This window comes from Kitasatospora sp. NPDC005751 (assembly GCF_040630835.1).
Taxonomy (GTDB): Bacteria; Actinomycetota; Actinomycetes; order Streptomycetales; family Streptomycetaceae; genus Kitasatospora.
Window position 1 is genome coordinate 55162 of record NZ_JBEXYC010000008.1, and the last position, 57143, is coordinate 112304.

Annotated in this window: 47 protein-coding genes and 1 riboswitch (2 of these 48 only partly in view); of the genes, 25 read left to right on the forward strand and 22 right to left on the reverse strand. The window is 73.7% G+C overall.

All coding sequences use genetic code 11. The features are described from left to right. The 3 genes in view from ABZ497_RS11090 to ABZ497_RS11100 are tightly spaced (at most 55 nt apart) and all read right to left on the reverse strand, a layout consistent with a single transcriptional unit that may run on beyond the window. A protein-coding gene (locus ABZ497_RS11090) for an ABC transporter permease (RefSeq protein WP_359804365.1) crosses the window boundary here: on the reverse strand, positions 1 to 691 show its 5' portion. 311 nt of this gene lie to the left of the window's left edge; only the first 691 of its 1002 coding nucleotides appear in the window; the start codon lies at positions 689 to 691; the stop codon falls past the left edge of the window. After that, positions 688 to 1695, reverse strand: a complete 1008-nt coding sequence (locus tag ABZ497_RS11095) for an ABC transporter ATP-binding protein (protein ID WP_359804366.1) — start codon at positions 1693 to 1695, stop codon at positions 688 to 690. The genes ABZ497_RS11090 and ABZ497_RS11095 overlap by 4 nt, the downstream gene beginning before the upstream one ends. A 55-nt stretch (positions 1696 to 1750) precedes the next feature. Beyond that, the gene (locus ABZ497_RS11100; protein WP_359804367.1) at positions 1751 to 2566 is read right to left on the reverse strand and encodes an ABC transporter permease; all 816 of its coding nucleotides are present in this window, start codon (positions 2564 to 2566) and stop codon (positions 1751 to 1753) included. A gap of 124 nt (positions 2567 to 2690) precedes the next feature. Here ABZ497_RS11100 and ABZ497_RS11105 point away from each other — a divergent pair, with 124 nt between their 5' ends. After that, complete coding sequence (locus tag ABZ497_RS11105) at positions 2691 to 3578, forward strand: winged helix-turn-helix transcriptional regulator (RefSeq protein ID WP_359804368.1); 888 nt, start codon at positions 2691 to 2693, stop codon at positions 3576 to 3578. 41 nt (positions 3579 to 3619) lie between these two features. Beyond that, positions 3620 to 4513 carry a HipA family kinase gene (locus tag ABZ497_RS11110; protein ID WP_359804369.1) on the forward strand — a complete coding sequence of 298 codons (894 nt, stop codon included), beginning with the start codon at positions 3620 to 3622 and terminating at the stop codon, positions 4511 to 4513. Between the two features lie 121 nt (positions 4514 to 4634). Here the strand turns inward: ABZ497_RS11110 and ABZ497_RS11115 are convergent, their stop codons facing one another. The 3 genes from ABZ497_RS11115 to ABZ497_RS11125 form a co-directional block, all read right to left on the reverse strand. After that, the gene (locus ABZ497_RS11115) at positions 4635 to 6125 is read right to left on the reverse strand and encodes a S8 family serine peptidase (protein ID WP_329490100.1); all 1491 of its coding nucleotides are present in this window, start codon (positions 6123 to 6125) and stop codon (positions 4635 to 4637) included. Positions 6126 to 6482: 357 nt separating this feature from the next. Next, positions 6483 to 7601 carry an amidohydrolase family protein gene (locus ABZ497_RS11120; protein ID WP_359804370.1) on the reverse strand — a complete coding sequence of 373 codons (1119 nt, stop codon included), beginning with the start codon at positions 7599 to 7601 and terminating at the stop codon, positions 6483 to 6485. 3 nt (positions 7602 to 7604) lie between these two features. Continuing rightward, positions 7605 to 9098: a glutamine synthetase family protein gene (locus tag ABZ497_RS11125; RefSeq protein WP_359804371.1), complete on the reverse strand. Its 1494-nt coding sequence runs from the start codon at positions 9096 to 9098 to the stop codon at positions 7605 to 7607. 559 nt (positions 9099 to 9657) lie between these two features. Here ABZ497_RS11125 and ABZ497_RS11130 point away from each other — a divergent pair. From ABZ497_RS11130 to ABZ497_RS11170, 9 genes are all read left to right on the forward strand, one after another. Continuing rightward, positions 9658 to 11433 (forward strand): 3-hydroxybutyryl-CoA dehydrogenase, encoded by a 1776-nt coding sequence (locus ABZ497_RS11130; RefSeq protein ID WP_359804372.1) that lies wholly within the window; start codon positions 9658 to 9660, stop codon positions 11431 to 11433. A 224-nt stretch (positions 11434 to 11657) separates the two neighbouring features. After that, the gene (locus ABZ497_RS11135) at positions 11658 to 12566 is read left to right on the forward strand and encodes a TetR family transcriptional regulator (RefSeq protein ID WP_359804373.1); all 909 of its coding nucleotides are present in this window, start codon (positions 11658 to 11660) and stop codon (positions 12564 to 12566) included. A 389-nt stretch (positions 12567 to 12955) separates the two neighbouring features. Beyond that, a complete protein-coding gene (gene ccrA, locus ABZ497_RS11140) occupies positions 12956 to 14293 on the forward strand; it encodes a crotonyl-CoA carboxylase/reductase (RefSeq protein ID WP_359804374.1) in 1338 nt (445 codons plus the stop codon). Beyond that, positions 14293 to 16332 (forward strand): protein meaA, encoded by a 2040-nt coding sequence (locus ABZ497_RS11145; protein ID WP_359804375.1) that lies wholly within the window; start codon positions 14293 to 14295, stop codon positions 16330 to 16332. The genes ccrA and ABZ497_RS11145 overlap by 1 nt, the downstream gene beginning before the upstream one ends. Before the next feature lie 25 nt (positions 16333 to 16357). Next, entirely contained in the window at positions 16358 to 17335 is a 978-nt protein-coding gene (locus ABZ497_RS11150; protein ID WP_329490093.1) for a CoA ester lyase, read from the forward strand. 29 nt (positions 17336 to 17364) lie between these two features. Continuing rightward, on the forward strand, positions 17365 to 17868 hold the full coding sequence (locus ABZ497_RS11155; RefSeq protein WP_359804376.1) for a MaoC family dehydratase: 504 nt from the start codon (positions 17365 to 17367) through the stop codon (positions 17866 to 17868). Between the two features lie 188 nt (positions 17869 to 18056). Continuing rightward, entirely contained in the window at positions 18057 to 19259 is a 1203-nt protein-coding gene (locus ABZ497_RS11160; protein ID WP_329490091.1) for an acyl-CoA dehydrogenase family protein, read from the forward strand. A gap of 505 nt (positions 19260 to 19764) precedes the next feature. Next, positions 19765 to 20457: a phosphatidylserine decarboxylase gene (locus ABZ497_RS11165; protein WP_329490090.1), complete on the forward strand. Its 693-nt coding sequence runs from the start codon at positions 19765 to 19767 to the stop codon at positions 20455 to 20457. 40 nt (positions 20458 to 20497) lie between these two features. Continuing rightward, a complete protein-coding gene (locus ABZ497_RS11170) occupies positions 20498 to 21322 on the forward strand; it encodes a CDP-alcohol phosphatidyltransferase family protein (protein WP_329492295.1) in 825 nt (274 codons plus the stop codon). A gap of 217 nt (positions 21323 to 21539) precedes the next feature. On the opposite strand, the gene ABZ497_RS11175 is transcribed toward ABZ497_RS11170, so the two are convergent. From ABZ497_RS11175 to ABZ497_RS11185, 3 genes are all read right to left on the reverse strand, one after another. Next, a complete protein-coding gene (locus ABZ497_RS11175; protein WP_359804377.1) occupies positions 21540 to 22865 on the reverse strand; it encodes a hypothetical protein in 1326 nt (441 codons plus the stop codon). A 402-nt stretch (positions 22866 to 23267) separates the two neighbouring features. Then, complete coding sequence (locus ABZ497_RS11180) at positions 23268 to 24383, reverse strand: alpha/beta fold hydrolase (protein WP_359804378.1); 1116 nt, start codon at positions 24381 to 24383, stop codon at positions 23268 to 23270. Positions 24384 to 24679: 296 nt separating this feature from the next. Continuing rightward, a complete protein-coding gene (locus ABZ497_RS11185; protein WP_359804379.1) occupies positions 24680 to 25390 on the reverse strand; it encodes a transcriptional regulator in 711 nt (236 codons plus the stop codon). A gap of 212 nt (positions 25391 to 25602) precedes the next feature. Then, a riboswitch (cobalamin riboswitch) is annotated at positions 25603 to 25795 on the forward strand. Positions 25796 to 25888: 93 nt separating this feature from the next. Between ABZ497_RS11185 and ABZ497_RS11190 the strand changes: the two genes are divergently transcribed. The 8 genes from ABZ497_RS11190 to ABZ497_RS11225 all read left to right on the forward strand — a co-directional run bounded on the left by ABZ497_RS11190 (position 25889) and on the right by ABZ497_RS11225 (position 35989). Then, positions 25889 to 26860, forward strand: a complete 972-nt coding sequence (locus ABZ497_RS11190) for a cobalamin biosynthesis protein (RefSeq protein ID WP_359804380.1) — start codon at positions 25889 to 25891, stop codon at positions 26858 to 26860. After that, entirely contained in the window at positions 26857 to 28374 is a 1518-nt protein-coding gene (locus ABZ497_RS11195) for a cobyric acid synthase (protein ID WP_359804381.1), read from the forward strand. Before ABZ497_RS11190 ends, ABZ497_RS11195 begins: the two co-directional genes overlap by 4 nt. Continuing rightward, a complete protein-coding gene (locus ABZ497_RS11200; RefSeq protein ID WP_359804382.1) occupies positions 28367 to 30466 on the forward strand; it encodes a putative cobaltochelatase in 2100 nt (699 codons plus the stop codon). The genes ABZ497_RS11195 and ABZ497_RS11200 overlap by 8 nt, the downstream gene beginning before the upstream one ends. Before the next feature lie 5 nt (positions 30467 to 30471). Continuing rightward, positions 30472 to 31077: a cob(I)yrinic acid a,c-diamide adenosyltransferase gene (cobO, locus tag ABZ497_RS11205; protein WP_329490083.1), complete on the forward strand. Its 606-nt coding sequence runs from the start codon at positions 30472 to 30474 to the stop codon at positions 31075 to 31077. Between the two features lie 176 nt (positions 31078 to 31253). Continuing rightward, the gene (locus ABZ497_RS11210) at positions 31254 to 32630 is read left to right on the forward strand and encodes a cobyrinate a,c-diamide synthase (RefSeq protein ID WP_359804383.1); all 1377 of its coding nucleotides are present in this window, start codon (positions 31254 to 31256) and stop codon (positions 32628 to 32630) included. 202 nt (positions 32631 to 32832) lie between these two features. Continuing rightward, positions 32833 to 34296 carry a M6 family metalloprotease domain-containing protein gene (locus tag ABZ497_RS11215; RefSeq protein WP_359804384.1) on the forward strand — a complete coding sequence of 488 codons (1464 nt, stop codon included), beginning with the start codon at positions 32833 to 32835 and terminating at the stop codon, positions 34294 to 34296. A 219-nt stretch (positions 34297 to 34515) separates the two neighbouring features. After that, entirely contained in the window at positions 34516 to 35067 is a 552-nt protein-coding gene (locus ABZ497_RS11220; protein WP_359804385.1) for a hypothetical protein, read from the forward strand. Positions 35068 to 35131: 64 nt separating this feature from the next. Beyond that, on the forward strand, positions 35132 to 35989 hold the full coding sequence (locus ABZ497_RS11225) for a TIR domain-containing protein (RefSeq protein ID WP_359804450.1): 858 nt from the start codon (positions 35132 to 35134) through the stop codon (positions 35987 to 35989). Between the two features lie 234 nt (positions 35990 to 36223). Here the strand turns inward: ABZ497_RS11225 and ABZ497_RS11230 are convergent, their stop codons facing one another. The 5 genes from ABZ497_RS11230 to ABZ497_RS11250 form a co-directional block, all read right to left on the reverse strand. After that, the gene (locus tag ABZ497_RS11230) at positions 36224 to 37096 is read right to left on the reverse strand and encodes a hypothetical protein (RefSeq protein WP_359804386.1); all 873 of its coding nucleotides are present in this window, start codon (positions 37094 to 37096) and stop codon (positions 36224 to 36226) included. A gap of 739 nt (positions 37097 to 37835) precedes the next feature. Beyond that, positions 37836 to 38729: a hypothetical protein gene (locus ABZ497_RS11235; RefSeq protein ID WP_359804387.1), complete on the reverse strand. Its 894-nt coding sequence runs from the start codon at positions 38727 to 38729 to the stop codon at positions 37836 to 37838. An 87-nt stretch (positions 38730 to 38816) separates the two neighbouring features. Continuing rightward, positions 38817 to 39854, reverse strand: a complete 1038-nt coding sequence (locus ABZ497_RS11240; protein WP_359804388.1) for a TolB-like translocation protein — start codon at positions 39852 to 39854, stop codon at positions 38817 to 38819. Beyond that, positions 39851 to 41230 (reverse strand): MFS transporter, encoded by a 1380-nt coding sequence (locus tag ABZ497_RS11245; protein ID WP_359804389.1) that lies wholly within the window; start codon positions 41228 to 41230, stop codon positions 39851 to 39853. The genes ABZ497_RS11240 and ABZ497_RS11245 overlap by 4 nt, the downstream gene beginning before the upstream one ends. A 6-nt stretch (positions 41231 to 41236) precedes the next feature. Continuing rightward, positions 41237 to 42127: an alkaline phosphatase family protein gene (locus ABZ497_RS11250; RefSeq protein ID WP_359804390.1), complete on the reverse strand. Its 891-nt coding sequence runs from the start codon at positions 42125 to 42127 to the stop codon at positions 41237 to 41239. Between the two features lie 347 nt (positions 42128 to 42474). Here ABZ497_RS11250 and ABZ497_RS11255 point away from each other — a divergent pair, with 347 nt between their 5' ends. The 3 genes from ABZ497_RS11255 to ABZ497_RS11265 all read left to right on the forward strand — a co-directional run bounded on the left by ABZ497_RS11255 (position 42475) and on the right by ABZ497_RS11265 (position 45030). Then, positions 42475 to 43191 carry a cobalamin biosynthesis protein gene (locus ABZ497_RS11255; RefSeq protein WP_359804391.1) on the forward strand — a complete coding sequence of 239 codons (717 nt, stop codon included), beginning with the start codon at positions 42475 to 42477 and terminating at the stop codon, positions 43189 to 43191. Further along, the gene (cobC, locus tag ABZ497_RS11260; RefSeq protein ID WP_359804392.1) at positions 43188 to 44249 is read left to right on the forward strand and encodes an Rv2231c family pyridoxal phosphate-dependent protein CobC; all 1062 of its coding nucleotides are present in this window, start codon (positions 43188 to 43190) and stop codon (positions 44247 to 44249) included. Before ABZ497_RS11255 ends, cobC begins: the two co-directional genes overlap by 4 nt. 100 nt (positions 44250 to 44349) lie before the next feature. After that, the gene (locus ABZ497_RS11265; RefSeq protein ID WP_359804393.1) at positions 44350 to 45030 is read left to right on the forward strand and encodes a hypothetical protein; all 681 of its coding nucleotides are present in this window, start codon (positions 44350 to 44352) and stop codon (positions 45028 to 45030) included. A gap of 110 nt (positions 45031 to 45140) precedes the next feature. Here ABZ497_RS11265 and ABZ497_RS11270 read toward each other — a convergent pair whose 3' ends face one another. The 3 genes from ABZ497_RS11270 to nadE all read right to left on the reverse strand — a co-directional run bounded on the left by ABZ497_RS11270 (position 45141) and on the right by nadE (position 47482). Next, on the reverse strand, positions 45141 to 45932 hold the full coding sequence (locus ABZ497_RS11270; protein WP_359804394.1) for an MOSC domain-containing protein: 792 nt from the start codon (positions 45930 to 45932) through the stop codon (positions 45141 to 45143). Beyond that, on the reverse strand, positions 45929 to 46462 hold the full coding sequence (locus tag ABZ497_RS11275) for a hypothetical protein (protein WP_359804395.1): 534 nt from the start codon (positions 46460 to 46462) through the stop codon (positions 45929 to 45931). The genes ABZ497_RS11270 and ABZ497_RS11275 overlap by 4 nt, the downstream gene beginning before the upstream one ends. 189 nt (positions 46463 to 46651) lie before the next feature. Beyond that, a complete protein-coding gene (gene nadE / locus ABZ497_RS11280; RefSeq protein ID WP_329490068.1) occupies positions 46652 to 47482 on the reverse strand; it encodes an ammonia-dependent NAD(+) synthetase in 831 nt (276 codons plus the stop codon). 294 nt (positions 47483 to 47776) lie between these two features. On the opposite strand from nadE, the gene ABZ497_RS11285 reads away from it, so the two are divergent. After that, positions 47777 to 49621: a serine/threonine-protein kinase gene (locus ABZ497_RS11285; protein WP_359804396.1), complete on the forward strand. Its 1845-nt coding sequence runs from the start codon at positions 47777 to 47779 to the stop codon at positions 49619 to 49621. A gap of 67 nt (positions 49622 to 49688) precedes the next feature. On the opposite strand, the gene ABZ497_RS11290 is transcribed toward ABZ497_RS11285, so the two are convergent. From ABZ497_RS11290 to ABZ497_RS11310, 5 genes are all read right to left on the reverse strand, one after another. Further along, positions 49689 to 50786 (reverse strand): LLM class flavin-dependent oxidoreductase, encoded by a 1098-nt coding sequence (locus ABZ497_RS11290; protein ID WP_352288230.1) that lies wholly within the window; start codon positions 50784 to 50786, stop codon positions 49689 to 49691. A gap of 371 nt (positions 50787 to 51157) precedes the next feature. Further along, on the reverse strand, positions 51158 to 52180 hold the full coding sequence (gene glnII / locus ABZ497_RS11295; RefSeq protein WP_359804397.1) for a glutamine synthetase: 1023 nt from the start codon (positions 52178 to 52180) through the stop codon (positions 51158 to 51160). A 266-nt stretch (positions 52181 to 52446) separates the two neighbouring features. After that, a complete protein-coding gene (locus ABZ497_RS11300) occupies positions 52447 to 53478 on the reverse strand; it encodes an SCO1860 family LAETG-anchored protein (protein WP_359804398.1) in 1032 nt (343 codons plus the stop codon). Between the two features lie 230 nt (positions 53479 to 53708). Next, positions 53709 to 54386, reverse strand: coding sequence for a uracil-DNA glycosylase (locus ABZ497_RS11305; RefSeq protein WP_329490063.1), 678 nt, complete (start codon positions 54384 to 54386; stop codon positions 53709 to 53711). A gap of 91 nt (positions 54387 to 54477) precedes the next feature. After that, entirely contained in the window at positions 54478 to 55569 is a 1092-nt protein-coding gene (locus ABZ497_RS11310; protein ID WP_329490062.1) for an amidohydrolase family protein, read from the reverse strand. Between the two features lie 132 nt (positions 55570 to 55701). On the opposite strand from ABZ497_RS11310, the gene ABZ497_RS11315 reads away from it, so the two are divergent. After that, on the forward strand, positions 55702 to 56829 hold the full coding sequence (locus ABZ497_RS11315; protein ID WP_359804399.1) for an aminotransferase class V-fold PLP-dependent enzyme: 1128 nt from the start codon (positions 55702 to 55704) through the stop codon (positions 56827 to 56829). 159 nt (positions 56830 to 56988) lie between these two features. Next, positions 56989 to 57143: the beginning of a TauD/TfdA family dioxygenase gene (locus tag ABZ497_RS11320; RefSeq protein WP_359804400.1), read on the forward strand. 1450 nt of this gene lie beyond the right edge of the window; the window shows 155 of its 1605 coding nt (coding positions 1–155); the start codon lies at positions 56989 to 56991; its stop codon lies beyond the right edge, outside the window.

Genomic DNA, 57143 nt, shown 5'->3' on the forward strand with positions numbered 1-57143 from the left:
GACTGTTGAGCAGCGCGCCCCAGGCCACCGCGGGCAGCAGCAGGGCGAGGAGCACCACCGGGTAGACCCAGGGCCCGGCGACGTCCAGGCTGCCGAAGCCGAAGGCGGCGGCGCCCAGGAAGCAGGTGAGCAGCCAGGCGTTCTGCAGCAGTGCGCCGGCGCCGTTGGCCAGCATCAGGACCAGCCGGTCGGCGGGCGAGAGGAAGAGCAGCTCCAGCGTGCCGGTGGTGCGCTCGTAGGCGAAGTTCCACGCGGACTGGACGAGCGAGAAGAAGAACGCCCAGGCCAGCGCACCGGTCGCGAGGAAGCCGAGCAGCTTGGCCGGGTCGGCGGCGAGCGGCCAGCGGGCGGCGGCGGCCGAGCCGGCGGCGATCGGGTGCAGCGTGTAGTAGGTGGCGGCCAGTTGGAGCACCGGCCAGACCAGCATCGAGGCGAGCACCAGCGGCTGGCCGAAGAGCGTGCGGTGCTGCTTCAGCGCCTCGGCGGCGAACACCTTGCCGGCGTGCCGCAGCGGCCGGGTGGCGAGGCGGTCGCCGTCCGGGCGGGGCGGGCGGCGGGTGCCCGGGCGGGGTGGCGGGAGGATGCGGCCGACGGGGTGGGGCGGCCGGGCGCCCCGGTCGGCCGCGGCGAGCAGCAGCAGCTCGACGGAGGGCGGCGCGGGGTGCGCCGGCCGGGTCGACGGGCCGGTCACGCGGCCACCTCCGAGGGGGCGCCGGCGGGCGCCGGGGCGGTGTCGGTGAGCGCCAGGACGGCGTCCTCCAGGGTGGCCTCGGTGACCTCCAGCCCGCCGATCGACCCGCCGGCGGCGACGATCGCCCCCGCCAGCGGGCCGGCCACGTCCTCGGGATGGCGGACGGTGACCAGCAGGCCGCCCTGCCCGGTGGCCCCGAGCTCGGCGCGGACACCGAGGCGGAGCGCGAAGTCGGCCACGGCGGCCTCCAGTTCGGGAGAGGGATTGGTGACGGTGACCCGGACGCTGCGGTGGCTGCCGGTCGCGGCCTTGAGCTCGGCCGGGCTGCCGGCGGCGAGGTGGCGCCCGCCGGAGATCACGTAGACGTGCCCGCACAGCTCCTCGACCTCGGTCAGGTAGTGCGAGGTGAGCAGCACGCCGCGCCCCTCGGCGGCGAGGGCGGCGACCACCCGGCGCAGGTCCCGGGCGATCGGCGCGTCCAGGCCGAGGGTGGGCTCGTCAAGCAGCAGGTAGGCCGGGTCGTTGATCAGGCCGCGGGCGATCGAGAGCCGCTGGGTCATGCCGCGCGAGTACCGCTCGACCGGGGTGTCGGCGGCTCCGGTGAGGCCGACCAGCTCCAGGAGTTCGCCGATCCGGGGGCGCAGGACCGCGCCGGGGACGTCGTAGAGGTGGCCGAAGTAGCGGAGGTTCTCGGCGCCGGTGAGCTTGCCGTAGACCATCCGCTCGCCGCCGGCGATCAGGTTGATCCGGCGCCGGGCCGCGCGGGCGTGCTCGACCAGGTCGAGGCCGTCCAGGGTGACGGTGCCGGAGGTGGGACGGAGCAGGGTGGCGAGGATCTTGATGGTGGAGGTCTTGCCCGCGCCGTTGAGGCCGAGCAGTCCGGTGACCCGGCCGGCCGGGATCTCCAGGTCGAGGCCGTCGACGGCGGTCTTCACGGCGCGCGGGCCGAAGAGGCCCTTCTCCCGGCTGCGGAAGGTCTTGCGCAGGGCGGTGGTGCGGATCATGTCACTGGCTCCGGTTCGGGTGGTCCATGCGTCGGGGGCTCCGTTCGGAGGCGGTTCAGAAGCTCCGCTCGGCGGCTCGGCGCTCGGCGGCGGGCAGCAGCCGCAGACCGAGCAGCAGGTAGCCCAGGCTGAGGGCGAGGCAGGTCACCAGCCGCGCGGTGAGCTCGGTGAGCGGCTGCCCCCGGCCGAGCGCGCCGCGCAGCACGTCCATCGCGGAGGTGACGGGCAGCAGCTCGGCCAGCCACCGGGCGGGCACCGGCAGGTAGCTGTTGGGGAAGGTGATGCCGCAGAGCAGCGAGACGGCGAGGAAGACGGTGTTCTGCGAGATGTGCGCCTCGCCGGCGACGATCATCAGCGCGCCGAGCAGCACCGCGACGGCGAAGACGGCGGCGCTGAGCGCGAGCAGCCCGGCGAGGGCGGCGAGCGGGTGCCAGGCGGGCAGCGTGACGCCGAGCGCCGCGGCGAACCCGCCGAGCAGGCCGACCTCGACGGCGGTGTTGAGCAGCGCGAACCCGGTGAAGCCGAGCAGGTAGGGCAGCCGCCCGGCGGGGGCGATCAGCAGCGCGCCCAGGGTGCCCTGGCGCTGCTCGGTGATCAGCGCCTTGCTGCTCCAGAGCAGCATCCGGACGGTGAACATGTAGCCGGCCGCGCCGATCGCGATGTAGCCGAGGTAGTCGGCGCCTCCGGTGCGGGCGGTGAAGTCCTCGGCCACCGAGCCGCCGCCGATGGCGTGCAGGCCCAGGTAGGACAGGCCGAGGGTGAAGACGCCGATCAGCAGACAGCCGACGGCGTAGGACCACGGGTAGGCCCGGAAGGTCATCGTCCAGGTGCGGCGCAGCGTCGCCCAGGCGACGGACATCTGCTCCCCCATTCGTTCTCGTTCGTCCTCAGGCGCACTCGTTCCGCGTGAGTTTTCATCAGGAACTTACAAGTTCCCTTTCGGAACTCGCAAGGGGGTGCGAGGATGGACCGTCCTGGACGTGAGAGGAGCGACGGTGCTCAAAGAGGTACCCGCGCGGGACGCCACCTGCGCGATCGCCCAGTCGGCGGCCGTGATCGGCGACTGGTGGAGCATCCTGATCGTCCGCGAGTCGGCGCGCGGCCTGCTGCGCTTCGACGAGCTCCAGCACGAGCTGGGCATCTCCCGGAAGGTCCTCACCGAGCGGCTCGGCCACCTGACCGAGGCAGGCGTGCTGGTCCGGGTGCCGTACCAGAGCGCCCCGGTGCGCCACGAGTACCGGCTCACCGAGGCCGGCCGGGCGCTGCTGCCGGTCCTGGTCGCGATGCAGGACTGGGCGGACCGCTGGCTGCTCGGCGACGGCGCGCTCTCCGGCTCGGCCGCGCCCGACAGCGCGGAGGCCGCCCGGCTGGCGGCGCTGCCCGGCACCCGGCTGCCGGCGCTCACCCTGCCCGCGCACACCGGCGGCGAGCTGGACCCGGTCGATCCGGCGGCCGGCGCCACGGTGCTGTTCTGCTACCCGGCCACCGGCCGCCCCGGGCCACTGCCGCCGGGCTGGGGCGACATCCCCGGCGCGGTCGGCTGCACGCTGGAGAACCGGCTCTTCCGCGAGGCGTACCCCGAGTTCCGCGCGGCCGGTCTGGCGCTGCGCGGGGTGTCCACCCAACGGCCCGACGAACAGCGGGAGTTCGCGGCGGCGGAGGAGATCCCCTTCCCCCTCCTGTCCGACCTGGACGTCCGGCTGGCGGCCGCCCTGCGACTGCCCACCTTCCACGTCGGCCAGGGCCTGCGGCTGAAGCGGGCGGTGCTCGTGCTGGACCGCACCCGGGTGGTGCGCCGGGTGGCCTTCCCGGTCACCGACATCCCCGCCGCCGTCCGGCAGGCGCTCGCGGACGCGCGCGAGGTGGCGCTGGAAAGCCGCTGAACGGGTCGGGCCCGGAAGGCGCACGGGTTAGGGTGACGGATGTGCTCGATCAGGTGACAGCAGTGCGCTACGTCGATCCGCTGCGGGCCGGCGGCTCCGTCCCCGGCGTCGTGGAGACCGACGACCTCGGCACCTACGTGGTCAAGTTCATCGGTGCCGCGCAGGGCCGCAAGGCCCTGGTGGCCGAGGTGATCGTCGGTGAACTGGCCCGGCGGCTCGGCCTGCCGGTGCCGGAACTCCGGCTGGTCGACTTCGACCCGGCGGTCGCCGACGCCGAGCCCGACCCGGAGGTCCAGGACATCCTCCGGGCGAGCCGCGGACTCAACCTCGGGATGGACCTGCTACCCGGCGCCCGCGACTTCAGGCCCGGCATGATCCCCGTCGGGCCGGCCGAGGCCGGCCGGGTGGTCTGGCTGGACGCGCTCACCGGCAATGTCGACCGCAGCGTGCACAACCCCAATCTGATGGTCTGGCACGGCAAGCTCTGGCTGATCGACAACGGCGCCGCGCTGGTCTTCCACCACCGCTGGTCCGGCGCCGCGGGCTCGGTGGGCAAGCGCTACGACCTGAGCGCCCACGCCCTCGGCGGCTACGCCCCCGACGTCGCGCTGGCCGACGATGAGCTCGGGCCGCTGGTCACCACCGCGCTGCTGGAGGAGGTCGTGGCGCTCGTCCCCGACGCGTGGCTGGCCGGCGAGCCCGGCTTCGACTCGGTGGCGGCGGTGCGGCACGCCTACGTCGCCCACCTCGCCGCCCGTGCGGCGCGCTCCCGCGACTGGCTGCCGGACGGCTTCGCCACGCCCGAGCAGGTGCGCGAGGCCGAGCGCCGGCGGGCCGCCGCCAGCCGGGCCGGCCGGCCCGCCTGGCTCCAGGAGGTGCCGGACCTGCACGGCAAGCCGGCGGTCGAGACGGTCTGGGACCACCACTTCGAGTGAGGGCCGGGGCGCCCCGCTACCCGTGAGGGGTGGGGAGCGGGACCGAAGTCCCGCTCCCCACCCCTTGGTTCGATCAGCGCCGGCCGCTCGGGCCGTCGGCGCCTACCGTGCGGTCAGCGCGTCAGCGCCACCACTGGACCGCCTTCTCGGCGTTGATGATGCCCGCGCCGTAGAAGCCGTTGTCGTCCGCGCCGCCCTCGCAGGTGGCCGCCCACGTGCCGGTGCCGCCCGGGTTGTACGGGCCCGAGGGGCAGGCGTGCGACTCGGCCTGGTTGGTCAGCAGCTCGGTCAGCTCCTCCGGGCTCGCCCACGGGAAGGTGCTGGCGAGCAGCGCCAGGACGCCGGCCGCGTGCGGGGAGGCCATCGAGGTGCCCTGCATGTAGCCGTAGCGGCCGCCGGGGATGGTGGAGAGGGTGCGGCCGTTCTTGTCCGGGGTGTCCGGGATCTGGTAGAGCCGGTCGCCACCGGGGGCGGCGACGGTCACCTTGTCCTTGCCGTAGCTGGAGTAGTACGACTTGTCACCGTTGACGCCCACCGAGGAGACCGAGACCACGCCGTCCAGCTCGGTCGGCAGGTTGAGGCAGTCCTGGGTGATCGGGCGGGTGCCCGGGGTGGTGTCGTCCGGGCTGCTGACGTCCACGGTCTTGTGGGCGAGGTCGATGTTCTCGTTGCCCGCCGCGGCCACGTTGAGGACGCCCTTGCGCTGCGAGAACTCGACCGCGCGGCGCACGGCGGTGGTGATCGCCGCCTGGTCCGCGTCGTTCTGGCAGTTGAACATCCACGGGTCGACGTAGTAGCTGTTGTTGGTCACCTTGAACTTGTGCTCACCGGCCCAGACGAAGCCGCAGATCGCGTACTCCGGGTAGATGAACCCGCCGTCGTCGACGACCTTGACGGCGGCCAGCTTGACGTTCGGGGCTATGCCCTCGATGCCCTTGCCGTTCTTGGCCGCGGCTATGGTGCCGGCCACGTGGGTGCCGTGGTCGCCGTCGGGGCCCGGCTGCCAGGCCGCCCAGTCGGTGTTCGGCTTGCCGCCGTCGATGCAGGAGACCGACTGCGAGGCGTCGACGTTGGCGGCGAGGTCCTCGTGGGTGCCGTCGATGCCGGAGTCCAGCACGCCGACGGTCACGTTGCGGCTGCCCAGGGAGAGCTTGTGGGCCTTGTCCACGCCGATCTGACGCATGTCCCACTGGTTGGCCCAGTAGGGCTCCTGGCCGGCCGCGGCGGCGGTGACCGGCTCGGCGGCGACCTCGGCCTTCTGCGTCTCGGCGGCCGTGATGCCCTTGGTGCGGCTGGTGCCGACCGACTGGACGCCCTTCGCCTTCCGCAGCTTGGCGGCGAACTGGGTGTCGGTCGAGCGGGCGATCACCACGCCGATCTGCTCGTACGAGTACACCACGGTGCCGCCGAGGGTCGTGACGGCCTTCTCGACCTTCTGCACCTGGCCGTGGTTGGCCTGGGTGTTGACGACGTAGCTCAGCAGCGGCCCGGTGGTCGGCTCGGCCCCGGAGGCGGCGACGGCGGTCCCGGCGGGCAGTGCCAGGGCACTGGCCGCGGCGAGGGCGACGCCCACTGCGGCGTACCGGGTCCGGCTGATCCGAGGAACACTCATAGGGGTTGGCCCTCCCGAGTCGTCGTGCAGCTGCGGATGGCAGGTGCAGTGGAATGATCGGGACGCTAGTGAACATGCGTTGCAATCCGCAAGAGGTAGTCATCTAATCGACACCGTTCGGCCACTTCCGAGGGGTGTGGCTCCGGCCGATCCGACTCGGTGTCAATCCATACGGTGAATATTCGGCCCGCGCGCGCTTTCCCTCACCGGGGCGTAGACGATCCACAATTCCCGGGCCACCGGGGCCGCTCGGCGCACCCGGTCAGGGGCCGCCGCCGGGGCGCCCGCACCGCGCCGACCAGGGCCGGACGCTCCACCGGCCGGCCGGCCCGGGCCGCTACCGCGCCCGCCCGCCGCTCAGAGCCGGTACAGGCGACGGGCGTTGTCCGCCGCGACCTGCCGGGCGAGGTGGCGGCCGTCGGCCGCCGAGCAGGCGCCGTCCGCGCGCCAGCCGTCCAGCAGGGTGCCCAGGCCGTGCCGGAACTGGGCGGCGCCCACCAGGTAAAGCTCCGGCAATCCGTAGGCGTCGGTGGAGAAGAGCAGCTTGCCGAACGGCGCCAGCTCCAGCATCTCGCCGAGTACGGCGGCCACCCGGGGCCCGACGTAGGAGGCCGTCAGCCCGAGGTCGGCGTACACCAGCGGGAAGGCCTGGGCCAGCCAGGCCGCCTGCCGGTGGTAGGGATATCCGTGCAGGAGCACCAGCGGAACGCCGCTCGGCTCGGCGGCCCGGACGAAGTCGGTCAGCAGCGACGGGTCGGCCCGGTGCAGGGTGAGGTCCGGATCGCCGAACCCGGTGTGCAGTTGGAGCGGCAGGCCGAGCTCGGCGCAGACGTCGAGGGCCGTCCAGAGCAGGTGGCGCAGCAGCACGGGGTGGCTCAGCCGGCCGCGCCCGGCGCGCAGCCACTCCCCGGCGGCCGCCACCACCACCGCCGGGGCGGGGCGCTCGGCCGGTACCGCCAGGCCGTGCCGGTAGGCCACCACCGACTTGACCGCCACCGCGCCGGCCGCCGACGCGGCCAGCGCCTCGCGGACGAGAGCCGGCCAGGCCCCGGCCGACGTCGAGACCGTCTCGGCGACGGACTCCAGCCGGACCACCTCGCGCACCCGGGCGCCGGCCGCCTCGGCGAACTCGCTGAGCGGGAGCAGCGGGTGGCCGGCCGCCTCGGCCAGGCCGGTGTCCACCAGGCAGGTGTCCAGCCCGGCGGCCGCCAGCAGCCGCCGGGTGGCCTCGGCGGCGCCCAGCTCCGCCCGCCGGGCCAGGTAGTCGGCGGCGGGGGCGTGCACGGGCAGCCCGAGTGCGGGCGGGCACCAGCGCCGCACGGCCAGGCCGAGGGCGCTGTCGAACGGCGTGGTGCCGGGCGCGGGCGGGCGGTCGGACTCGGTGAGCAGCCCGGCCAGCGCGCCGTCGGCGAGGTCGGCCACCACCACGCTGTGGCAGTGGTGGTCGACCAGCGCCGGCACCTCCAGCGAGCGCACCGGTCAGTACCGCCAGCGGGTGGCCGCGACCAGCTGCTCCGGGGTGGCCGAGGCGTGGCGCTCGCTCTCGCTGCGGCGGACGGCCAGCACCGCCTCGTACAACGGCTCGCCGAGCGCCTCGCGGAGCACCGCCGACTGCTGGTAGGCCGCGAGCGCGTCACCCGGACCCGCCGGGAGCCGGGGCACCGTGCCGGGCGCGGCCTCGGCCGGGTCACCGGTGAACTCGGGCGGGAGCGCGAGCCGTTGCGCCAGCCCGGCGAGACCGGTGGCGAGCACCCCGCCGATCGCCAGGTACGGGTTGGCGGTGGCGTCGAAGCACTTGATCTCGGCGTTGGCCGCGGTGGCGCGCTCCCCGGTGGAACCCGTCACCAGGCGCAGCGCCGCCTCCCGGTTCTCCAGGCCCCAGCACTGGTAGGCGCCGGCCCAGTGCGAGGGCACCAGCCGCAGGTACCCGGCCGGGCTGGAGGAGCCGAGCACCAGCAGCTCGGGCAGCGCGCCGAGCACTCCGGCGAGGAAGCCCTCCGCCTCGGCCGTCAGCCCGTGCGGGCCGGCTCCGCCGCGGGCGAGGTTCCGGCCGTCCCGCCAGAGGCTGAGGTGGAGGTGGCCGCCGTTGCCGACCGAACCGGCCTCGACCACCGGGGCGAAGGAGGCGCGCAGGCCGTGCCGGGCGGAGACGGCGCGGACGGTCTGGCGGACCAGGACGGAGGTGTCGGCGGCCTCGACCGGCCCCTCCGGGGCGACCGACACCTCGAACTGGCCCGGCGCGTACTCGGGGTGGATCTGCAGGACGGCGAGGCCCTGCGCGCCGAGGGCGTGCAGCACCTCGCGCAGGTAGTCGCAGAGGTCGGTCAAACGCTGCATGCCGTAGGCCGGGCCGTCGGTCGGGTAGCGGGGCTCCTCCTGTGCCGGCCCGGCGAGCGCGACCACCCACTCGACCTCGATACCGGCCTTGACGGTGATCCCGCGCTCGGCGGCGGCGGCCGTCATCCGGCGGGCGAACAGCCGCTGGCAGCCCGGGTGCGGGGCGCCGGCCTGGGTGTACCGCTCGCCCGGGGCCCAGGCCCAGCCGGGCTGGGCGGCCAGCGGGACCACCCGGTCGAGGTCCGGGTAGAGCCGGAGGTCGCCGGTGGGCCCGCCGACCGACCGGCTGGTGACGATCGAGTCGTCGGCCAGGAAGACGTCGAAGCAGGGCGCCGTGCCGACACCCCACTCGGCGGCGTGCACCAGCCCGTCCAGCGGGACGGCCTTGACCCGGGCGATGCCCGCGTTGTCCACCCAGGTGACGGCGACCGCCTCGACCCCCGCCGGGCGCAGCCGCTCGACGGCCGCCTGCGCCCGCTCGCCGCGCTCGGCCCGCGGCGGCAGGGCAACGGCGGCCGCCGGGCCCGCGGACGGGTCGGGCGCGGCGGCGGGCCCGGACGCGGCGGCGGGAGCCGCGCCCCGGGTGGGCTCGGACGGGTCGGCGAGGCCGGCGGAGGAGACGGCTCCGGTGCTCATGCGGCCATGCTGTCGTGCCCGCCGACCAGGGGGAATTCCCCTATCGGGTGGTTCCGGCGGACGCCTGTCCACCCGTTCACTCCTGCGGGTCGCACCCCGGGCCGCACACCGGGCCGCCGCGGATCCCGGGACCCGGCCGCCCCGGGCGCGGGCCGGCGGCGACCCGGGGCGGCCGGGAATCCGGTGGCGCCCGCCCCCTTCCTACTGGCGAGTAGCTTCGCTACAGTGTCCGCACGCACCACCGTCGGGCTTCGGGAGCCGCACCGACGGGGTCGCCGGCCGGCGCGTGATCGCGCGGAACGGTCCGGCGGCGGGCGGTGCGTCTTCACCGGTCGTAGCCGCGGGTCGCGGCGGGCCGGATTCTCGCCTCGTATCAGAGCCGCTTCCTTCACCCCGAGCGCCTGAGTACCACGGCACACCCGCAGCACGGCCGGAGCGGACCGGCGGCTGCGCCGGTGGGCCGCAACCGTCATCTCCCCATGCCCCCGCGCGCGGACCCTCCTCCGGCGGCGCGTCCGCCGGAGCGCGCGCGGGCCCTTATGACAAGGAGTCAGGACAGATGGAGCGTCCCTTCCCCACGGTCGCCGTGGTCGGCCTCGGCACGATGGGTGCCGGTGTCGCGGTGGCGGTCGCGCAGAGCGGCCGCCGAGTGATCGGCATCGAGGCCACCGAGGACTCCGCCGCCCGGGCCCTGGCCCGGATCGAGGAGGCCACCGCGCACGCCGTCGCCCGCGAGCGGATCACCGCCGAGGACCGGGCCGCGCTGCTCGCGCGGATCTCGGTCGGCCACGCGCTCGACGCCGCCGCCCCGGCGGACCTGGTGATCGAGGAGGTCCCCGAGCAGCTGGAGCTGAAGCGGGAGCTCTTCGCCGAGCTGGACCGGATCTGCCCGCCCGCGACGGTGCTGGCCACCGGCACCACCGCGCTGTCGGTGACCCGGATCGCCGCCGCCACCGCGCGCCCGGAGCGCGTGCTGGGCCTGCACTTCTTCAACCCGGTGCACACCATGAAGCTGGTCGAGGTGGTCCGCACCGTGCTGACCGCCCCGCAGGTCGCCGAGGACGCCGCGGCGTTCGCCCGCGACCTCGGCAAGGAGCCGGTGGCGGCGGGCGACCGCGCCGGCTTCGTGGTGAACGGGCTGCTCTTCGCGTACCTGAACCAGGCCGCCGCGATGTTCGAGTCCAAGTACGCCACCCGCGAGGACATCGACGCCGCGATGCGGCTCGGCTGCGGGCTGCCGATGGGACCGCTGGCACTGCTCGACCTGATCGGCGTGGACACCGCGCGGACCGTCCTGGAGGCCATGTACGAGCAGTCCCGGGACCGGCTGCACGCACCCGCGCCGATCCTCGGCCAGCTGGTCTCCGCCGGACTGCTGGGCCGCAAGTCCGGCCGGGGCTTCTACACCTACGAGGCGCCCGGCTCGTCCAAGGTGGTCGGCGCCGCCACCGGGGCCACCGCGGCGAAGGCGCCCGGCCGGGAGGTGCGCCGGGTCGGTGTCTGCGGCTCCGGCACGATGGCCACCGGCATCGTCGAGGTGTTCGCCAAGGCCGGGTACCCGGTGCTGCTGGCCGCCCGCAGCCAGGAGAAGGCCGAGCGCGCCAAGGCGCAGCTGGCCAGGTCGCTGGAGCGCTCGGTGGCCAAGGGCCGGCTCTCCGAGGAGCAGCGCGACGCGGCGCTGGCCCTGGTGACGCCGGTCGGGCAGTACACCGAGCTGGCCGACGTCGACCTGGTGGTCGAGGCGGTGGCCGAGGACCTCGCGGTCAAGCGCGAGCTGTTCGCCACCCTGGACAAGATCGTCAAGCCGGGCGCGGTGCTCGCCACCACCACCTCCTCGCTGCCGGTGATCAGCTGCGCGGCGGCCACCTCGCGGCCGCAGGACGTGATCGGCCTGCACTTCTTCAACCCCGCGCCGGCCATGAAGCTGGTCGAGGTGGTCTCCACCGTGCTGACCGCGCCGGACGTCACCGCGACGGCGCTGGAGATCTGCGCCAAGGTGCGCAAGCACCCGGTGGAGTGCGGCGACCGGGCCGGGTTCATCGTGAACGCGCTGCTCTTCCCGTACCTGAACGACGCCGTGCGGATGCTGCAGGAGCACTACGCGACGGTGGACGACATCGACACCGCGATGAAGCTCGGCTGCGGCTACCCGATGGGCCCCTTCGAGCTGCTGGACGTGGTCGGCCTGGACGTCTCGCTGACCATCGAGCAGGTGCTGCACCAGGAGTTCCGCGAGCCGGGCCTGGCGGCGGCGCCGCTGCTGGAGCACCTGGTGGCGGCCGGCTGCCTGGGCCGCAAGACCGGCCGCGGGTTCCGCGACCACGCGCGCCGGTGACCACGCCGTCGGTCGGGGGCGCCGTGCCGCTGGGCACGGGCCCCACCGGGACGAGCCCGGCGCCGCTCCTGCCGGGGCAGCCCGGGTACGGGTCGCCGCGCACCGGCTGGAGCCCCGGGGCGGTGTCGGCGCGCTGGCCGAGACCGGCCGTGACCGGACCGGTCGCCCCGGTACGACGGGGAAGGCCCGCGGCGCCGGTGCCGGGGGCGTGTAGCGTTCCGGGCATGGATCGGGTTCAGTCAGCCTCCCCGCAGCACTCCGCCGGACCGCGCGGCGCCGACCGGCCGTCCGGGACCGGCGCCGAGGGGAATCCCGGCAACCGCCGGGCGGCCGCGCAGCGCCAGCAGATGCGTCAGGACCTGGCCACGGCGGCGATGGAGCTCTTCGCCTCGCAGGGCTACGAGGAGACCACGGTCGACCAGATCGCCGCGGCCGCCGGCGTGGCCCGGCGGACCTTCTTCCGGTACTTCCGGTCCAAGGAGGAGGCGATCTTCCCGGACCACGACGACACCCTCGTCCGGGTGGCCGACCTGCTGGCCAGCGCCGAGTCCGACGAGCACCCGCTGGACGTGGTCTGCCGCGGCATCAAGGAGGTGCTGCGGATGTACGCCTCCACCCCGGCGGTCTCGGTCGCCCGGTACCAGCTGATCCGTCAGGTGCCGGCGCTGCGCGAGCGGGAGATCGCCGTGGTCGCCCGGTACGAGCGGCTGTTCACCCGCTACCTGCTGGGCCGGTTCGACACCGGGGGCGAGATCCCCTCGGGCTGGCAGCGGGCCGGCGAGGACGACTCGATGCTGGCCGAGGTGTCGGCGGCGGCGGTCGTCGCGGCCCACAACCACGTGCTGCGGCGCTGGCTGAGGGCCGGCGGCCGGGGCGACGTGGAGGCGCAGCTGGACCACTCCTTCGAGGTGATCCGGCGGACCTTCTGGGCCTCCACGGCACCGGGGGTGAGACGGCGGGGGTCCCTGGTGGCACCCGGTGCCAGTGTGACCCCCCTGGAGGAGGCGGCCGCGAGCGCACTGAGTGCCAGCCCCGGAGGTGAGGTACTCATCACAGTGGCCCGGACCGACGCTCCGCTGGACGTCGTGGTGGACAGCATCAGGGCCGCGCTGAGCAGTGCCAGGCACGCCTGAGAGCTAGCGTTTCCGCAGGTCAGAGCAGTTCGAGGGGCCCGTACCGACGATCCGGTGCGGGCCCTTCGCGCACCCGCTGGCGGGCGCTCGAACGCGGATTTGATTCACCTGAATTGATGACACCCGGTGTCTTTACGAGTGGCACAGGGTGCCACTACCTTGTTACCCACCAGTCGCGGCGCCGCGGCTCCCCACCACGGCGCGCCGTCGTCCGGCGCTCCCACACCCCGGGAGCTGTGCCCAGCAAGGTCCACCGCAGATCCACCGCACGGTCCCAGCCAGGCCACCCGCCAGACCACCCAACCACCCATCTCAGCGAAGCCGGTGTCCGCTCCCGGCTCCCCCAGACGCCCTGTGCCCCTCACACAGGTACGCCTTCGGAGGCAGCCATGAAGGAAATCCTCGACGCGATCCTCAACTCCGACAGCACCGCGGCGGACTTCGCCGCGCTCAAGCTGCCGGAGTCCTACCGGGCGGTCACGCTCCACAAGGACGAGGAGCAGATGTTCGCCGGCCTCGACAGCCGCGACAAGGACCCCCGCAAGTCCCTCCACCTCGACGAGGTCGCCCTGCCCGAGCTGGGCCCGGGCGAGGCTCTGGTCGCCGTCATGGCCAGCGCCGTGAACTACAACACCGTGTGGAGCTCGATCTACGAGCCGGTCTCCACCTTCGGCTTCCTGGAGCGCTACGGCCGGCTCTCCCCGCTGACCAAGCGCCACGACCTGCCGTACCACGTGCTCGGGTCCGACCTCGCGGGCGTGGTGCTGCGCACCGGCGCCGGGGTCAACGCCTGGAAGCCGGGCGACGAGGTCGTCGCGCACTGCCTCTCGGTCGAGCTGGAGTCCCCGGACGGCCACAACGACACGATGATGGACCCGGAGCAGCGGATCTGGGGCTTCGAGACCAACTTCGGCGGCCTGGCCCAGCTGGCGCTGGTGAAGACCAACCAGCTGCTGCCGAAGCCGAAGCACCTGACCTGGGAGGAGGCCGCCTCCCCCGGCCTGGTCAACTCCACCGCCTACCGCCAGCTGGTCTCGCGCAACGGCGCGGGCATGAAGCAGGGCGACAACGTGCTGATCTGGGGCGCCAGCGGCGGCCTCGGCTCGTACGCCACCCAGTACGCCCTGGCCGGTGGCGCCAACCCGATCTGCGTGGTCTCCAACGACCAGAAGGCCGAGATCTGCCGCGCGATGGGCGCCGAGGCGATCATCGACCGCTCCGCCGAGGGGTACAAGTTCTGGAAGGACGAGCACAACCAGGACCCGCGCGAGTGGAAGCGGCTCGGCGCGAAGATCCGCGAGTTCACCGGCGGCGAGGACGTGGACATCGTCTTCGAGCACCCGGGCCGCGAGACCTTCGGCGCCTCGGTCTACGTCACCCGCAAGGGTGGCACCATCGTCACCTGTGCCTCCACCTCGGGCTTCATGCACCAGTACGACAACCGCTACCTGTGGATGTCGCTCAAGCGCATCGTCGGCTCGCACTTCGCCAACTACCGCGAGGCGTTCGAGGCCAACCGCCTGATCGCCAAGGGCAAGATCCACCCGACGCTCTCGAAGGTCTACTCGCTGGAGGACACCGGCCAGGCCGCCCTCGACGTGCACCACAACAAGCACCAGGGCAAGGTCGGCGTGCTCTGCCTGGCGCCGGAGGAGGGCCTGGGCGTGCGGGACGCGGAGTTCCGGGCGAAGCACCTCGACGCCATCAACCGCTTCCGGAACATCTGATGGCCGGACGCGACCGCCCCTGGCTGATGCGCACCTACGCGGGGCACTCGACCGCGAGCGACTCCAACGCGCTCTACCGCAAGAACCTCGCCAAGGGGCAGACCGGCCTGTCGGTGGCCTTCGACCTGCCGACCCAGACGGGCTACGACTCGGACCACGTCCTCGCCCGCGGCGAGGTCGGCCGGGTCGGCGTCCCGGTGGGCCACGTCGGGGACATGCGGGCCCTGTTCGAGGGCATCCCGCTCGAACAGACCAACACCTCGATGACGATCAACGCCACCGCGATGTGGCTGCTGGCGCTCTACCAGGTGGTCGCGGAGGAGCAGGGCGCCGACATCGCCAAGCTCACCGGCACCACCCAGAACGACATCGTCAAGGAGTACCTCTCGCGCGGGACGCACGTCTTCCCGCCCGGGCCCTCGGTCCGGCTGATCACCGACATGATCGCCTACACCGTCGGCAACATCCCCAAGTGGAACCCGATCAACATCTGCAGCTACCACCTGCAGGAGGCCGGCGCCACCCCGGTCCAGGAGATCGCCTACGCGATGTGCACCGCCATCTCGGTGCTGGACGCGGTGCGCGACTCCGGCCAGGTGCCGGCCGAGCGGATGGGCGAGGTGGTCGCCCGGATCTCCTTCTTCGTCAACGCCGGCGTGCGCTTCGTCGAGGAGATGTGCAAGATGCGCGCCTTCGCCCAGCTCTGGGAGAAGGTCACGCTGGAGCGCTACGGCATCCAGGACGCCAAGCAGCGCCGCTTCCGCTACGGCGTCCAGGTCAACTCGCTGGGCCTGACCGAGGCGCAGCCGGAGAACAACGTCCAGCGGATCGTGCTGGAGATGCTCGCCGTCACGCTCTCCAAGGACGCCCGGGCCCGGGCCGTCCAGCTGCCCGCCTGGAACGAGGCGCTCGGCCTGCCCCGCCCGTGGGACCAGCAGTGGTCGCTGCGGATCCAGCAGGTGCTCGCCTACGAGTCCGACCTGCTGGAGTACGGGGACCTCTTCAACGGCTCCGAGGTGATCGAGACCAAGACCGCCGAGCTGCTGGCCGGCGCCGAGGCCGAGATCGCCAAGGTGCTGGAGATGGGCGTCAAGGCGGGCAACCGGGGCATCATCCCGGCCGTCGAGTCCGGCTACCTGAAGTCCAACCTGGTCGCCTCGCACGCCGCCCGGCGGGCCCGGATCGAGTCCGGCGAGGACAAGATCATCGGGGTCAACTGCTTCGACACCACCGAGGAGAGCCCGCTCACGGCCGACCTCGACACCGCGATCATGGTGGTCGACCCGGCCTCCGAGCAGTCCGTGCTGGCCGCACTGGAGGAGTGGCGCGGCAAGCGCGACGAGGCCGCCGCCCAGCAGGCACTGGAGGAGCTCAAGGCCGTCGCCGGCACCGACGTCAACCTGATGGGGGCGACGCTCGCCTGCGCCCGCGCCGGGGTCACCACCGGCGAGTGGGCCTTCGCCCTTCGCGAGGTCTTCGGCGAGTACCGCGCGCCCACCGGCGTCGGCGGCGCCCCGGTCGCGGTGGCCGCCGAGCCCGGCGGCGAGCTGGCCGCGGTCCGCGAGGCGGTCGCCGCCACCGCCGCCGAGCTCGGCGTCGGCAAGCTGCGCCTGCTGGTCGGCAAGCCCGGCCTGGACGGACACTCCAACGGCGCCGAGCAGATAGCCGTCCGGGCCCGTGACGCCGGGTTCGAGGTGGTCTACCAGGGCATCCGGCTGACGCCCGAGCAGATCGTCTCGGCCGCCGTCGCGGAGGACGTGCACTGCGTGGGCCTGTCGATCCTCTCGGGGGCGCACTCCGAGCTGGTGCCCGACGTCCTGCACCGGCTCCGCCGGGCCGGGGTGGAGGATGTCCCGGTGATCGTGGGTGGCATCATCCCGGCAGCGGACGGCGAGGCCCTCAAGGCCGCCGGCGTCGCCGCCGTGTTCACCCCGAAGGACTTCGGCATCACCACCATCATCGGCCGGATCGTGGACGAGATCCGGCTGGCCAACAGGCTCCAGCCGTGGACGCCCACCACCGCCGCGTCCACCAGCTGATCGTGGAAGGAACTGACCACCCCTCATGAGCAACGCCAGCGACACCCCCGTCAACCGGCTCCGCCCCCGCCGCTCCTGCCTCGCCGTACCGGGCAGCAACCCGCGCTTCCTGGAGAAGGCCCAGGGCCTCCCGGCCGACCAGGTCTTCCTCGACCTGGAGGACGCCTGCGCCCCGCTGGTCAAGGAGAGCGCCCGGCACAACATCGTCGACGCGCTGAACAACGGTGACTGGGGCAAGAAGACCAAGGTCGTCCGCGTCAACGACTGGACCACCCACTGGACGTACCGCGACGTGATCACGGTCGTCGAGGGCGCCGGCCCCAACCTCGACTGCATCATGCTGCCGAAGGTCCAGGACGCCGAGCAGGTCCGGGCGCTCGACCTGCTGCTCACCCAGATCGAGAAGACCATGGGCTTCGAGGTCGGCAAGATCGGCATCGAGGCGCAGATCGAGAACGCCAAGGGCCTGATCAACGTCGACGCGATCGCCGAGTCCTCCCCGCGCCTGGAGACGATCATCTTCGGCCCGGCCGACTTCATGGCCTCGATCAACATGAAGTCCCTGGTGGTCGGCGAGCAGCCGGCGGGCTACCCGGCCGACGCCTACCACTACATCCTGATGCGCATCCTGATGGCCGCCCGCGCCAACGACCTGCAGGCCATCGACGGCCCCTACCTGCAGATCCGCAACCAGGAGGGCTACCGCGAGGTGGCCGGCCGCGCCGCCGCGCTCGGCTTCGACGGCAAGTGGGTGCTCCACCCGGACCAGGTCTCCGCCGCGAACGAGATCTTCTCGCCCTCGCAGGAGGACTACGACCACGCCGAGCTGATCCTCGACGCCTACGACTGGTGCACCTCCGAGGCGGGCGGTGCCAAGGGCTCCGCGATGCTCGGCGACGAGATGATCGACGAGGCCAGCCGCAAGATGGCCCTGGTCATCGCGGGCAAGGGCCGCGCCGCCGGGTTCGAGCGCACCTCCAAGTTCGAGCCCCCGCAGGCCTGACCCCTCCTGACCTCCTAAGGACCATTGAGATGCAGTTCGGACGCACCTACGAGGAGTTCGAGGTCGGCGCTGTCTACAAGCACTGGCCCGGCAAGACGGTCACCGAGTACGACGACCACCTCTTCTGTCTGCTCACCATGAACCACCACCCGCTCCACCTGGACACCAACTACGCGGAGCGGACGACCGACTTCGGCAAGAACGTCGTGGTCGGCAACTACATCTACTCGCTGCTGCTCGGAATGTCCGTCCCGGACGTCTCCGGCAAGGCGATCGCCAATCTGGAGATCGAGTCGCTGCGCCACATCGCGCCGACCTTCCACGGCGACACCCTGTACGGCGAGACCACCGTGCTCGACAAGTGGCCGTCCAAGTCCAAGGACGACCGCGGCATCGTGTACGTCGAGACCAAGGGCTACAAGCAGGACGGCACGGTCGTCTGCATCTTCCGCCGCAAGGTGATGGTGCCGACGGCTACCTACATCAAGGAGCGCGGCGGCGAGCAGCCCGGCCGCCCGACTCCGCTGTCCTAGCCCGGCCAGAGCCGTACCACCCAGGAGCCCCGGACGGGTAGGCCGCCGTCATCGGCCGATCCCCACCCCGGTACCGGGGGCCCTGCTGCCGCAGCCACGCCGGCAGGGCCCCCGGAAAATCCCCCCCCCCCCCCCCGCTGTTCTGCCCTCCCCCCACCCTCTCCCTCTTTCGCCACAGGAGCCGCACGATGGGACGCCTCGCACAGACCGACGGCCTCACCGAGATCCAGCGGGACATCCTCGCCACCGTGCGGGATTTCGTCGACAAGGAGATCATTCCGGTCGCGACCGAGCTGGAGCACAAGGACGAGTACCCCACCGCCATCGTGGAGGGGATGAAGCAGCTCGGCCTCTTCGGCCTCACCATTCCCGAGGAGTACGGCGGCCTCGGCGAATCGCTCCTCACCTACGCCCTGGTCGTGGAGGAGATCGCACGCGGCTGGATGTCCGTCTCCGGCATCGTGAACACCCACTTCATCGTGGCCCACATGATCAACGCGCACGGCACCCAGGAGCAGAAGGACTACTTCCTGCCGAAGATGGCCGCCGGCGAGATCCGCGGCGCCTTCTCGATGTCCGAGCCGGGCCTCGGCTCCGACGTCTCCGCGATCTCCACCAAGGGCGTCAGGGACGGGGACTCCTACGTCCTCAACGGCCAGAAGATGTGGCTCACCAACGGCGGCACGTCCACCCTGGTCGCGGTGCTCTGCAAGACCGACGAGGGCGGCAGCTCCCCGTACAAGAACATGACCACCTTCCTGATCGAGAAGACGGCGGGCTTCGGCCCGAACCCGACCGTCCCCGGGCTCACCGTGCCCGGCAAGATCGAGAAGATGGGCTACAAGGGCGTCGACACCACCGAGCTGATCCTCCAGGACGTCCGCGTCCCGGCCGACCGCGTCCTCGGCGGCGCCCCGGGCAAGGGCTTCTACCAGATGATGGACGGCGTCGAGGTCGGCCGCGTCAACGTGGCCGCGCGCGGCTGCGGCGTCGCCCGCCGCGCCTTCGAGCTGGGCATCTCCTACGCCCAGCAGCGCTCCACCTTCGGCAAGAAGATCGCCGAGCACCAGGCGATCCAGTTCAAGCTCGCCGAGATGGCCACCAAGGTCGAGGCCGCCCACCAGATGATGGTGATGGCCGCCCGCAAGAAGGACAGCGGCGAGCGCAACGACCTTGAGGCCGGCATGGCCAAGTACCTCGCCTCCGAGTACTGCAAGGAGGTCGTCGAGGACGCCTTCCGCATCCACGGCGGCTACGGCTTCTCCAAGGAGTACGAGATCGAGCGCCTCTACCGCGAGGCTCCGATGCTGCTCATCGGTGAAGGTACTGCGGAGATCCAGAAGATGATCGTCGGACGTCGTCTGCTGGAGGAGTACCGCATCGCGGAGTGAGGACGACCAGTACGAAGACTCGCCCGGGCGGCGCGGTGACGCTCCGCCCGGCGGGTTGACGGCCCGGTGACGGCCGGTCGACGGGCGTGCGGGCCCGTCCCGGCACCCCGCCGTGCCACCACGACCCCGGCCTGGTCCGCCTGGGGTCCGGCACGGCTCCCGAAGCGGCCGTAGGGCGTACAGCTGCTGTCACGCGCCTTGCGGCCGCTTCGGCGCACCCCGCGCGCGCCCCTGCGCCGACGGCCCGGGGTTCCCCGGGCATGCCTGTTGAGACAAGAGTCACCAGCCCCGCCCGGACCCTTGGGAACCGGAGCGGGTCGAGCTACGGTCGTATACACAGAAGGCGCAGCTGCGCCGCACGCAGGACACATGACCGAGCAGGCGGGTTGCCCACCCACCGTGTGGTCCCGATAGCATCCACCGGGACAGACGCCGTCCCTTTATTACTCGATCCCCGCGGTGGCCCCCGTCCAGCGGCCATGATCCCCCGCGACAAAGGTCTTCGATGCCCATCAGCCCGTCCCCTCACACCTCCGTCACGGACAGCGATGCCCTCGCCGCCACGACGGCCGGCCGGCGACCCCGCGTGACCATCGCGCGCGGAGCCACCCCCTGGTTCGTCCCCACCCTCGCCACGGCAGCCGTGACCACCGCCCTCACCCGGCGCAATGGCGCGTGGGCCCTGGCGGCGGTGCCCGCCTGTGCGCTCAGCGCCGGCATGCTGTGGTTCTTCCGCGACCCCGAGCGTGAGATCGGCACGGGCAGAGTGATCTCCCCCGCCGACGGCGTGGTGCAGAGCATCGACGCCTGGCCGGACGGCCGCACCCGGGTGGCGATCTTCATGAGCCCGCTCAACGTCCACGTCAACCGGGCGCCCCTGCCCGGCACCGTGACCTCCGTCGAGCACGTCGCGGGTGGTTTCGTGCCCGCGTTCAACAAGGACAGCGACCAGAACGAGCGGGTCGTCTGGCACTTCGACACCGAGCTCGGCGACATCGAGATGGTGCAGATCGCGGGGGCCGTGGCCCGCCGCATCGTGCCGTACGTCGACGCCGGTACCAAGGTCGAGCAGGGCGATCGGATCGGTCTGATCCGCTTCGGGTCCCGGGTCGACACCTACCTGCCGGCCGGCGTCGAGGTCGGCGTCGAGGTCGGCCAGAAGACCACAGCCGGGGTGACGCGCCTTGACCGTGACTGAACCTGAGACGATCGTCGGCCTGGACGACGAGGAGACGGCCCTGCGCCGCCGCCGTTGGGCGCGCGACCGCGAGCTGCGCGCCCCGCGCTCTCCCCAGCACCTGTCCACCGCCGACTTCCTGACCCTGGGGAACGCCGTCTGCGGCTTCCTGGCGATCTACTCGATCACCACCGGGGTCCTCGTCCCGCACATCACCAACCCGGACGCCGCGCCGGACAAGCACAGCGCCGCCACCGCGGTGACGCTGCTGCTGATCGGCTCGATGTGCGACCTCTTCGACGGACTGGTGGCGCGCAAGCTGCGCTCCTCCGCCCTCGGGGCCGAACTCGACAACCTGGCCGACCTGATCAGCTTCGGCATCGCGCCGGCCTACTTCGTCGCGGTCTGGGGCATGGTCTCGCCGGGCTCCGACAGCCGTCTCTCGGCGCTGATCGCGCTGACGGTGCTGCTGTCCGTGGTGCTGCGGCTGGCGCGGTTCTCCGCCGTGAAGATGCGACCCGGGGTGTTCCAGGGCATGCCCTGCCCGATGGGCGCCATGACGGTGATCGCCATCGTGCTGCTCGACCCGCCGTTCCTACCCGGTCTGCTCGCCATCGCCGGTACCGCGTACCTGATGATGAGCCGGATCGAGTACCCGAAGCCGCAGGGGCTGCTGGCCACCGCGACGCTCTGCTGGATCGTGCTCTCGATCGGCTGCCTGGCGGCCTGGGCGACCGGCCTGAAGGGCGGCGACTACCTGCTGCACATCGGCGCCTACGGCCAGATCGCGCTCGCCGCGATGGCCCCGCTGCTGGTGATCCGGCGCAAGGTCGGCCAGAAGGTCGGGGACGTCCGGGCGCGCCGGGCGGAGTCCCGGCTCGGCTGACCCCGAGGGACGTACGGCGAAGGGCCCGGATCCGCTCGACGGATCCGGGCCCTCTCGCATGCCCTGCGGCCCTTGCTTGGGCCGGTGGTGACGGCCGTGCGGGCGGCGTGCGGCCCCGTGGAGGCCGGCTGCGGCCCTGCCGGGCCGGGTGGCGGCCGTTGGGGCCGCCACCCGGCCAGGCCGAGCGGCTCCGCGCCGCCACGGCGCGCCCTGACGGCTACGCGCCGCCGCGGTGGACGCTGAAGGCCGAGCGCCGGGCCGCGCGGGCCACGACCGGGTCCGGGTGGACGCCGGAGACGGCGGTCAGCACCGACGCCGCCCGCGGGTGGCCGGACTGCCGGGCCCGGGCGAACAGCCGGACCGGGTCACCGGCCGAGGCGCCCTCGACATGGCCCACCAGCAGCTCGGTCTCGCCGTGGTCGAGCACCGCGGCCGCGGTGTCCACCCAGAGCCAGGCGGCGTCCTCCGCGCCCAGCACATCGGCCGGGGCGACGCCCTCGTCCGACTGCTCGGCCAGCCAGAGCAGCGCGTAGGGGCGCAGCACCGGGGCGTCCACGGCCGCCCGGACGGCCTGCTCGGCGGTGGAGCCGGCCACCCGCAGCGCCTCGAAGGCGAGGCCGCGCACCAGTGCGTCGTCACCCTGGGCGGCGTCCAGCAGCTCGGCCACCGCCCGGTCGGCCGGTCGGGCCGCCACCCAGGCGCGGAACTCGGCCCGGGCCGGGCCCGGCGAGTAGTCGGCGCAGGCGTTGAGCAGCTCGAAGGCGCTCTGCTCGATGTGTCCGGCGGCGGTCTGGGCGACGGTGCAGATCTCCTCCAGCTTGGCCCGCACCGCCCAGTGCCCGAGGGGGGAGAGCTCGGCGGCGTCGTCCTTGCGGACCACCGCGCCGACCGCGGCCAGGCCGTCCAGCATCCAGTCCAGCACGGCCGCCACGTCGGAGGGCGCGGCCGGGGTGTCGATCTGCGGCTCGCGGCAGGTGCCGCGGACGGCCGAGACCGCGGAGGCGGCGTGCGGCACGGGCGAGAGGCCCAGCGCGCCGTCGCCGCCGCCGACCCGGCGCTCGTCCAGGCCCCGGCGCAGCAGCTCCAGCAGTTCGCTGTCGGCGACCGGGCCGGCCACCAGGTGGAGGAAGGAGAGCAGCTGCGGCGCCTGGTCGACGGCCTGCCCGGCGAGCACCGCGAACACGCCGCGCAGGGCGGCGGGCGGCACCGGGGCGAGCAGCGTCCAGGCGTCGAACAGGGCGGACCAGCCGCGGACCACGGCCTCGTCGTCGTGCTCCCAGGCGTGCAGGCGCCAGCCGGGGGCGGCGCCGCCGTCCCGGGCCTCGACCAGGCCGACCAGCAGGGCCTGGCCCCAGGCCCTGCCGGCGGCGCCCACCGTCATGGCGAGGGCGCGGCCCGCGTCGCGGGCGTCCTCGGGGAGCAGCTCGCCGCGCTTGTCGACCTCGGCGAGTTCACCGGCCCAGCGGGCGATGCGGACGGCGTCGATCAGCATCCGACGGGCCAGCGGGGCGAGCTCGGCGGGAGCGGGGAAGCCGTCCGGCACCGGGACCCGGCCACGGCCGGGGGCTGGTGCGGGGCCTCGTCGGCGGGGTACGCCGGAGGCGCCCGGCCTGGCGCCGGCGGGGCGGTGGGCAGTTCCGGGGAGACGGGTCACCGTCGCACCGGAGCCGATCGTCGGCGGGAGCTGGGCATCACGGTCGCGCGGATTCCGAGACGTCACGTCGAGCAGTCTTCCCCTTGTACCGGCCTTCTGTCACATCCGATCGGCCCCGACTACCGACAGGTGGTCGCAGGGGGTCGACAAGATCGGGCAACAGAGGCCAAACCGCCTGGCCGAATCTGTGTGACGCGGACACGCCAGCCTGGGGAAGGACGGGGCGGACGGGGTGCGGGAAGGGGCCCGAGGGGCTGTCCGGAACACGGCTGGGACCGCCCGCGACGGGCCTCAGAGCAGGGGGGTGAGCCAGCGCCGCAGGTGCTCCTCGTAGCGGTCGGGGTCGGCGTTCCAGAGGCCGGCGTGCTCGCCGCCGGGGACGGCCTGGAGGCCGACCACGTCGGAGCGGCGGCGGGCCAGCCGGGCGGCGGCCTGCCAGGGGGCCAGCGCGTCGTCGGGCCCGTGCAGGAGGAGCGTGGGCACCCGCAGGTCGGTGCCGTCCGCGAGGCGGGCGAAGTCGGCCAGATCCACGCCGGCCCGGCCCTCGGCCGCGAGCGCGCCCAGCTCGGCGGCGGCGCCCCGGTAGCCGGCCCGGGCGGCGCCCCGGCGGGCGGTGGCCGACCAGTCGAGCACGGGCGAGTCCAGCACCAGGCCGCTGATCGAGGAGGCCCAGGCGGAGCGGGCCGCGGTCTGCAGGACCATGGTCGCGCCGAGCGACCAGCCGTACAGGATGACCCGCCCGGCGCCGCTGTCCAGGGCCAGCCGCAGGGCCGCCTCGACGTCGCGCCACTCGGTCTCGCCGAAGTGGCCGAGGCCGTCCGGGGAGGCCGGCGCGCCCTCGTCGCCGCGGTAGGTGACGGCCAGGACGGGCAGCGCGAGCCGGTGCAGGACGGGCATCACCGGCAGGGTCTGCTGCCGGTCGGCGCCGGGGCCGTGCACCAGGATCACCCAGGTGCCCCGCTTGCCGTCCAGCCGCCAGGCGGGCAGCGCGCCCAGCTCGCCCTGGACGGCGGTCTCGGTGTACGGCAGGCCGAGGGCGCTGGTCGGGTCGCCGAGGTGGACGCGGGGCGTGAAGCGGACCGCGGTACCGGGGGCCAGAGTGCCGCGGTCGGCGCGGACCAGCCGGCGGGTGACGCCCCGCTCGTCGGCGTGCAGGATCTCGCCGACCACCGCGTGCCCTCCGTCGCCCCACTCGACGGCCCAGCGGCCGGGGCGGGCGCTCTCGGCGCTGCGGGTGAAGGTGGCCCGTCCGGCGGCGAGGGTCAGCACCACGACGGGGCCGGCGGCCCGCTCACGGCCGACCGCCGGGCGGACCATCCGCTCGGAGGCCCTCCGGCCGATCAGCAGGACGGCGGCCCCGGTGCCGACGGCGGCGGCCGCCACGGCGGCTGCGGTTCCCCAACGCATATCGCTCCCCGCTCTGTTGGTCGCGGACTGGGCAGTCTGCCCACCAGTCCACTCGCGGGGGCGCCACCCGGCCACCGGGCGCGGCCGTCCGGGTCACGGCGGCACGGGTCTCGGCCGGGTCACGGCGGCGGGAGTCTCGGCCGGGTCACGGCGGCACGGGAAGCGGCTGCGGGAAGCGACGGCACGGTTCTCGGCCCTCTGGTCACGGCGGCGCGGGAAGCGGCAGAGGGAGAGGGCAGGGAGGGAGAGGGCAGGGAGGGGGAGGCGCCGCGCGGGGGCGGCGCGGTAGCGGCCCGTCAGACCGGGATCTCGGTCTCCAGGAGCTCCAGCAGCTCCCAGAACCGCTCGCCGAGCGGCCGGGCCGCCGCGCGGGTGTCCGCCGCCGGGGCCGGGGAGCCCCAGCTGCCGGCGCCCCAGTGGGAGGTGACCTGGTACTCGTTCTGCAGCGCCGTCAGCACGGCGGTGAGGTCGCCCTCGTGAACCGGCACGATCCGGCCGATCGGCCGGAGCTGCGCCTGCCAGCGGCCGTCCACGCACTGCCGCAGCCGCCGGTCCAGCTCCTGCGCCCGGCCGGTCACCGCGACCAGCTCGCGCAGGGTCGTGCCGAGCACCTGGGCCAGCGCGTGGGTCTGCTCCTGGTCGCCGTCCCACTGACCGGTCGCCTCGGCCCGCTGGTACCGGTCCAGTGCGAGGCCGATCCGGTGGGCCGCGCTCTCCTGGTTGAGCTCCCGGGCGACCCGGAAGTCCCGCAGCCGGGCCGGGCGGACGCCCATCAGCTGGGCCGGCGGGCACCAGAGCGCCCGGGCCAGGGCGATGAACTCGTCCTCGGCGGGGCGCAGCTCGCCGCTCTCCCAGCCGAGCACGTGGGAGGGCAGCAGCCGGACGCCGTGCGCGGCCATGCCCTCGACCACCTGCTCGGGGGTCAGCCCCAGGCCGGCGCGGTGCGCGCGGGCGGCCGCGGGCGAGAAGGGCACCGGGGGCACGGCGGGTGGCTGTCTGCGTCGCATGGCCCGACGGTAGGGGGCGGTCCGGCCGCCCCCCAGCCGCCGAACACACGAAGCGGGCCCGGAGGCCCCTCCGGGCGACTGGACGATCGCACAGGCTGTCATGCCCCTGCGGGGGGTGCCGATCGGAGGTAGCGACGGCGTCGGGCGGCCCGGCTCCGCTGTGACCAACCCCTCCGTGACCTTGGTTGACGCACGGTTCGGCCGCGTGATGGGATCCTTCAGCCAAACGGAGGCATGCAGAGGAAGCCGGTGCGAGTCCGGCGCGGTCCCGCCACTGTCACCGGGGAGCACACTCGGAGTCCCTCCTCCGCCGGCCACGGCGCCGGAGGGGGCCCATCGCGGCGGGCCGTCAGAAGCCGCCGCCGGGCCCGGGGGTGCGTTCGACCCGGAAGCCAGGAGACTCTCGCCCCCGGTACGTCGATCCAGGGCGCGGACCCTGAGTGAGGACACGCACGCGATGCAGGCTGCCCCGACCTTCCGAGCCCTCTGCTGTCCACCGTGCGCCCGCTGACCCGCGCCGCCGCCTTCGCCCTGGGGGCCGCGGCCGGGTACCTCGCCGACGCCCGCTTCGCCGACCCGCGCCGCGGCCACCCGGTGGCCGTCTTCGGCGGCGCGGCCGGCCGGCTGGAGCGGCGGATCTGGCGGAACGACCGCGCCGTCGGAACGGCTTTCACGGCGCTCTGCGTGGGCACCGTCGCGGCCGGCGCGCTGGCGGCCGACCGCACCCTGGGCCGCCGGCCGCTCGGGCGGGCCGCGCTGGCCGCCGCCGCGACCTGGACGGTGCTCGGCGGCACGTCGCTCACCCGGGAGGCCCGCACGATCGGACGCTCGCTCGCCGCGCACGACCTCGCGGCGGCGCGGCAGCGGCTGCCGCACCTGTGCGGGCGGGACCCGAGCGCCCTCGACGAGGGGCAGATCGCCCGCGCGGTGGTCGAGTCGGTCGCCGAGAACACCGCCGACGCCGTGGTCAACGCACTCGTCTGGGGCGCCCTCGCGGGCACGCCCGGGCTGCTGGCGTTCCGCGCGGTCAACACCCTGGACGCGATGGTCGGCCACCGCTCGCCGCGCCACGCCCGGTTCGGCTGGGCCTCGGCGCGGCTGGACGACGTGGCGGGCTGGCCGGGCGCGCGGCTGACCGCGCTGCTGACCGTCGCCGCCGCGCCCGAGCCCCGGACGGCCTGGCGGGTCTGGCGCCGGGACGGCTCCGCCCACCCCAGCCCCAACGCGGGCCAGGCCGAGTCGGCCTTCGCCGGCGCCGTCGGCGTGCGGCTCGGCGGCACCCTGCGGTACGGCGCCCGGGTCGAGCACCGGCCGGTACTGGGCGGCGAGCTGCGACCGGTGACGGTGGACGACATCGAGCGCGCCTGCCGGCTCTCCCGCCGGGTGGGACTGCTCGCACTGGGTACGACCGTCGCCGGGCACGCCGTCGTGCAGGCACTCAAGGCGGGGACGAGAAGGGGGAGCGCATGAGCAACGCACTGCTGGTCGCCGGGACGACCTCGGACGCCGGCAAGAGCGTGGTCACCGCGGGCATCTGCCGCTGGCTGGCCCGTCAGGGCGTCGCCGTGGCGCCGTTCAAGGCGCAGAACATGTCGCTGAACTCCTTCGTCACCGCCGACGGTGCCGAGATCGGCCGCGCCCAGGCGATGCAGGCCCAGGCGGCCCGGGTGGAGCCCGAGGCGGCGATGAACCCGGTGCTGCTGAAGCCCGGCGCGGACGGCCGCAGCCAGGTGGTGCTGCTCGGCCGGGCGGTCGCCGAGGTCGGCGCGCTGGACTACCGCGACCGCAAGCCCGTCCTGCTGGAGCGAGCGCTGGAGTGCCTGGCCGACCTGCGCCGGCGCTACGACGTGGTGGTCTGCGAGGGCGCCGGATCGCCCGCCGAGATCAACCTGCGGGACCGGGACATCGCCAACATGGGCCTGGCCACCGCCGCCGGCCTGCCGGTCGTGGTGGTCGGCGACATCGACCGCGGCGGCGTGTTCGCCGCGATGTACGGGACGCTGGCGCTGCTGTCGGAGCAGGACCAGCGCCATGTGGCGGGCTGGTTCGTCAACAAGTTCCGCGGCGACGCGCGGCTGCTGGCGCCCGGGCTGGAGATGCTGCGCGAGCTGACCGGCCGTCCGGTGCTGGGCACCCTGCCGATGCTGTCCGGGCTCTGGCTGGACGCCGAGGACTCCCTGGACCTGACCACCGTGGTGGACCGCGCCGAGGGGCGCGGGCCGCTCGGCGCCGACGTGCTGCGGGTGGCCGTGGTGCGCTTCCCCCGGCTGTCCAACTTCACCGACGTGGACGCACTGGCCCAGGAACCCGGGGTGCTGGTCCGCTGGGCCACCCGGCCCGAGGAGCTGGCCGACGCCGACCTGGTGATCCTGCCCGGCACCCGGGCCACCGTGGCCGACCTGGCCTGGCTGCGCGAGCGCGGCCTGGAGCCGGCCCTCAGGGCCCGGGCCGCGGCCGGGCTGCCGGTCCTCGGCGTCTGCGGCGGCTACCAGATGCTCGCGCGCGCCATCCACGACGAGGTCGAGTCGAAGGCCGGTGCCGTCGACGGCCTCGGGCTGCTCCCGACGCACGTCCGGTTCGGCGCCGAGAAGGTGCTCGGCCGACCGGTCGGCGAGGCCTACGGGCAGCCGGTCCAGGGGTACGAGATCCACCACGGGATCGTCACTGTGGAGGGCGGGGAGGCGTTCCTGGACGGCTGCCGGGTGGGGGCGGTCTGGGGCACGACCTGGCACGGCGCGCTGGAGAACGACGGCTTCCGGCGCGCGCTGCTGCGCGAGGTCGCCGCTCTGTCGGGCCGGGCGTTCGTGCCCGCGCCGGACACCTCGTTCGCCGAGGCGCGCGAGGCCCGGCTGGACCGGCTGGGCGACCTGATCGAGGAGCACGCGGACACCGACGCGCTGTGGAAGCTGATCGAGGGCGGGGTGCCGGCCGCGGGTTCGCTGCCGTTCCTGCCGCCCGGGGCCCCCTTGGAGAATCATGAGTGACGTCCGCTACCCCTTCACCGCGATCGTCGGAATGGCCGACCTGCGGCTCGGGCTGCTGCTCAACGCGGTCTCCCCGGCCGTCGGCGGCGTGCTGGTGCGGGGTGAGAAGGGCACCGCCAAGTCGACCATGGTGCGGGCGCTGGCCGGTCTGCTCCCGTCCATCGCCGCCGTCGACGGCTGCCGTTTCGCCTGCGACCCGGCCGCGCCGGACCCGGCCTGCCCGGACGGCGCGCACGACGGCGCCGACGAGACCCACCGCCCGGCCCGGCTGGTCGAGCTGCCGGTCGGCGTCTCCGAGGACCGGATCGTCGGCTCACTGGACCTGGAGCGCGCGCTGGCCGAGGGCGTGAAGGCGTACGAGCCGGGCCTGCTGGCCCGGGCGCACCGGGGCGTGCTCTACATCGACGAGGTCAACCTGCTCCAGGACCACGTGGTGGACCTGCTGCTGGACGCGGCCGCGATGGGCCGCTCCTACGTGGAGCGCGAGGGCGTCTCGGTGCGCCACGCGGCGCGGTTCCTGCTGGTCGGCACGATGAACCCGGAGGAGGGCGAGCTGCGCCCGCAGCTGCTCGACCGGTTCGGCCTGACCGTGGAGATCGCCGCCACCCGGGAGCCGGCCGAGCGCGCCGAGGTGGTCCGCCGCCGGCTGGCGTACGACGCCGACCCGGCCGGGTTCGCCGCGCGGTTCGCCGAGGACGAGCGCGCGCTCGCCGGGCGGATCACCGCGGCCCGGGAGCTGCTGCCCGAGGTGGAGCTGACCGACACGGCGCTGCGCCAGATCACCGCCGTCTGCGCCGCCTTCGAGGTGGACGGGCTGCGCGCGGACATCGTGATGGCCCGCACCGCCGTCGCGCTGGCCGCCTGGGCGGGCCGGACGCAGGTGCTGGAGGAGGACGTCCGCAAGGCCGCGCAGCTGGCCCTGCCGCACCGCCGCCGGCGCAACCCCTTCGACGCGCCGGGGCTGGACGAGGAGCAGTTGGAGCGGACCCTGGAGGAGCACGCCGGGCCCGAGGAGCCCGAGCCCGCGGAGCGACCGTCGGAGGGGGAGCAGCCCGGCGAGTGCCCCGAGGGGAACGGCCCCGAGGACGACGGCCCCGGCCCCGACGGTGGCGGCCCCGACGGCGGCGGCGGCGCGCCCGCGCCCGCGGACACGCCCGACGGCTCCGCGGCCGCCGGGCCAGAGCCGCAGGCGCCGGCCGAGCCGGAGGCCGTCCCGCAGCAGGGCCGGGGCGGCGCGCCGCAGACCGCGCCGGTGGCGGCCGGCGAGCCGTACCGCACCCGGCTGTTCAAGGTGGAGGGCACCGGGAAGGGCGCCCAAGGCCGCCGCTCCCCCGCCGAGACCGACGGCGGCCACACCATCCGCGCCCGCCGCCCGCAGGGGCGCCTGGCCCGGCTGCACCTGAGCGCGACCCTGCGGGCCGCCGCGCCGCACCAGGTGGCGCGCGGGCGGGACTCGCGCGCGCTGCTGCTGCAGAAGGACGACTTCCGCGAGCAGGTCCGGCAGGGCCGCGAGTCCAACCTGGTGCTGTTCCTGGTGGACGCCTCCGGTTCGATGGCGGCCCGGCAGCGGATGACCGCCGTCAAGGGCGCCGTGCTCTCCCTGCTGATGGACGCCTACCAGCGCCGGGACAAGATCGGCATGATCACCTTCCGCGGCGCGAGCGCCGAGCTGGCCCTGCCGCCGACCTCCTCCGTCGAGGTGGGCGCGGCCCGGCTGGAGTCGCTTCCGACCGGCGGCCGGACCCCGCTGGCGGCCGGGCTGCTGCGGGCCCACGAGGTGCTGCGGGTCGAGCGGATGCGCGACCCGCACCGCCGCCCGCTGCTGGTCGTGGTGACCGACGGCCGGGCGACCGGCTCCCGCGACGCCGTCGCGCGCTCCCACCAGGCGGCCGGACTGTTCACCGCCCAGGGCGTGGCGAGCGTGGTGCTGGACTGCGAGGCCGGCCCGGTGCGGCTCGGCCTGGCCCGCACCCTGGCCGCCCGGCTGGGCGCCACCGCCGTGACCCTGGACGAGCTGCGGGCCGAGGGCGTGGCCTCGCTCGTCCGCGACAACCGTGCCAACCGAGCCACCCCGACGCGAAAGGCGGCCTGATCCACATGCCCAAGGGAGTCCCCGAGAGCGTGCCCGACGACGGCCTGACGACCCGCCAGCGCCGCACCCAGCCGATCACCGCCGTCCACACCGGCCCCGGCAAGGGCAAGTCCACCGCCGCCTTCGGCATGGCGCTGCGGGCCTGGAACCAGGGCTGGCCGATCGGAGTGTTCCAGTTCGTCAAGTCCGCGAAGTGGAAGGTCGGCGAGGAGAACGCGCTGCGCGTGCTCGGCGCCTCCGGCGAGGGCGGCACCGTCGACTGGCACAAGATGGGCTCCGGCTGGTCCTGGATCCAGCGCTCCACCGAGATGGAGATGGACAGTGAGGCGGCCGCCAAGGAGGGCTGGGAGCAGGTCAAGCGCGACCTGGCCGCCGAGACCTACCGCTTCTACGTGCTGGACGAGTTCACCTACCCGATGCACTGGGGCTGGGTCGACGTGGACGAGGTGGTCGCCGTGCTGAAGGACCGCCCGGGCAGCCAGCACGTGGTCATCACCGGCCGGTACGCGACCGAGGCGCTGACCTCGGCCGCCGACCTGGTCACCGAGATGACCAAGGTGAAGCACCCGATGGACACCGGCCGCAAGGGCCAGCGCGGCATCGAGTGGTGAGCCCGGCGGGCTTCGCGGGATCCGTGCGGCACCTCGGGTCCGTGGGCTCCTTCGGTTCCGTGCGGCCCGTGCGTTCCCTCGGGTCCGTGCGGCCCGTGAAGCCGGCGAAGTCCGTGAAGCCCGTGAAGCCCGTGAAGCCCGTGACACGTCCGTGAGTCCGCGAAAGCAGTAGAGCCTTGAACAGCGTCCCCCGTCTCGTCGTCGCCGCGCCGTCCTCCGGCTCCGGCAAGACCACCGTCGCCACCGGCCTGATCGCCGCGCTCGCCGCGCGCGGTCTGGCCGTCTCGCCGCACAAGGTCGGCCCGGACTACATCGACCCGGGCTACCACGCCCTGGCCGCCGGCCGGCCGGGCCGCAACCTGGACGCCTTCATGTGCGGGCCGGAGCGCATCGCGCCGCTCTTCCTGCACGGCGCCGCCGGGGCGGACGTCGCGGTGGTCGAGGGCGTGATGGGGCTGTTCGACGGCGCCTCCGGACGCGGCGAGCTGGCGTCCACCGCCCACGTCGCCAAGCTGCTGCGGGCACCCGTGGTGCTGGTGGTGGACGCCTCCTCGCAGTCCCGCTCGGTGGCCGCGCTGGTGCACGGCTTCGCCTCCTGGGACCCGGAGGTCCGACTGGCCGGGGTGATCCTCAACCGGGTCGCCTCCGACCGGCACGAACTGCTGCTGCGCGAGGCCCTGGAGGAGGGCTCCGGGGTGCCGGTGCTCGGCGCGGTGCGCCGCTCGGCGGCGGTCGCCACACCGTCCCGCCACCTCGGCCTGATCCCGGCCGTCGAGCGCTCGGCCGAGGCGCTGCGGGCCGTCGCCGACATGGGCGAGCTGGTCGCCGCGTCGGTCGACCTGGACGCCGTCCTGGCGCTGGCCCGGACGGCTCCCCCGCTGGACGCCACGCCGTGGGACCCGGCCGCCGAGGTCGAGCGGGTGGCCGGCGCGCCCCGGATCGCGGTGGCCGGCGGCGCCGCGTTCTCCTTCTCGTACGCCGAGAACGCCGAACTGCTCACCGCGGCCGGCGCCGAGGTGGTGCCGTTCGACCCGCTGCACGCCGACGCGCTGCCCGCGGACACCGCCGGCCTGGTGATCGGCGGCGGCTTCCCCGAGCTGTACGTCCGGGAACTCAGCGCGAACGGGACGCTGCGCGCTGCGATCGCCGCGTTCGCCGCCTCGGGCGCGCCGATCGCCGCCGAGTGCGCCGGACTGCTCTACCTCGGGCGGGAGTTGGACGGCCTGCCGATGTGCGGCGTACTGGACACCTCGGCCCGGATGACCGAGCGGCTGACCCTCGGATACCGGGAGGCCGTCGCGCTGACCGACTCGCCGCTGGCGCCGACCGGCACCCGGGTGCGCGGGCACGAGTTCCACCGCACCGTCTGCGAGCCCGGCGCCGGGGAACGGCCCGCCTGGGGCTGGCGACTGCCGACCGGGCCGAACACCGAGGGCTTCACCGGGGGCACGCTGGGCAACGTTCACGCTTCGTACCTGCACCTGCACTGGGGAGGATCACCGCAGCTCGCCGCCTCGTTCGCGGCCGCCGCGGCCGCGTACCGCGCGGGCTGAGCGAACCGGCGCGCCCCCGGGTCTGGTGCTTTGCCCACGCGGAGCGTCAGAATAGGGCTGATAGCCGCAAATCGCCCATTTCGCAACCGGTACCGGCCAGACCCGACCGCCTTTGGCGAGCCGACCGATTGCCGGCGACCGCCCGCTCGGCGGGGTCGCCATGCTCCCCCGCGGAGTGAGCTGGCTCAAAGGAGCCGTCACGATGCGTCACACCTTAACCCCGCAGCATCACCACCCCCTCGACCCCACCGGCCACCGGCACGCCTGCCCGGTACCGCTGTCCCCCAAGGCCTTCGCCCAACTCCGGGCCCGCTACCAGGACCTCGTCGAACACCGGCGGATCCCGGCGAGCCTCACCTTCGAGCAGTACTACTACGTCTGGCGCTCCCGGCGGCGCGGTGAGAACGTCATCGGCCTCGACGACGGCGCCGTCCGCCCCGGCCCCAGCACCGGGGCCCAGTTGATCACCCGGCCGACCAAGAAGCTGCGCGGCACCATCCGCACCCTGGTGCTGCTGGTCGACTTCCCCGACCACCCGCACAGCCCCGAGCACACCGTCGGCCACTTCGAACAGATGCTGTTCAGCGCCGACACCTTCACGACCGGCTCGATGCGCGACTACTACCGCCTGGTCAGCGGATTCGACGCCGCCCACCCGACCGAGCACGGCATCGACATCCAGGGCGAGGTGCACGGCTGGTTCCGCCTGCCGCAGCCGCTCTCCTTCTACACCGACAACCAGTCCGGCACCGGCAACCCGCCCCGGAACTCCCAGGGCATGGCGGCCGACGCGCTGCGACTCGCGCTCGACCAGGGCATCGACTTCTCCGCCGGCTACGACGCCCTCGGCGAGGGCCTCGTCACCGCCCTGTTCATCGTCCACGCCGGCTCCGGCGCCGAACAGACCGAGCGCCCCGGCGACATCTGGAGCCTCAAGTGGAACCCGCCCGGCGAGGACGGCGTGCTGGTCGCGCCCGGCCTGCGGGTACAGACCTTCCTGACCGTCCCCGAGGACTGCGCGGTCGGCGTCTGCGCCCACGAGTGGGGCCACCTGGCCGCCCGCTGGGCCGACTTCTACGACACCGGCCGCGTCGAGGCGACGACCTCCAACGGCCTCGGGGACTACTGCCTGATGGCGGGCGGCTCCTGGGGCAACGACGGCGTCACCCCCGTCTTCCCGAACGGCATGCTGCGGATGTTCCACGGCTGGACCACCCCGCAGGAGGTCTCCAGCACCACCACCGGCATCGCGCTGCGGCCCGTCGCCGAGGGCGGCGACCTGCTGTTCGTCCGCAACCCCCAGCGGATGAAGGAGAGCCAGTACATCATCGTCGAGTACCGCCGCCAGCGCGGGCAGGACGAGTTCCTGCCCTCCCAGGGCGTCGCCGCCTACGTGGTGGACGAAGCCATCGACAACGTCAACGACGAACACCACCTGGCCATCGCGCTGATGCAGGCCGACGGCCGCAACGACCTGGGGAAGATCTTCGGCACCGGCAACCGGGGCGACCGGACCGACCTCTACCCGGCCCTCGGCAACACCGGCATCGGCCAGCACACCGCACCGGCCCTCAACGAGCCCGACGGCACCTGGAGCGGAGTCACCCTCGACATCGCCGGCACCCCAGGCGCCGAACAGATGGGCGTCGACGTCACCATCACCTGACCCACCCCCACCGGGCGGCCCGCGCGAAACCACGCCCGGCACGCCGGTCAGCCTCCCATCCGGGCGGCTGACCGGCGCCCGGGCGTCCTGGAATGCGCAAGTAGATTCGATACTTCCGCACGCGAACTCTCCGCAGACTGACGACCTTTCGGCGGAGGGGTGGCAACGGTTCAGCGCGCCGTGCTTCAATACCCCACAAACGGCGCCCTGGAGAAGCCAATGAAAGCAGCGGTGGTGACGGCGTGCGCCGGTGTCCTGATCGCCGTGCTGGCCTACTGGCTGAACGATCACGGAGAGACCCGCAGGTCGCTGCGACGAGCCCGAGCCGACTGGGTCGGCAGCCAACTGCGGGAGTTCTACGCCCCTCTTCTCGTACTCGCGGAAGCCAACGAGAAAGCATGGGCCGAATACCGTCGCCGATTCATGATGCACGTCGGCCCGAACCCGGGCGGCCGTCCGCTGGCGGCTCCGGACGAGGCACGGTGGCGCACCTGGGTGGAGACGGTGTTCGCCCCGAACGCCCGGAAGATGCAGGAGATCATCACCGCACGGGGAGACCTGATCATCGAGGGCGAGGTGCCGGCCGTCGTCCTCGACTTCTGCGCGCATGCCACGGCCTACGACGCCCTGCTGTCCGACTGGGAGGGCGCGGGCCCGGACAAATCCGTCCTGGTCCGCCACCCGGGAAGCCGGTTCCTGTCGTACGTCCGCGAGTCGCACGGATCCCTCAGGGAGGAACAGGCACTGCTGCTCAACGCCGCGCGGGGGTAGCCGGGTCTGACCCGACCTTCCGGCGCACCGAACACGAGGAGGGGAGACCGCGATCAAACTGTTTCTGAGCTGGTCCGGACAGCGCGCCAGGATGACGGCGGAGGCGCTGCGGTCATGGTTGCCGGACGTCCTCCAGCACGTCGACCCCTGGCTCTCCAGCCAGGACATCTCCGCGGGCGGCAGAGCGACTCAGGAGATCGCGACGAAGCTCTCCGAGGCGAACTTCGGGATCATCTGCACGACTCCGGAGAACCAGTCGTCCAGTTGGCTCAACTTCGAGGCCGGGGCCGTCTCCAACCAGGTCGGAGGCTACGTCGTGCCGTTCCTCATCGGCATGAGGGTCGCCGAACTCACCAGCCCACTCAGTCAGTTCCAGGCAGTCCTCGGTGACAATGAGGACGAGGTGCTGAAGTTCCTCACCGATCTGAACAGCGCCTCGGGCACGCCGGCGATCCCCCGCGATCGGCTGGACCGCGCCTTCCGAAGGAGCTGGCCGGAGTTCGAGAGCAGGATGCGGGACATTCGCGTGCTCCCGTCGAGGGGCGGGTCCTCCGATACCGTGAAGCGGTCGGAGGCCGACATGACGGAGGAGATCCTCCTCATCACCCGCTCCCTCGATCACCGGATGGCGGAGATCGAGAAGTACACGTTGCAGGCCGAGGGGGCACCCCTGCGGCCGACCCGGGAAGTCCGCCGGATCAGCGAAGAGAAGTTCATCGCGTCCTCGTTCGCGAAGCTCGGCTGGGAGGTCGTCCGGTCCTCCTGGGAGGGCGCGCGGGTCGTCATCGTCGCGCAGAGTACGAGTGATTCCTCGAAAGCGGTGTCTCGCGAGTTCGCCGAGCGGATCGCCAAGTCCCTGGGGCGGGACGTGATCGTACGGGGCGAGACCGGGAAGGTGATCGTCCGCGGCAACCTTCCCTGACGCCCACACGCCTCACCAGTGTCCTGCGCCGGAGATCCATCGACAGGATCGGCGAGGGAGTCGAGGATCTCATCGGCGGCCTCGGTCCAGGTGGAGCGTGTGGGGTCTTCGTCCCGTCCCTCGACCCGGTCACGGATGTCGCGTTCGAGAGCGACGAAGAACCGTTCACCGGAGAGCTCGAAGGTTTCCGCCAGGGTGACTTGAGCTGGAACGGCGACTCTCCGGCACGGAACGCTAACGCGTGAACCGCTCCTCGACCGGCATCGGCATCTTCTCCTTCTTCCGCAGGCTCCGCAGGACCAGTTCCCCGGCCGCCTCCGGACGGACCCAGGCGTTCCACGCCTTGATGTACATCGACACCTGGTCCCGCATATCCAGCCTGCGCCTGGAACCCCGCTTCACGGTGTCCTTCGGCACTTCCCTGAGAACGAGCCGCGCGTCGCCCGGGTCCAGGTTCGCCCCCGACTTGAGACCCGAGATCCAGTCGTCGATGTCCGCCGCCGGCGCGGCTTCTGTGGTCAGGAAGTAGCCCACGGCCAGGGCCGTCTGGCTTGCGAACATGTGCTTGGCCAGCTCGCGGCCGACGGTCACCGCCACCCGGTAACTGTCCACGTTCGCCTTGTACTCAGCCAGGATACGGTCGTTCGACACCCTGGACCGGACCCCGGTCCAGGGCTCGTTCGGCATCGTCCTGAAGAGCAGCACGTGGCGAATGGTGGAGGACAGCAGGGTCAGATACTTCTCGCCGGTCGACGACAGCGTGTCCGCCGCGCTCCGCCGCTTGCCGGTGTCGAGAACCGGGAACGCGTCCTCCGACAGCCCGTCGAAGACGAACATCTCCACGGGAACACCGGCATCGATGATCGCGCGGAGGCGATGCTGGCCGTCGAGCAGGCGACCGCTCCTGTCGAACGCGATGCCCTGGTGCGTCACCTGCCACTCGTTACGGAGGATGGCCTCCCTCAGAGCCTCCACCTGCCCGTTGTCCAGGCGCCGGTTGACGGAATTCCGGGACAGAAATTCAGCGGCGATCTCCGGGGTGATCTTGACCTTCCGCGGAACCTTATCCGCCTCCGGCTCCTCCGGCAGGGCAATCGTGACAGTCATCCTCTGATCCTAGGATCCCCGTCACCAGGAATACGCGCCGATGATCATTATTGATGAATTCTGATCGACAGAGAAGTAATCACGCCTGGTATCTGACCGGCCATGCGATGGCGTCGATCCCTACCGAACGCCGGACGGACTGTTTTCCTGGGCGACTCCCCGCCATGTACCGCAGGATGACAGCTCGGATCGTCCGCCTCTTGTGACGACCGGCTGCTCGGCCGGCTGACGGACTGGGCGAGCACGAGTATCCGAGAAGCGTCCACGACGCCGGTGTACTGGAGACGAGCCTTCTGAGAACAACGGTTCACTCAGGACGCCGCGAGAGCCTGTATCGATGGCGACGGGCCCTTCGGCACGGCCCCATCCTGGGGCTCCTGTCACCCCGCCGGGGTCATCTCTCAGTCGCTGGTAGACGAGGCGGGGGCGGGGGCGGTCCCGGTGGGACTCACCGGGCCCGCGGAGTAGGAAGTCGGACCGGCCGACTTCCTGCTCCCGATCGACGGCTTCCGGTCGTTCAGGCCCTACCTCGCCCTGCGACCTCGTGCCGCGGCCGCTGCCTAGGGGCGGCGGCAGGTCCGAGGGCGGTCGTGGGAGGGCAGAAGGTCAAGTGGTCGGGCCCCGGCCGGTGATCTACTGCCGACCGCCCGTGACGGTCCGGCGAACGACCGCGGAGCCGCCCTCAGGCACCTCCGCTGAACGCTGCAGGCGGTCTACCAACGCCGCAGCGCTCCGCCGGTCAGCCGGTGGCGCGGACGTAGATGTCGGCGGCGCCCGAGAGGCCGTTGGAGACCGTCACGATGTAGATCCGACGGCCGGCGACGGGGTGGGTGGGAGACGGGGTGGGGGTGAGGCTGGGGGTGGGGGTCTCGGTCGGGGTGGGCGGGTCGTCGGCGGAGCGGAGGCCCGTCGCGGGCCGGGGCGCGACGGGCTCGGCCGCCTCGGGGGCGGGGTCGGGAGCCGGGGTGGCCTCGGGGTCGGGGTCGGGGCGGGCCTCGGGGTCGGGGTCGGCGGAGGGCGGCGGGTCGTCCGAGGCGCAGGGCGACGGGGTGGCGACCGGCTCAGCCGGGGCCGGGGCCGGTTCCGACGGCGGTTCGGAGACGGTCGGGGGTTCGGCGGCCGGCGGGGTCGCGACCGGTAGGGGCGTCGGGCTCGCCGAGGGCGCCGGCATCGGGGCCAGTTCCTGGGCCTCGATCGGCTCGTCGCCGCCCAGGGCCGCCGTCAGGTCGGACGGCAGCGGGGCGACCGGGCCGGGGGCCGGGAGGTCGTAGGTCCGCAGGAAGTCGTCGACGCCGACGTCCGGGCCGCCGGCCAGCCGGTAGTGCAGGTAGGCGACCGGCGCGCCGTCGGCGAGGCGGGTGTACACCGCGCCCACGGGGACGTAGTAGCGGCCCGCGCCCGGGTGCTGGGAGGGGTGGAGGCCGGCCAGGAGTTCGGCGCGGTCCCGGTCGGTCTCGATCGCGCCCCGGCCCAGGGTGAGCGCGTTGACGCCCCGGACGGCGAGGGCCGCCAGCAGCGCGATGGTGAGCACCAGGCCCACCGCGATCGTGCGGCGCAGCACCGGCCGGCCGGACAGGGCGGGCCAGGAGTCGCCGGCCACCCGCTCGGGCGCAGCCCGCCCCTGTTCCTTCAACGCTCCCCGCTCCCCCGCCTCGCACCGCTCTCACTGCTCGACGTGGAACCCTACGCCCGAAGTTCCGAGTGGGACCACCCAGCCCGATCAGCCCGGATAGGCCGGTGCCACCGCGGCTTCGAGCACCCGCTCGGCCAGACCGTCGCCGTCCGCCGGGACGGTCCACAGATCGGCCCCGAAGTCGCCGGGGAGGGCGTAGAGCAGCGTCGCGTCGTCGACCCAGACCGCCTGGTCGTCGACGTTGCGCTGCTCGGCGGTGGCCGTCTCGGTCATGGTGGCGAGGTCGAGCACGTAGAGCCGCCAGGGCGAGTCCTCGGACAGGCCGGGGACGCGCTTCTTGTAGGCGATGCGGGTGCCGTCCGGGGAGAGCGAGGGGCATTCGACGTTCTCGTGGAGCGTGGTGAGGGTGCGGGCGGCGAGGTCGCCGCGGACGAGGTGGGTCCGGCCGCCGGTGGCCACGGTGGCGTAGAAGGTGTTGTCGTCGGCGAAGGTGACGCCCCAGACGTTGACGTCGGACGCCTGGTACGGCTTGCCGTCCTTGATCACCGCGAAGGTCTCCAGGTTCTCCCGGAGGTTCCAGTCGCGGACGTCGACGATCGACGAGCGGGTGGAGAAGTCGGTGCCGGCGTAGGAGTCGCCGCTGACGAAGACCGTCCAGGCCGCGAGGTGGCCCGAGGGCGAGACCCGGGAGCGGGTCGGGATACCGGCGGCGGGGAAGGACTTCAGCTCGCGCAGGTGGTCGTCGAGCACGACGGCACGGTAGGTGTCCTGCAGCGCACCGCGCTCGGCCCGGAGGCAGATGCCGGTGCCGGCCGCCGCGTAGAAGCGCAGGCACTGCACGCCCGAGGAGGTCCGCGGGCCGTCCGGCTGGTCGGCCGGTACGGAGACGAGCTCGTCGAGGTGCGGGCCCCAGGCCATGTTGCGGAACACCAGTTGGCGGCCGCCGGCCGGCGGGCGGAGCGACACCGGGCCGGGGGTGACCACCGGAGCGCCGGGCTGTGCCTGCTTGGTGCGGGTCGAGTTGTCGGCCGCGTGCAGGACGGCGCCGGTGCCGACGGCGCCGAGCAGGACGACGGCGACCAGCAGGATCAGCACCCTGGTCCGGCCTTGGAGCGGTGGGGTCACGACGGTACCTCGGAATCGGAGGGGGGAGCGGTTCCGGACGCGCCCGGGGCGGTGGGCGTCCCGGCGGTGGGCGTCCCGGCGGCGGTGTCCCTGGGGGCGTCCCGCAGGACGAAGGCGGCCGCCAGCACGCAGCCGGCCAGCGCCGCCGCGGACCAGCCGAGCGCGGCGGTGCCGCCCACCGCGCTCCACAGCGCGCCGAAGGCGAGCGAGCAGCCGAACCGGGCGAGCGCCTGCCCGGTGCCGACCAGGGCCAGCCCGGCGCCGCGCTGCTCCGCCGGTACCGCGTCGGCCGCCGCGGCCGCCAGCACGCCGTCCGTCGAGGCGTAGAACGCGCCGTGCAGCACCAGGACGCAGACCACCGCCGGCAGTCCGCCCAGCGGCGAGAGCAGCAGCCCGTACGCCAGCAGCAGGGCACCGTGACCGGCGAGGAAGAGCCGGCGGCGGCCGAGCCGGTCGGCGAGCGCGCCCAGCGGGACGGCGAGCAGCAGGAAGCCCGCGGCCGTGCCGAGCGGCAGCAGCGGGAAGAGGTCGGTGGCGAGGCCGAGCCGGCGCTGCACCAGCAGGTAGAGGAAGGAGTCGCTCACGGTGGTCAGGCCGAGCAGCACGGCGCAGAACGTCAGCCGGCGCAGCCCGGGCAGGCGCAGCAGGGCGAGGCCGTCGCGCAGCCGGGGGGCGGTGGCCGTCGCGGTCTCGCCCGGCTGCCGGTTCGGCACGAAGAGCAGCAGCACCAGCACGCCGAGCACCGCGACACAGGCGCTGACCGTGAACACCGCGTCGTAGCCGTGCCGTTGGCCGCCGTCGGCGAGCAGCGGGCCGCCGGCCAGGCGGAGCACGAGGAAGGCGGCGAGCGGCCCGATCAGCGCACCGGCCGTGTCCATCGCCCGGTGGACCCCGAACGCCCGCCCCCGGTGCGCGGGTTCGGTGGCGAGCGAGATCATCGCGTCCCTCGGCGCGGTGCGCAGTCCCTTGCCCGTGCGGTCGACCGCGATCACCGCGCCGATCAGCGGCACGGTGTGGACGAGCAGCAGCAGCGGCTTGCAGAGCGCCGAGAGGCCGTACCCGGCCACCGCGACGGCCTTGTGCCGGGACGCGCCGTCCGCGCCCCGCCGGTCGGCGAGGTGACCGCCGGCCAGCCGGACCAGCGCGCTGAACCCGTTCTGGATGCCGTCCAGCAGCCCGAAGCCGAGCGGCGAGAGGCCGAGCCCGGTGAGCAGGTACAGCGGCAGCACCGCGCTGACCATCTCGGAGGAGATGTCGGTCACCAGGCTGACGGTGCCCAGGGCCAGGACGGTGCCGGGGACGGCGGCCGCCCGCCGGCCCGGCCGGAGGGCCGGGTCGACGGGGGCCTTGGAGCTGCGGGATTCCGCGACGTACATGGGAGGTCAGTTCCAGATGCCGGTGATGGTCGCGGCGGACGCGGCGTTGCCCGCGTGGGTGGTCAGCCCGGCGAGGTCCTCCAGCGTGCGCAGTACGTTGTAGTGGTTGTAGGTGGTGGCGGTGGTGGAGCCGGGCGTGACGTGCTCGCCGTAGAAGACCGTGGGGATGCGGTTGCCGGAGAGGCGGTTGTCCTCGTCGAAGGTGACGACGAGGATGCTGTTGTGGGTCTTGGCCCAGGTCGCGTACGCGCCGAGCTTGTTCTTCAGCCAGGTGTCGCCGGTGGAGACCGAGCAGTCGTGCATGTCGTTGCAGAGGTCCGGCACGACGAAGGACACCTTGGGCAGGGCCGTGTAGTCGGTCGGGAACTGCGCGAAGGTGTACGCGGTGTTGGTCGGCACGTTCTTGAAGCCGAACCACGGGTTGTGCTTCTGGGCGTACTTGCCGCTGCTGCAGACCGTCGAACCCTGGCTCGGCAGGCCTTCGTTGTAGCTGCCCCAGGTCTTGCCGGCGGCGATCAGCTCGGAGCCCAGGTTGGCGGCGGTGAGCGAGCCGACCGGCACGCAGCTGTCGTCGGTGCGCCCCTGCGCGCTGCCGGAGAACAGCTGGTAGTAGTTGGGCTCGCTCGGGTGGGTGAGCCCGAACGACTGGGTCAGCGTGGCGCCGCCCGCCTTCAGGGTGTTGTTGATGTACGGGGCGCTGGAGCTGCCGACGACCTGCGAGTACGCGTGGTTCTCCAGGACGACGACGACCACGTGGTCGGGCGTCGGCAGGGTCGCGGCCTGTGCGGTGCCGGTGGCCGCCCAGAGGCCGAGCGAGCCGGCGACCAGGCCGAGGCCGGCGCCGAGGGCGGTCAGGGTGCGGCGGGGGTTGCGAGGGTGGAGTCGTGCGAAGGGCATGGTGTCCTCCGTGCGTCGGGGAGAACCGGGGTTCGGCAGGAACACCCGGGGGGGGGTCGTGCTGTGCGGGTCGCAGTGCGTGACTGCGTCGGAGCGCCGCAAACAGTAGGAGCGCGGCGGTGGCGTGGACCGCTCAGGGAAGGTGAAGAACAGGCGAACACCCTCCGGCGCCCGGCGACGGAGGTCACACGGGCCCCGATTGACCCCTCCGTCGCCGCCGTGGTGGGATTTCGTCGGCCGACGAGCGGCTGCCGCAGTGCCGCCGGGGAGCGCCGGACGACCGCCGGACGACCGCCGGGCGGCCTCCTGACGGCCTCCGAACGGCCTCCGGGTGAAGGGAACGCGACGTGATCGGGCTGCCGGCCCTGGACGCGGCGGGTCACGCACCCGCCGAGCAGCCGCACGCGGCGCGGCCGGACAGTTGCCCGGCCTTCCGGGCCGAGCACGGCGGCGGGGGCCCGGGCGTACTCCTGGACCGCGCGCCGGACGGCTCACCGGTCGCCGCGCGGTGCTCGGACGGCCCGGCTGACCCCGACGGCCTCGCCTCCGGTGCCCTCGTCATCGGCGCCCTCGCCCCCGACCGCCTCGCCCCCACCGCCCTCGCTCCCGGTGCCCTCGTCGTCGGTGTCGGCCTGCGCGCGGCGGCGGGTCCGTCCGACGTGACGCGACTGATCCACCGGGCCCTGCGCGAGGCCGGATTGCCCAGCGGCTCCGTCGCCCGGCTCGCGACCCTCACCGGCAAGGGCGACCACCCCGCCGTCCGCCACGCCGCCGCCGCGCTGGGCCTCCCGGTGGACGAGCACCCGGCGGAGGCCCTCGCGGCCGTCGCCGTCCCGAACCCGTCCGCCGCCGTCGGATCGGCGGTCGGCACCCTGAGCGTGGCGGAGGCCGCCGCCCTGGCGAGCGCGCCGGGCGGCGAACTCGTCGTCCCCAAGCAGAAGTCCGCGACGGCGACGGTGGCGGTCGCCCGGGCCGCTCGCGGTCGCCCCGGGCCTCGCGACCCGCTCGCCCGCGTCCCCGGGCCGTCCCTTCCCGTCGATGCCGTTGTTGGAGACCCCTCGTGACCACCCCCGACCATGACCTCCGCCACCACGGTGACGCGGAGGTGCGCGCCGACGGGGCCGGTCTGGTCGACCTCGCCGTCAACGTCCGCACCGGCACACCCCCGCAGTGGCTGCGTGAGCACCTCTCGGCGACGCTCGGCGAGCTCGCGGCGTACCCCGACGGCACGGCCGCCCGCGCCGCCGTCGCCGCCCGGCACGGCCGACCGGTCACGGAGACGCTGCTCACCTCGGGCGCGGCGGAGGCTTTCGTGCTGCTCGCGCGCGTCCTGACGCCCCGTCACGTCATCGTCGTACACCCGCAGTTCACCGAACCGGAGGCGGCGCTGCGGGACGCCGGGCACGCTGTGGAGCGGGTACTGCTCGTACCCTCGGACGGCTTCCGACTGGGCGCGGTACCGGAGGAGGCCGACCTCGTCGTCCTCGGCAACCCCACCAACCCGACCTCCGTACTGCACCCGGCAGCCGCCGTCGCCGCCCTGGCGCGCCCCGGTCGGACCCTGGTGATCGACGAGGCGTTCATGGACACCGTGCCCGGCGAGTGCGAATCCCTCGCCGCCGTCCGGGACCTGCCCGGCCGGGTGGTCGTGCTGCGCAGCCTCACCAAGACCTGGGGCCTGGCGGGCCTGCGCATCGGCTATGCGCTCGGCCCGGCCGACCTGATCACCGCGCTCGGCGCCGCCCAGCCGCTCTGGCCGGTCTCCACCCCGGCGCTGGCCGCCGCCGAGGTGTGCAGCGCACCCGCGGCGCTCGCCGAGGCCGAGCAGGCCGCCCAGGACCTCGCCCTCCACCGCGACCACCTGCTCAAGGGCCTCGCCGCCTTCCCCGCCGTCCGGGTGCACGGGGAGCCGGCCGCCTCCTTCGTCCTCGTCGAACTGCCGGACGCGGCCGCCGTCCGCGCCCGGCTGCGCGAGCACGGCTTCGCCGTCCGACGGGGCGACACCTTCCCCGGGCTGGGCCCGGACTGGCTGCGGATCGCCGTCCGGGACCCTGGGACGACGGACCGTTTCCTGGACGCGCTCGGCTCGGTGCTGACGGTCCGGACCGGCACCGGCCGCTGAAACACGACCGGGACATTTCACGAACCACCCGGTGATCATGCCCGGCCTACCGTGGAGGCAGACGACAAACCGCACTGCCGGACGGAAGTTGGGACCACACATGCGCTCGCGAATCGCCCTCACCGCTCTCGCCGTCACCGCCCTCGCGGCCGCCGCGACGGCCTGCGGCCCGGAGAACAGTGACGCACCCGCCGCCGGCGCCGCCCCGACGACCGCTCCCCCGGCCGCCTCCGCCCCCGCCGCCGCGCCGTCGGCGTCGGCGTCGGCCCCCGGCACACCCGCCGCGCCCGGCAAGTCCGCCGCGCCCGCCGCGTCCACCAAGCCCACGGCCACCACGCCGGCCGCGCCCGCCCCGGGCAACCCGGGCGACAAGACCGGCTACGGCCAGGCCTGCGGCACCAACGACCTCACCTTCGGGGCGAAGATGGAGACCCAGGCGGGCGGCTACATCCTGGTCACCGCCAAGGCCAAGGCCGGGATCACCTGCGTCCTGCCCGCGACGCACCCGGTCATCGCCTTCGGATCGGGCGGCATCGAGGCCCGCAACGCCGAACAGGCCGCCGGTGCGCCGATCACCCTCACCGGCAGCGCGGTCGCCTACGTGGGGATCAACCCGAAGAGCACCAACACCGACCAGAACATCGAGTTCAAGGACGTCATCATCGGCATCAGCGCCGGTGACCCGGACCCGGCGAGCATCCCCGTCGGCTCCGTCAAGGTCGACAAGCCGGTCGTCACCAACTGGCACACCAACGCCAAGGACGCCGTCCCGGGTGTCTGATCAGCCGTGATTGACGCTGTCGATCAACCCGCGCCGCACCTTCACGGCGAATTCACGGCGAACCGGAGGCAGGCGCCGCCCTCGACCGGCGGCGACCGCCACCCCCGTGATCAGCCGAGACTCACCGCGTCCCCCACCCGCACCCTCCCCGGCTCCACTACCTGCGCATAGACGCCCGCGCAGGGCAGCGCCGGCATCCCCTCCAGGGGCACGACCCGGTTCTGCGCGGCGAGCACCTTCAGGGCCGCCGTGCTGCGCGGCAGCTCGCCATGCACGAGGGTCGGGACGGCGCAGCGCGGGGTCGGGGCCAGCACCCGCAACCGGAGGTCCGGGCCGATCCGCAGCTCGCGGCCGACCCAGGCGTTCTCGACGTAGCCGTCGCCCTCGGTGCGGATCACCAGGTTGGGGCGGTAGCGGGCGGCCTCGGTCGCCACGGCGTCCAGGGTCGAGGTCGTGAGCAGGTGCAGCGGGGCGAAGTCGAAGAAGCCCCCGGCGGGAGCGGCGCGGCCGATCTCGTTCTCGGTGACGGCGACCTCCCTGTCGATCCCGCGTGCCAGCACCTCCTCCGGCACGGCCCGTTCGACGGTCGCACCGGGCGGGCGCTCGCTCACCAGGGAGACCTCGCGGCCCAGCAGCGCGGACAGTTCGCCCTCGCCCACCTCCCGGCCGTCCGGCCCGGTGATCACGACACCGCCGGGGTGCAGCACGGCGGTGAACCGGAGCATCTCCGCCCAGAGCCTCGGGTTCTTGGCGCTCGCCACCCGGCCACTCGCGGCGTCGAGCAGCCCCAGCGCCCGGTCCCCGTCCAGCCCGCGCTCGGAGACGCCGGCCTCGCCCAGCTCCTCCCCCAGCAGCGACTTCACCGGGTACCGCCGGATCCGCTCCACCGTCCCGCTCCTCATGCCACCGCCTCCGCCCACTCCCGTAGCGCCGTGAAGTCGCCGTCTCCCAAGCCGAGTTCGGGATCGACGGGCAGGGTCAGCGCGGGCCCGGGATGGTGCGCTGCTATCCACTCCGCGTCCTGCGGCCCCAGCTCGTCGTCCACCCAGACGAACGGGCGCCCGGCGGCCCAGGCGACCAGGTTCCTGGTCTTCCAGTGCAGCCCGTCCGGGTCCTGCTGGTGCAGTTCCGGCCAGTGGATGTACGGCAGCACGGGCAGCCCCAGCAGCGGCCCGATGAAGGTGTTCGCCTCGTCCATCCACGTGGTGGCCCACACCAGTTCGTACCGCAGCGCCAGCAGTTCGGGCCCGTGGTCCGGGTTGATCCGGATCCGCAGCGGCCGCACACGCTCGGCGGGCCGCTGCGGGAAGCGGGCGACCCAGCAGTCGGGCTTCACCCGGTGCGTCCCGTAACCGTGCGGCCGCCGGTGCCGCTTCGCGGCATAGGGATTCAACGGCCCGTCGACATCGAGCAGGAGCAGCGGCAACGTCATACCGGGCATCCTCGCCGGAACCCCGCACCGGGACCAGGGATTATCGGGCCCGATCGGATGTCCGGGCGTTCTGGAGGAGCCGAACCTCGGAGGGCCCCCTGCCGCAGCGAGTGAAGCTCACCCAGGCCGCAGAGCGACGGGCGGGGACCGTCGGGCAGATCGGCCGAGGTCCCCGCCCTCGCGCTCGTGCTACGGGGCGATCGGGAGGCGGCGCTTGTGGTCGGTGAGGCGGTAGCGGCGGACGATCGTCTCGAAGGTCTCCTCGGCGACCGGCTTGCCCTCCAGGAAGTCGTCGATGTCGTCGTAGGTGACACCGAGGGCGTCCTCGTCGGCCTTGCCCGGGGCGAGGGTCTCCAGGTCGGCGGTCGGGACCTTCCGGACCAGCTCGGCCGGGGCGCCCAGGGCGTCCGCGACGGCGCGCACGCGGCGCTTGGTCAGGCCGGTGAGCGGGACGAGGTCGGCCGCGCCGTCGCCGAACTTGGTGAAGAAACCGGAGACCGCCTCGGCGGCGTGGTCCGTGCCGACGACCAGGCCGTCGTGCGCGCCGGCCACCGCGTACTGGGCGATCATGCGCTGGCGGGCCTTGATGTTGCCGAGCACGAAGTCCTGGTGGCCGGCGTCGCGGAAGGCCACGTCGGCGGCCACGGCGGCGTCGAGCGCGGCGTCGCTGGCGGGCTTGATGTCGACGGTCAGCAGGTGGTCCGGCCGGATGAAGGAGAGCGCGAGCTGGGCGTCGTGCTCGTCGGCCTGGACCCCGTAGGGCAGCCGCATGGCGTAGAACCGCGCCTCGTGCCCGGCCGCCCGGGCGCGCTCGACGGCGAGCTGGCAGAGCCGGCCGGCGGTGGTGGAGTCGACGCCGCCGCTGATGCCGAGCACGAGGGCGCGCAGACCGGTGGAGGTCAGCCGCTCGGCGAGGAAGGCCACCCGGCGCTCGATCTCCTTCTCGGCGTGGAAGGTCTCGGCGACCTCCAGCTCCCGGGCGATCTCCTGCTGCAGGGCGATGGACGCCGGCACGCTCACGTCTGCTCCTTGGTCGGGTTCGATGTGCTGTCGCACCCACCCTACTCAGGCCCGATGCCCGGTGGGACGGCCCGCTCGGCCGGTACCGGCGGACGGCCGGGAGGCCGCTCCCGGAGCCGGCGGCCGTGGGAGCCGCCGATTCCCGGCTCGCCCACTGCCCGCAGGCCCGCTGACGGTCCGTCGGGGGCGGTCCGTAGCATGGGCACGCGCGCGGACGGGGGCCCGGTGCCCTCTGGCAGACTGTGCGACCAGTGGGGCTGTTGGGCCGGGGCATGACAGGTGGGGGCAGAGAGCATGAGCAGCCGGGGGACGGTGCTCGGGGGGCGTTACACGCTGACCGAGCGGATCGGCGGCGGGGGCATGGGCTCCGTCTGGCGCGCCGACGACGAGGTGCTCGCACGGCAGGTCGCCGTGAAGATCCTGCATCCGGGACTGGTCGAGGACGGCGCCTTCGTCAAGCGGTTCCGGCGCGAGGCCCAGCTGCTCGCGGCGCTGAAGCACCCCGGCATCGTGGACGTCCACGACTACGGCGAGAGCGGCGAGGACGCCGGGGACGACCGGGTCGCCTACATCGTGATGGAGCTGATCGACGGGCAGCCGCTGGACAAGGTGCTCACCGAGAGCGGGCCGATGCCGCCCGAGCGGGCCCTGGGGCTGCTCGCCACCGCGCTGGACGCCCTGCACGCCGCCCACCGGCAGGAGATCGTGCACCGCGACGTCAAACCGTCCAATCTGATGGTCCGGTCCGAGGGCCGGGTGACGGTGACCGACTTCGGCATCGCGCGGGCGGTCGCCAGCACCCGGATCACCGCCTCCCACGCGGTGATCGGGACGGCGCTCTACATGGCCCCCGAACAGGCCGAGGGGCAGGCCGTCACCCCGGCCTCGGACCTCTACTCGATCGGCGTGGTCGGCTACGAACTGCTCACCGGACAGCCGCCGTTCGTCGGCGAGAGCGTGCTGGAGGTCGCCCTCAAGCACATCCGGGAGCCCGCTCCGGAGCTGCCGGCGGCCGTTCCGGAGGCGGTGCGCGGGCTGATCGCCACCGCGCTGGCCAAGAAGCCGGAGGACCGCTTCGCCGATGCCGGCGCGATGGCCGCGGCGGCGCGGGCCGCGATCGCCGCCGCTCCCGGCGCCCCCGCGCTGCCGGCACCGCCGGTCGTTCCGGTGATACCCGCGACGCCCGCCGGAGCCGCGGCCGACGTCGGCAAGGTGGAGTCCCGGGACGCCACCGAACCCGGCACCCGTCGGCGGCGGCGAGGCTTCCTGGTCCCCATCGTCATACCGGTGATCATCACGGCGGGCACCGCGACCGTCCTGCTGATCGACCGCACGCCCTTCACCTCCGAGGCGAAGACGCCCGGGGCGCAGCCGTCGGTCACGGTCTCCGGCCCGGCGAACCCCGGCGGCCCGGCAACGTCGGCCGAGAACGCGACGACCCCGCCGCCGACCACCCCTGCGCCGACCGGCACCCCGACCGCGCCCGGCGCCACCGCGACCCCCGGCGCCCAGCAGTCCACGCCTGCGCCGGGCGGCACCGGTGCCGCGAGCGGCGGCGGCGCGACCGGAGCGGGCGGCACCCCGCGCGCGACCCAGCCGCCGGCCGGCGTCCCGGCCCCGGCGGCCGGCACGGCCGGGGCCGGGACCCAGCCCGCTCCCGGAACGCAGCCCGGCACCCAGCCCAATCCCCAGCCGGCGGCCACCAGCGCCCCGCCGCAGACGCCCGTCACGCCGCCGGGCTGCGGCGGCACCAAGTGGGGGCCGATCGTCAGCGTGGCCTCCGGCCTCAAGCTCGGCCTGTCCAAGGACACCCCGGCGGCCGGCCAGTCCGTGATCATGGGCGGCAACACTGCCTACGGCTGGGTGCGTTCGGACCCGGACCCGGGCGGCTGGTACCACCTCTACCCGTGCAACCTGAGCGGCGCGCCGCTCGTCCAGGAGACCGACGGGCGGGTGACGCTCTCGGGCGGCTTCAGCGTCCTGAGCAACTGGAAGGTGAGTGCCGGGAGCACGCCGGGCGCCTTCCGTCTCGCGGACTACATGGGCTCCGCGTGCATGACCGACAACGGCGCGGGCAACCAGGTCACCATGGTCACCTGCACCGCCGGGAACAAGTCCCAGGAGTTCAGGATCCCCTGATCGGAGCCGAAGGGGCGGCGGGCCGGTGGACCGGTGGACCGGTGGACCTACGGGCCCGCCGCCCCGGTCACGGTCGGGTCCAGAGGTTGCGGGCGGCGAGCAGCGGCAGCACGCCCTCGCCGAACCAGTACGCCTCCTCCAGGTGCGGGATCCCGGAGAGCACGAACTCGTCGATGCCCAGCTCGTGGTACTCGGTGATGAGGTCCGCGACCTCCCGGTGGCTGCCGACCAGGGCCGTGCCCGCGCCGCCCCGCAGCAGGCCGATGCCGGCCCAGAGCCCGGGGTGGATCTCCAGCCGCTCGGCCGAGCCGCCGTGCAGCGCGAGCATCCGGCGCTGGCCCTCCGACTCGCTCTCGGCGAGGGCGCGCTGGGTCTCCCGGACGCGCGCCGGGTCCATCGACGCCAGTAGCCGCTCGGTCTCCGCCCAGGCCTGGGCGGAGGTGTCCCGGGTGATCACGTGCAGCCGGATGCCGAAGCGGACCACCCGGCCCTGGGCGGCGGCCAGTTCGCGGATCCAGGCGATCTTCTCGCGGACCTGCGCGGGCGGTTCGCCCCAGGTCAGGTAGACGTCGGCGTACCGGGCGGCGACGTCGCCCGCCGCCGGGGAGGACCCGCCGAAGTACACCGGCGGCACCTGGTCCGGGAGCCGGTTCAAGGTGGCCCGCTCGACCCGCAGATGGACGCCGTCGTGGTCGACGGTCTCCCCGGCCCAGAGCCGGCGGGTGATGGACAGGAACTCGCCCGTCCTGGCGTAACGGGCGTCCTTGTCCAGGAAGTCCCCGTACGCGCGCTGCTCGGCCGACTCCCCGCCGGTCACCACGTTGAGCAACAGCCGTCCGCCGGACTGCCGCTGGTAGCTCGCCGCCATCTGCGCGGCCAGGGTCGGACTGATCTGCCCGGGCCGGAACGCCACCAGGTACTTCAGCCGCTCGGTCACCTGGGTCAGCATCGCCGTGGTCAGCCAGGCGTCCTCGCACCACGCGCCGGTCGGGGTCAGCGCCCCCTCGAAGCCCAACTGCTCCGCGGTGCGGGCGATCTGGCCGAGGTAGGCGATGCTCGGCGGCCGGTCGGAGCCGGCCGCGCCGGGCGTCGAGCCGTGCCCGCCGCCGACGATCTGCCGGCTGTCGCCGTTGGTGGGGAGGAACCAGTGAAAGGTGAGGGACATGGACGGACACGCTCCTGGCGGTGGTTGCCGGCTGCTGGTGGACCTGGTTCGCGTCAGCGGCGACAGCCGGCCGTGCACACCCGTCCCAGGTCGACGTGCAGTCGCCGTACAGGGAGGAAGGGGGCCGGAGCGGTCATGGCCCGATTCTCCGGGACTCCCACCCCGCTGGACAAGACATCCGCGTCAGAACACCCGCGCCAGAACACCCACATCAGCCCACCGGGGCCAGAACACCGGGGCCGGAACACCCACGCCAGTACTCCCCCGCGACCGCGCCGGGAAGGGCCCCCGCCGGACGGCGAACGGCCGCCGGGCCTCCCCTCGGCAGCGGAGGGGAGGCCCGGCGGTTGGTGCGGCAGGGGGGAGGCGGCTCAGACGAGGCCGGCCTTCTCCAGGGCGGCGCAGCAGGTGTTGACCAGGAGGCGGGTCACCACGTACGGGTCCACGTTGGCGTTCGGGCGACGGTCCTCGATGTAGCCCTTCTGGTCGACCTCGACCTGCCACGGGATGCGGACCGAGGCGCCGCGGTCGGAGACGCCGTAGCTGTAGACGTTCCACGGAGCGGTCTCGTGCTTGCCGGTCAGGCGCGACTCGATGTCGGCGCCGTACTGGGTGACGTGCTCCAGGACGATCTCCTGCGAGGCGCCGAGCGACTCGCAGGCGGTGATGATCGCGTCGTAGTTCTCGCGCATCGCCTTGGTGGAGAAGTTGGTGTGCGCGCCGGCGCCGTTCCAGTCGCCGCGCGCGGGCTTGGCGTCGAGGGTGGCGTCGATGCCGAACTCCTCGGCGGTGCGGTAGAGCAGGTAGCGGGCGACCCACATGTGGTCGGAGGCGGTCAGCGCGTCGACCGGGCCGATCTGGAACTCCCACTGGCCGGGCATGACCTCGGCGTTGATGCCGCAGAGCGAGAGGCCGGCGGCGAGGCAGCGGTCCATGTGCAGCTCGACGATCTCGCGGCCGAAGACCTCCTCGGCACCGACACCGCAGTAGTAGCCGCCCTGCGGGGCCGGGAAGCCGCCCTCGGGGAAGCCGAGCGGGCGGGAGCCCTTGAAGAAGGTGTACTCCTGCTCGATGCCGAAGATCGACTCCTGAGCGGCGAACTGCTCGGCGATCGGGCGCAGCAGCGCACGGGTGTTGCTCTCGTGCGGGGTGCCGTCGATCTCGTTGACCTCGCACAGGACGAGGATGTTGTCGCCGCCGCGGATCGGGTCCGGGAAGGTGGCAACCGGCTCAAGGACGCGGTCCGAGGCGTGACCCTCGGCCTGGTTGGTGGAGGAGCCGTCGAAGCCCCAGGTGGGGATCTTGTCCGCGTTGGCCAGGATCCGAGTCTTGGAGCGGAGCTTGGCGGTCGGCTTCGTGCCGTCGATCCAGATGTACTCGGCCTTGATTGCCACGGGGGTGAACCTCGCAAACTGGGTGGTGGGTGCCCGCGTAGCGTTGCAAGCCGCCGTTTCCCGGTTGTTCCTCCTATGTAACACCCAGGTGAACCAACCGTCCGCGTTGGCACGGTCACGGTGCGGGAGTGCCGTGGATGGCACCCCGCACCGATCGGCGCACCGCGACGGGTGTCCGTCCTCCACCGCGACGACCCGCAGAGCTTCACCGCGGCGGGCGCGGGCCCTTCACCGCGGCGACCCGCAGAGCTTCACAGCGACGGGTGTCAGTGCTTACGGGCGTGCGCCGCCCGGCGGCGGGTGACCCAGAGCGCGCCGCCGCCGACCGCGACCAGGGCGGCGGCTCCGGCGGCGAGCGGACCGGTCGCGTCACTGCCGCCGGTCGCGGCGAGGTTGCCGCCGGCGGCGGTGGCGGTGGCCTGCGGCCGGGCGGTTCGGCCGGGCGGCGTGCTGGTCGCGTCGACCGCGGGCTGGACGGCCGGGACGGTGCCGGGCGCCGTCGGCGTGACCGAGGGGGTCGGCGTGACCGGTGCGGTCGGCTTCTCGCAGCTCACCGAGGCGACGGTGATCTTCCCGGTCACCTTGGCGACGTTGAGGTTGAGCGGGTTCACCTCGATCCGCACCTCCAGGGCCGAGGCGGCGGCCGTGGTCGAGGTGGTGGCCCGCTTGGAGAACTCCACCGAGACCCTGCCGACCAGCGGCACGTCCACGTCGGTCGGCCCGTACAGGCTGAGGGTGACCGGCTTGCCGAGCACGGTGAGCTTGGCGGGGGCCGTGACGTCGGCGGTGGGCGGCCCGTCGACCGGGCAGGTCACCGAGGAGCTGAGCGCCTCCAGGCCGAGCAGGGTGGTGGCCGGGAGACCGGGCGCGTGCACGTCGGCGTTGACCAGCTTGACCGAGGCGGCGGTGCCCTTGGCGTCCGACTTCACCACCGAGGTGCCGACGTCGGCCTTCACCAGGGTGACCGGGCCCTGCTGGTCGACGCCGTCGACCTTGGCCGTCAGCAGCGACCCTTCGCGCTGGGCCGGGCTCTCGACCTTGTTGAGCGCGAGGTTCACCGGCACGTCGACCTTGCTCAACAGCTGCACGTCCAGCGCGAGTTCGGCGGTGACGGCGCGCGCCCTGCCCGCCGTGGCGGTCGGCGCGGCGGACGCGGCGGTCGAACCCGCGGGCGCGGGAGTGGGGCCGGTCGCGTGCGCCACCGGCGTCACGACCAGCACCGGTGCCACGACCAGCGCCGACGCCACCGCGGCGGCGACGGCGGAGCCGGCGAAGGACGTGGAACGGGAAGAAGACATGGCGGTACCCCCACAGGTGGTGATCTCGGTAGAGCGCGCCTCCGACATCACCCGCGAGGCGGGGCAAGGGGCCGGTGCTCCGTACGACGAGTCGCCAGTCTTCATCGAACAGTGCGTCACATGAGCCACACGGAACGTCATTTCACTCATTCGGGTGAGGTTGACGCCCAAAGCTGCCCGGCGAAGCACTGCGGCAGGACACCTCCGGCAGGACACCTACCGCAGGAGCCCTACGGCAGTCGCCAGTCCACCGGCTGCGCCCCCTGCCGCACCAGCAGCTCGTTGGCCCGGCTGAACGGCCGCGAGCCGAAGAAGCCGCCGTTCGCGGAGTACGGGCTCGGGTGGGCGGACTCGATCGCCGGCACCTCGCCCAGCAGCGGGCGCAGGTTGCGGGCGTCGCGCCCCCAGAGGATCGCCACCAGCGGGCCGCCGCGCGCCGCCAGGGCCTTGATCGCCTGCTCGGTGACCTCTTCCCAGCCCTTGCCGCGGTGCGCGGCGGGCTTGCGCGGGGCGGTGGTCAGGGCCCGGTTCAGCAGCAGCACGCCCTGCCGCGTCCACGGTGTGAGGTCGCCGTTGGAGGGCTGCGGCAGGCCGAGGTCGGTCCCGTACTCCTGGAAGATGTTGATCAGACTCGCCGGGATCGGCCGCACCTCGGCCCCCACCGAGAAGCTGAGCCCGACGGCGTGGCCGGGTGTCGGGTACGGGTCCTGCCCGACGATCAGCACCCGCACGTCGGCGAGGGGCTGTTGGAAGGCGCGCAGGACGTTCGGCCCCGAGGGCAGGTACGTGCGGCCGGCGGCCAGCTCGGCGCGGAGGAAGTCGCCCATGGCGGCGACCCGGCCGGCGACCGGCTCCAGCGCGGTGGCCCAGCCGGGCTCGACGATCTCGTTCAGTGGACGCGGTGCCATGGTCGCCACCCTATCGGCCTACTCGGACAGGCCGTTCACCCGGATGATCATCAAAGCGACCATCGGCCGCACGGCCCCCGGGGTGGACCGCTCAGCCCACCGGCCGCCCGCGCAGCACCACCAGCCGCGGATCGGCGAGCACCCGGACGTCCGCCCGCGGGTCCTCGTCGTACACCACGAAGTCCGCCGACGCCCCCTCCTCCAGGCCCGGTCGGCCGAGCCACCGGCGCGCCCCCCAGGTGGCCGCCGACAGCGCCTCGGCGGGAGCGAGCCCGGCCTTGACCAGCTCGGCCACCTCCTCGGCGACCAGCCCGTGGGCGAGCGAACCACCCGCGTCCGTCCCGACGAAGACCGGGATGCCCGCGTCGTGCGCGGCCCCGACGGTGTCGTAGCGGCGCTCGTGCAGCCGGCGCATGTGCGCGGACCAGGCCGGGAACTTGGCCTCGCCGCCGGCCGCGAGGGTCGGGAAGGTGGCGATGTTGACGAGGGTCGGGACGATCGCGACGCCGCGCTCGGCGAAGGCCGGGATCAGCTCCTCGGTCAGCCCGGTGGCGTGCTCGACGCAGTCGATCCCGGCCGCCAGCAGGTCGGGCAGCGAATCGGCGGCGAAGCAGTGCGCGGTGACCCGCGCGCCCTCCTCGTGCGCCGCCGCGATCGCCTCGGCCAGCGCGTCGCCGGGCCAGCAGGCGGCGAGGTCGCCGGTGCCGCGGTCGATCCAGTCACCGACCAGCTTGACCCAGCCGTCCCCGCGCCGGGCCTCGGCCCGGACGTAGGCGGCGAGGTCACCGGGCTCGATCTCGTGCGCGTAGTTGCGGATGTAGCGCCGGGTACGGGCGATGTGCCGGCCGGCCCGGATGATCCGGGGCAGGTCGTCCCGGTCGTCGATCCACCGGGTGTCGGCGGCCGAACCGGCGTCGCGGATCAGCAGGGTGCCGGCGTCCCGGTCGGTCACCGCCTGCTTCTCACTGGTCGCGGCGTCGACGGCGCCGTGCGCGTCCAGCCCGACGTGGCAGTGCGCGTCCACCAGCCCGGGCAGCACCCAGCCGGTCACCGTGCGCACGTCCGCGGCGGCCGCCGGGCGGTCGAACGCCACCCGGCCGTCCACCACCCAGAGTTCGTCCCGGACGTCCTCCGGCCCGACCAGCACCCGGCCCCTGACGTGCAGCACCGCACCATCGCTCATGCCCCGCACTCTACCGAGCGGGGTCCCGCCCGGGCAGGGCCTTCCCGGCACGCGGGGAGGATGAGGCAGACTCGTCCCTGTCCGAACCGCCTCCCCTCCTCCGTCCCGTTCTCCGAAAGGCCGGCCGCCACCGTGAGCCCGTTCCTCGACCTTCCTCCGCTCAGCGCCGCCGACTTCGCGGCGATCGAGGACAAGGTCGCCGCGCTGCTGCACACCTCCGCCGATGTGATCGTCACCCAGGGTGAGGCGCTGCTGCCGCTGGAGGCCGCGATCCGCAGCGCCGCGCGGCCGGGCTCCACCGCGCTGAACATCGTCACCGGCCCGTACGGCCAGACCTTCGGCAACTGGCTGCGCGACTGCGGGGCGACGGTCGTGGACCTCGCGGTGCCGTTCGACACCGCCGTCACCGCCGCGCAGGTCGCCGAGGCGCTGGCGGCCCACCCGGCGATCGACTTCGTCTCGCTGGTCCACGCGGAGGCCGCCACCGGCAACACCAACCCGGTCGCCGAGATCGCCGCCGTGGTCCGCGCGCACGGTGCGCTGCTGATGGTGGACGCCGTCGCCTCGGTGGCCGCCGAACCGCTGCTCACCGATGCCTGGGGCATCGACCTCTGCGTGATCGGCGGGCAGAAGGCGATGGGCGGCCCGGCCGGGGTCTCCGCCGTCTCGGTCTCCGAGCGCGCCTGGGAGCGGATCGCCGCCAACCCGGCCGCGCCGCGCCGCTCCTACCTCTCGCTGCTGGACTGGAAGGAGCGCTGGACGGACGCCGGGCGCACCGCACTCCCGCACGCTCCGGCCCAGTTGGAGATGCTGGCGCTCGGCGCCTGCCTGGACCGGATCGCCGCGGCCGGCCTGCCCGCCGTGATCGCCCGCCACCGCGCCGCCGCCGCGGCGGTCCGGGCGGGCGTCCGCGCCCTGGGCACCGTCGCCCCGTTCGTCCCGGACGACGCCCACGCGGCGCCGGTCGCCACCACCCTGCGCACCCCCGCCGGCCTGTCCGCCGCCGGGCTCGCCGCGGACCTGCTGCGCCTCGACCCGACCCTCCCCGTCCAGCCCGGCGGCGGCGCGCTCGCCGACTCGATGCTGCGGGTCAACCATTACGGCCCGGCGGCCTCGCTCGCCACCGTCCGCGCCTTCCTGACCGCCCTGGCCACCACCCTCGGCGCCGACGGCGGGGCCGACACCGTCGCCCGGGCGGACGCCGGGTCCGCCCTCAAGGCGGCCGACGCCGCCTGGGAGAGCGCCGTCGCCGCCGGCTGAGACCGGTCGCCCGACCACGCCGCGAACCCCTCGGGAGCTCTTGTTCCCGAGGGGTTCACCGTGTGGCCACCCAGATCTCACCGTCACCCGGCAGGCTCCCGCACGAGGAGAAGTTGGCTATACAACTTCACCAAGCCACCTGCCGACCAGGAGAGACCCATGGCGCTCCCGACCCACCTGCCGCCGTACTGGCTGCGCGACAACTGCCCCTGCGTCGAGTGCCGGGACGGGCGCAGCGGGCAGAAGCTGTTCCAGATCACCGACCTGCCGGCCGACCTCGCCCTCGCCGCCCACGCCGAGGTCGGCGGGAACCT

What these genes read in the sequence shown, in the direction of transcription:
- ABZ497_RS11185 (WP_359804379.1), bottom strand. Translation starts at nt 25,390, where the DNA reads ATGCGACGCAGACAGCCACCCGCCGTGCCCCCGGTGCCCTTCTCGCCC.
- ABZ497_RS11200 (WP_359804382.1), top strand. Translation starts at nt 28,367, where the DNA reads ATGAGTGACGTCCGCTACCCCTTCACCGCGATCGTCGGAATGGCCGAC.
- ABZ497_RS11215 (WP_359804384.1), top strand. Translation starts at nt 32,833, where the DNA reads ATGCGTCACACCTTAACCCCGCAGCATCACCACCCCCTCGACCCCACC.
- ABZ497_RS11180 (WP_359804378.1), bottom strand. Translation starts at nt 24,383, where the DNA reads ATGCGTTGGGGAACCGCAGCCGCCGTGGCGGCCGCCGCCGTCGGCACC.
- ABZ497_RS11155 (WP_359804376.1), top strand. Translation starts at nt 17,365, where the DNA reads ATGCAGTTCGGACGCACCTACGAGGAGTTCGAGGTCGGCGCTGTCTAC.
- ABZ497_RS11130 (WP_359804372.1), top strand. Translation starts at nt 9,658, where the DNA reads ATGGAGCGTCCCTTCCCCACGGTCGCCGTGGTCGGCCTCGGCACGATG.
- ABZ497_RS11230 (WP_359804386.1), bottom strand. Translation starts at nt 37,096, where the DNA reads ATGACTGTCACGATTGCCCTGCCGGAGGAGCCGGAGGCGGATAAGGTT.
- ccrA (WP_359804374.1), top strand. Translation starts at nt 12,956, where the DNA reads ATGAAGGAAATCCTCGACGCGATCCTCAACTCCGACAGCACCGCGGCG.
- ABZ497_RS11245 (WP_359804389.1), bottom strand. Translation starts at nt 41,230, where the DNA reads ATGTACGTCGCGGAATCCCGCAGCTCCAAGGCCCCCGTCGACCCGGCC.
- ABZ497_RS11125 (WP_359804371.1), bottom strand. Translation starts at nt 9,098, where the DNA reads ATGAGCACCGGAGCCGTCTCCTCCGCCGGCCTCGCCGACCCGTCCGAG.
- ABZ497_RS11300 (WP_359804398.1), bottom strand. Translation starts at nt 53,478, where the DNA reads ATGTCTTCTTCCCGTTCCACGTCCTTCGCCGGCTCCGCCGTCGCCGCC.
- ABZ497_RS11305 (WP_329490063.1), bottom strand. Translation starts at nt 54,386, where the DNA reads ATGGCACCGCGTCCACTGAACGAGATCGTCGAGCCCGGCTGGGCCACC.
- ABZ497_RS11285 (WP_359804396.1), top strand. Translation starts at nt 47,777, where the DNA reads ATGAGCAGCCGGGGGACGGTGCTCGGGGGGCGTTACACGCTGACCGAG.
- ABZ497_RS11310 (WP_329490062.1), bottom strand. Translation starts at nt 55,569, where the DNA reads ATGAGCGATGGTGCGGTGCTGCACGTCAGGGGCCGGGTGCTGGTCGGG.
- ABZ497_RS11270 (WP_359804394.1), bottom strand. Translation starts at nt 45,932, where the DNA reads ATGAGGAGCGGGACGGTGGAGCGGATCCGGCGGTACCCGGTGAAGTCG.
- ABZ497_RS11275 (WP_359804395.1), bottom strand. Translation starts at nt 46,462, where the DNA reads ATGACGTTGCCGCTGCTCCTGCTCGATGTCGACGGGCCGTTGAATCCC.
- ABZ497_RS11145 (WP_359804375.1), top strand. Translation starts at nt 14,293, where the DNA reads ATGGCCGGACGCGACCGCCCCTGGCTGATGCGCACCTACGCGGGGCAC.
- ABZ497_RS11195 (WP_359804381.1), top strand. Translation starts at nt 26,857, where the DNA reads ATGAGCAACGCACTGCTGGTCGCCGGGACGACCTCGGACGCCGGCAAG.
- ABZ497_RS11290 (WP_352288230.1), bottom strand. Translation starts at nt 50,786, where the DNA reads ATGTCCCTCACCTTTCACTGGTTCCTCCCCACCAACGGCGACAGCCGG.
- ABZ497_RS11265 (WP_359804393.1), top strand. Translation starts at nt 44,350, where the DNA reads ATGCGCTCGCGAATCGCCCTCACCGCTCTCGCCGTCACCGCCCTCGCG.
- ABZ497_RS11160 (WP_329490091.1), top strand. Translation starts at nt 18,057, where the DNA reads ATGGGACGCCTCGCACAGACCGACGGCCTCACCGAGATCCAGCGGGAC.
- ABZ497_RS11250 (WP_359804390.1), bottom strand. Translation starts at nt 42,127, where the DNA reads ATGCCCTTCGCACGACTCCACCCTCGCAACCCCCGCCGCACCCTGACC.
- ABZ497_RS11150 (WP_329490093.1), top strand. Translation starts at nt 16,358, where the DNA reads ATGAGCAACGCCAGCGACACCCCCGTCAACCGGCTCCGCCCCCGCCGC.
- ABZ497_RS11100 (WP_359804367.1), bottom strand. Translation starts at nt 2,566, where the DNA reads ATGGGGGAGCAGATGTCCGTCGCCTGGGCGACGCTGCGCCGCACCTGG.
- cobO (WP_329490083.1), top strand. Translation starts at nt 30,472, where the DNA reads ATGCCCAAGGGAGTCCCCGAGAGCGTGCCCGACGACGGCCTGACGACC.
- ABZ497_RS11220 (WP_359804385.1), top strand. Translation starts at nt 34,516, where the DNA reads ATGAAAGCAGCGGTGGTGACGGCGTGCGCCGGTGTCCTGATCGCCGTG.
- ABZ497_RS11095 (WP_359804366.1), bottom strand. Translation starts at nt 1,695, where the DNA reads ATGATCCGCACCACCGCCCTGCGCAAGACCTTCCGCAGCCGGGAGAAG.
- ABZ497_RS11135 (WP_359804373.1), top strand. Translation starts at nt 11,658, where the DNA reads ATGGATCGGGTTCAGTCAGCCTCCCCGCAGCACTCCGCCGGACCGCGC.
- ABZ497_RS11165 (WP_329490090.1), top strand. Translation starts at nt 19,765, where the DNA reads ATGCCCATCAGCCCGTCCCCTCACACCTCCGTCACGGACAGCGATGCC.
- ABZ497_RS11115 (WP_329490100.1), bottom strand. Translation starts at nt 6,125, where the DNA reads ATGAGTGTTCCTCGGATCAGCCGGACCCGGTACGCCGCAGTGGGCGTC.